The organism is Paenibacillus xylanexedens (genome assembly GCF_007680605.1).
Classification (GTDB): domain Bacteria; phylum Bacillota; class Bacilli; order Paenibacillales; family Paenibacillaceae; genus Paenibacillus; species Paenibacillus xylanexedens_B.
This window is the reverse complement of the sequence record NZ_VEIO01000008.1, coordinates 1-57,671: the sequence shown is the minus strand read 5'-3', so window position 1 is coordinate 57,671 and position 57,671 is coordinate 1. Positions and strand designations below refer to the sequence as shown.

Genomic DNA, 57,671 nt, shown 5'->3' with positions numbered 1-57,671 from the left:
CGAAGTTAATCCACATATGAAAGATACGGCTCCTTTTATCGGTGCTCCTGAAGTATGGGATCTTGGGTATAAAGGAAAAGGAGTAAAAGTTGGCGTTATTGATACCGGTATTGACTACAATCACCCGAATCTGCGCGACGCTTATAAAGGCGGATGGGATTTTGTAGATAACGATGATGATCCATATGAAGCGACCTATCAGGAATGGAAAGCATCAGGCCAGCCTGAGCTTAATGAAAGAGGAAGCTCTTATTATACTTCTCACGGTACACACGTTTCAGGTACGGTCGCTGCTCGTGAAGCGGGAGACTATGGGGTTGTTGGGATTGCTCCTGAAGCGGATATTTATGCTTACCGTGTTTTAGGTCCTTATGGCAGTGGACAGACGTCCTGGGTACTCGGCGGAATTGACCGCTCGGTAGCGGACGGAATGGATGTCATCAACCTGTCACTTGGTGCTGAAGGTAATGATCCGAGTTATGTCACTTCGGTTGCATTGAACAACGCGATGATGTCTGGCGTAACTGCGGTCGTATCCAGTGGTAACAGCGGCCCTAATCGTTATACCCTGGGTTCACCGGGCGCTTCGGCTATGGCAATTACAGTAGGTAACTCTACAGGCCCTAGTCAGGTCATTACGGCGAATACGCATTTCTGGATCGGTGAAGAAGGTGGGGAAACGGCACCTGAGCAACAGCCAGCTCCGGATAATGAGCAAACTCCAGAATTGGGGAATGCACCTGATACGCAGGAACCTGCCGTTACACCGGTAACCGCACCAGAAGGTGAAGCGGAAGCGACTACATCGGGAGACGAAGTGGGAGACGCTGCATCTGCACAGCCTGCATCTGCACAGCCTGAATCTGATCAAGCTGAGGCCCCAGCAACCAATGCTGGCAATGAAGCAGCGGACGAAACGACTGCTCCGGCAACAGAAGCCCCAGCGAATGAGCAATCACCTTTAGCTGTCACCGAATCTGTATATCGTCTGGATGTGATGGGATGGAGTCTTGCGGCTGATCCTGAAGCGGTTTTGACAGATCGGTATGATGTTCAATTTGCGGCTCTGGGTAAACCTGCTGATTTCGAAGGTAAAGATTTCACCGGCAAAGTGGCGTTGATTCAACGCGGGGAACTTGCTTTTGTTGAGAAAATCGCTAATGCCAAAGCGGCAGGATCCGTGGCCGTTATTGTGTATAACAATATTCCTGGCCCGATTGGCGTAAGTCTTGGTGACAACTTCGACCTGATTCCGACACTGAGCATGTCGAAGGAAGATGGTGAAGTCATTAAAGCTCAACTAGACGCGGGGCAACCTGTTGAAGTAAGCTTTAGTGATTTTGAGCGCAGTCAAACACCTGGGGATGAGATGAGTTCCTCCAGCTCCCGCGGGCCTGCAAAAGTAACGTTGGATATCAAACCGGATGTTGTTGCACCGGGATCCAATATTCTATCCACCATTCCTGCTTATGGTAAAGACGAGCCAGGAGCCGATTATGCCCAAGCGTACGATCGCAAAAGTGGAACAAGTATGGCTGCACCGCATGTAGCGGGTCTGGCTGCACTGTTGCTTGAAAAGCACCCGGACTGGACACCTTTTGATGTCAAAGTTGCTTTGATGAATAATGCCAAGATCATGGACACTGCTAAATATGACGTGTTTGATCAAGGTGCAGGCCGCATTCAGGCAGTGAAATCGATTGATCCGGCCGCTTTTGTCAAAGTCATGGATGTGACTCAGTATACCGAGAGTGGCTCGGTTGTCGAGAAGGAAAACATCACAGGAAGCATTAACTACGGTAACTTCTTAAGTACGGAAGAAAAAACAGTAACCAAAACGATCAAGGTTCAGGCCTTGAACGGAAACGGCGGCGACTACACGGTGAATGTGAATCCGACTCGTACCGTTCCTGGGGTAACTGTTGCCGTTGATAAGACTTCATTCACTTTGAATGGGGAAGAAGAACTCGCTGTAACGGTTACGGTTCCTCTTGGTGTCACCGCACTAACTGAGGCACAGGGCTACATTGAAATAACAAATGGAACCAACACGTTTACAGTACCGTATGTGGCTCACTTTAATGTGACTTCAAGCGGTGTGAAATATATTGAAACGGTAAAAGGAACAGCGAAGAATCCGTTCTATTATCCGTTGAAAGCAGACGGCACGCTGGATACGTTGAACGTTGCGATGGAATTCCATAATCCAATGACGTTTGCACTGATTGAAATCTATAACGGCCTTGACCCTGAGGGCGGTTATTATCAAGATGGATATATCGGCTCCATTTTTGGGAATTATTATAACTTTAATGCGAATACAAGATACACGCTGGCTTGGGATGGTCAGTATTCCGATTACAGTACGGAAGAAGTCGCTGAACTTGCAGATGGTTTGTATACGGTAGATATTACAACCATCGGTACGGATGGCAAAACCTATAAGGAAGATACGCCTCCATTTTTGGTTAAAAAGACAGCTCCAGCAGTAACTGCTCCGCAATCATTAGACTTCAAAGCGGAGGATGCTATTGCCATTAGCGGTACGGTGGATGACTTGTATTTCCGTGTTGCGCCTGCTCTGGCCAAAGGCTGGAGCATCCAGCTTGATCCGACGACAGCGCTGAAAGCATCCTATGTCGTGAAAAAGGAAGATGGCTCCACGTTAAAAGAAGACACGTTTAATGTTCAGGCGGATGGCAGCTTCCGATATGCGTTGGAGGGTGTTGAAGGCGGAACGTACACTGTAGAGACTACCGTAAAAGACGAGCAGGGTCTGGCAGGTACAGCTAGCACAGCCATTACGGTGGAATCCGCGGAGACTGAGCCTGAATCACCAGCTACCAAAGCACCTGGAACACCTACTTTGTCTCACAATAACGGCTTTGTGAACGGTCTGTTAGGTGGCGATTATACCGTGTCCATGAACATGTGGTGGGGTGAAAACGCGACGAGCTACAAGCTGTATGAGGATGGCGTATTGGTTGATTCGCAAAAATTGACCTATAACGCGCCTTGGGCACAGTTCGCTCAAACGAAAATTAAAGGCAAAAGCAATGGCACCTACACGTATGTCGCCGAGTTGGCCAATGATAAGGGGGTAACGCGCAGTCAGACGCTGACGGTGCGGGTAGCCGATGCATTGCCTGGCAAAGCGGTGCTCTCTCATGATAACTGGGATGTGGACGGGAACTACAAAGTGATGATGAACTTGTGGTGGGGAACAAACGCAACCGAGTATCGTCTCTATGAGAATGATGAGTTAATTGATACACAGTCACTCAAAGCGACAACACCACTGCCTCAATTTGCGATAACCGCAGTGAAAGGAAAAGCATCGGGTACGTATACGTATCGTGCTGAATTGGTTAACGCTGCCGGGGTGACAACCACCAATACCATTACGGTGAAGGTGAAGTAATGGCAGTAAGAGCATATTGTTTGGAAAAGTAAAGCCCTCGTCCGTCCCGGCATAGCCGGTGACCAAGACGACATCAAGATATGAGAAAAGGCCTCCACCTGTTAAGCGTACAGGAGGAGGCCTTTTTCTTGTATTTGCTTGCAGGGAAGGATAGATATCCGATCTCCTGGTGGACTTTTTTTATAAAACTAAGAAACGGTTCGGTCTTTGCTCGCCTGAAGGCCTGTCATAAGCAGTCCGATCGCAAGAAGAACCTGTACGAGCAGGGGGAGAGACCATCCACGGGTCCAGTCATGCATTAAACCAAACAGTAAAGGACCTCCCGCCGCAAGCATGTACCCAAAGGATTGAGCCATTCCCGAAAGACTTGCTGCCTCTCGCGCATGACGCGTGCGAAGGACGAAAAACATCGTGACCAGACCAAAGGAGGCCCCGGCACCAATCCCGGCTAGCGCAACCCCGATGGTGACGAGAACAGGAGCATCGCTGAATAGTAACGCATATCCGATGATGAGGCATAAACACGTTAAGGTGGTAAGAAGCCGTTGATCCCGTGTTTTTCCAGCCAGAATCGGCACGACAAAGGTAGCAGGTACACTAACCATTTGCATCAGAGACAACATCCAGCCAGCTGAGGCAGCGCTAAAACCTTGATCCGCAAGAATCTCGGGAAGCCAAGTTATCGTTGTATAGAAGATTAACGACTGAATGCCCATGAACAACGTCACGAACCAAGCAAGAGAAGAAGCTCGTAAACGTGTGGGTGCGTTCTCGCTCTGGGAAGTGATATAGAGCATCTGTTTGCGCCCTCTCCGTGCCTGCGGGAGCCATAGAAAGACAGCCAGTAGGGATAGAATGGCCCATACCCCTAATGAAGCCCGCCAACCAAGCGAGGAGGCTTCTGCCACGGGCACGCTAATACCCGAAGAGATGGAGGCGAACATATTCATCGAAACGGAATACAGCCCGGTGACAATGCCGACTCGTAACGGGAAATCACGTTTAATCAGACTGGGCAGGAGTACATTGCTAAGGGCGATACCGCATCCCAGAAGCGCTGTTCCTGCATAAAGAGCCAGAACGGAAGGGAGTAGTCGCAAGGTAACTCCGCTGGTAACAATAATGACAGCAAGCAGGAGGGCGGTCTCCAGCCCAAAACGTTTGGCAAGGCGCGGAGCAAAAGGGGAGACAGCTGCAAAAGCGATCAAAGGCAGTGACGTTAGCAATCCAGCCATCGTATGTCCGATACCGGTATCCGAACGAATTAAGTCCACGACGGGACCAGTGGCTGTAATGGGCGACCGCATCGTAGCGGCGATAACAATAATTCCAGTGAGTAACAGGCCGAATCTTTGAGATGTTTGTTCAGACTGTTGTTCCTTCCCGGAAGGGACGGAATGCTGTTGTTGTGTAGGTGAGGACATCATTAATCTCCTGTTTCTGAATATATATTTAAAGCAAGGTATTAAACCAAACAAAGTACAACTTCGCTTCTAAAGGAAGTTGATATGTATGGATTGGTACAATGTTCATTAAGCAAGCATAACATTGTGTGTCATATCGGGCAATGGAGAGTGAAACTTAACAAATGGTCGGTCTGCTCTTTCTGATAGTTTTACATTAATATTACTAGTTGAATTAAGTCATGTGGGAGATTTTAGTATTTTGTGAAGTGCTTAGCGCGGACTGTCCCCTAACATGACTAGAGTAAACTGTGATGGAGTTGGAGTGAAATCGTAAGGATTGAGCAAGAAAATGAGATATTACTAACGAAGGTGTCGAAAGATGGATAATGGGGAGTTGCTCAAATGTATCATGGGAAAATCGCAAATTGTCTCAATATAGATACTTAATTCTAACAATCACGAGAAACCTTATTTGAAGGAAAGAAAGCCTTCTTGAATTCTAACGATCCTCAGGAACGCTATTTCGTTAAATCCGCATGAAAAAGTACAAAAGAACTACAAAATCGAGAAAATAAGGTCTGTGGTGATCATTAGAATTTCAAAACGCTGAAAATGGGGGAAATAGCGCTTCTGATGATCGTTAGAATTTTTAGCACGATGGCGAGATGCCGATTTATTGTGAAATGGCTTATTAGCTTTCAGCAACGGTTTGCTTCCTGAAGTCAGAGCCGCGAAGTAAGAGTTGACGAAGTGAATACCTAAGCACACAAGGCAACGGAACCTAATGCTCCGACGAATCTTGGGGTTCTCATACCCCCGTACGCAAAAAAGCTTCCCGAAGGAAGCTATTTCTTTGACGTCCCAGGAGGGATACTCTCCTTCCAGTCGAGACTGCGAAGCGAATGCTATCGATGCGGATGCTTCGACGAACCTTCGGGGTTCTCATCCCCTGTACGCAAAAAAGCTTCCCGAAGGAAGCTATTTCTTTGACGTCCCAGGAGGGATTCGAACCCCCGACCGACGGCTTAGAAGGCCGTTGCTCTATCCTGCTGAGCTACTGAGACATGGAATTTTTCAAGCAAAAATGATTATATCATACGTGAAAAAATATATCAAATGTTTTATTTTAAGCTTGTTTTCATATATGATATTTGGCGGCCGCAACGTTTTTTTCTTTCTAATTAAGGTTATGTTAGAATATCAGAAGAACTCAGAAAATAGATCCATATTTCCTTGATATATATCTATTCACGGTCGATTTGGGCTGGAGATTCAGGAACAGAGGAGGTGCCCCCATCAAGGAATCCACAACCCCGGAAACCGAGCACAACAACAAAATTGTGTTGTTTCCAAAAACGTTGGACTATTACCAGATACAGTTGACGGTTATGCTTGAAAATGAACGTTACGGTGAAGCAATGGACTTGCTTCGCTTTTTGTTGCAATGCCAAGGACAGGAAGAACGTCACTATGACGAGTGGAGAGCGTTGCTGGAGTGGTTGCAGGCTGCTTTCCCACAATATGAAGAATCAGAAATGCAGACCATTCGAGAAGAAGAGGAAGAAGACATCAGCGAAGAAGAGATGGCAAGGCAACACGCCAGGTCGAAACTTGCTCAGGACGATGGTTACGCAGACAAGTTGCTCGGGACGGTTATGGAAGGCCCACTATCTGAACAGACGATGCTGGCTCTAGAACAACTGGCATTTTTGGACGTTCCGAAAGTGGATGAAGAATTGATCGGGTGGCTGCAAACGAAGGTGCTTCATCCTTTATTACAATTCAGAGTCATGCAAACCCTGCGTCGTCGAGGGGTGCAAGACATCATTCATTTCACTAGAGGTGACGAAGAAGTAGAGATTGATATCGCTAACGTTCCACTTAAACCGGAAGAATTTCCACTTCAGATTGTGCAGATTCTGGAACGGGTGGCAGACCAGACGGAGGTTCATGAACCTACGCTCTTTTATTTTGCCCAGGAACTGTGGATACAATATGTTATGGCGGTCTATGGAACACGGGATTACCAGTCCATGCTCGAGCAAAACGATGCTATGGCAGACATTTGGGCGGCTGCGCTACATATGACGGTTGCAGACAGTCTGGGAGGATCGCACGATGAAGAAAACACACGCTCGATGTACGCTGTGACAGGTGCAATGAGGTTTCGACTGGAGCAGGCGTATCGCTCTATGAAACAGTTTGTTTCCGCCGGTTTGGACGGTCATTAAGAGACGGAAACGTTTACCTTAAACCGTATCAAGGGATTCCCCTTGAAAAAGAATGTAAACTTGTTTATACTAAAATGGTTATTTTGTGCGTGATCGCCTACGTGAACATGTGAATTTTGGAGGGGAAAGTATACAATGAAAGCAACTTGGGAAAAGATAGAGAAGAACCTTGGGGTTCTTGAGGTTGAAGTCGGTGCAGAGCGCGTAACGGAAGCACTCGACAAAGCTTTTAATAAAGTAGTAAAACAAGCAAACGTACCTGGATTCCGTAAAGGTAAAGTGCCGCGTCCGATCTTCGAAGCTCGTTTCGGAGTGGAAAGCCTTTATCAAGAAGCAATCGACATTTTGCTTCCAGAAGCTTACACAGAAGCGATTGATCAAACGGATATCTTCCCGGTAGATCGTCCTGATGTGGACATCGAGCAATTCGGTAAAGGACAATCCTTCAAATTTAAAGCGAAAGTAACTGTGAAACCAGAAGTTACCCTGGGTGACTATAAAGGAATCGAAGTTGCTGTAGCTAAAGGTGAAGTAACGGATGCAGAAGTTGCAGAAGAGCTGGAGCGTTTGCAACAGCGTCATGCTGAACTTGTTGTAGTTGACGAAGGTGCTGCAGCGAACGGCGATGTTGCTGTAATTGACTTCGACGGTTCTGTTGATGGTGTACCTTTCGAAGGTGGACAAGCTGAGCGTTACTCCTTGGAACTGGGTTCCAACACATTTATTCCAGGATTTGAAGAGCAAGTAGTGGGTCTGTCCACTGGCGACTTCAAAGACGTAGAAGTGACTTTCCCAGAGAGCTACCATGCAACGGAGCTGGCTGGCAAACAAGCCGTATTCAAAGTGAAAGTCCATGAAATCAAACGCAAACAACTTCCAGAACTGGATGATGAGTTTGCTAAAGATGTTAGCGAATTTGATACTCTGGAAGAGTACAAAGCTGACCTCAAAACACAACTGGAATCCCGTAAAGCAGACGAATTCAAAGCTGCTCAGGAAAACGCAGTTGTAGAAAAAGTAGCTGAAAACGCTGAAGTGGACATCCCTGCTGCAATGGTTGACAGTGAAGTACAGAACATGATGCGCGATTTCGACAACCGTCTTCGTAGCCAAGGCATGAACCTTGAAATGTTCATGAGCTTCTCCGGTCAGACTCAAGCTGACTTGAGAGCACAAATGCAAGACGATGCTTCGAAACGTGTTCGCAACAACCTGGTGCTTGAAGCAGTAGGTAAAGCGGAAAACATCGAAGTTTCCGATGAAGAAGTGAACCAGGAACTCGAGAAAATGGCTGAATCTTACAAGCGTCCTGCTGAAGAGATCCGTGGCATCCTCGAAGGTAACGGTTCCCTGGAGAGTCTTCGTGATGAAGTTAAATTGCGCAAAACAATCGAAGTTCTCGTTGAGAACAGCAAAGTTGTTGAGCCGGTTGAAGCTCCAGCCGAAGAAGCTGCTGCAGAAGCTGACGAAAAATAAGACAAGCTGTGTGATTATGACAGCTATATAAACGATAAGGCACGTGAGTCATTGCGTGCCTTATTTTTAAATTGCGACATCCATTTTATAGAAAAATGAGTGTTGATATGGATTCTCATTCATTTTATTGCAAGGTGCCCATTTTCCGTTGATTTCAAACCTTTGTTCTTGGATGGAAATAAAAAAATACCAAGACGGCATAGGATCGATGTAATTTGCACATACATAGAAAACATGGTTAAATATGATCAGGCTACATCGTAAACATCCCTAAGATCACGTGTTTTCTGAAAAATGACATTGTCAAAGGAACATGTTAAAATGATTTTGGGTTTGCTTTACAGTCAGCCTATGTCTAATTACATGTAGAAAAGAGGTTGGTCTCATGAGTCTGGTGCCAATGGTTGTTGAACAAACCAATCGAGGCGAGCGTTCTTACGATATATATTCACGTTTGCTGAAGGATCGCATTATTTTTCTGACCAGTGCGATTGATGACGATGTAGCCAATCTTGTCATAGCTCAGCTTTTATTTTTGGCAGCCGACGATCCTGAGAAGGATATCAGCTTGTATATTAATTCACCTGGTGGTTCTGTTACGGCAGGGATGGGTATATACGATACGATGCAATTTATCAAGCCGGATGTATCGACCATTTGCGTAGGTATGGCAGCAAGCATGGGCTCTTTATTGCTGACCGCAGGCGCTCCGGGCAAAAGATATGCGCTTACGAACAGCGAAGTGATGATTCACCAGCCGCTTGGCGGCGTTCAAGGACAGGCTGCGGACATTAAAATTCACGCAGAATGGATCATTAAAACTCGTCAGAAACTGAATCAAATATATGTTGATCGTACAGGTCAGCCCCTTGATAAAATTGAGCGGGACACAGACCGTGACTTTTTCATGAGTGCGGAAGAAGCGAAAACGTACGGCATTATTGACCAGGTGCTCAGCAGACCGATCAATTCCTAAAGGGGTGGTTTCATGTTTAAATTTAACGATGAGAAAGGGCAACTGAAATGCTCTTTTTGCGGTAAATCTCAGGAGCAAGTTCGCAAGCTGGTCGCTGGACCAGGCGTATACATCTGTGATGAATGTATTGAACTTTGCACCGAAATTGTAGAGGAAGAACTCGGTCATGATGAAGAAGTAGACCTGAAAGATATTCCGAAACCAAAAGAAATCCGTGATATTCTTGATCAATATGTTATTGGTCAGGAACAAGCGAAAAAATCATTGTCTGTAGCTGTGTACAACCACTACAAACGGATCAATACACAAAGCAAGATTGAAGACGTAGAACTGTCGAAGAGTAACATTTTGCTGTTAGGACCTACGGGTTCCGGTAAAACGTTGCTTGCCCAAACGATGGCGAAGATTCTGAACGTTCCTTTTGCTATTGCGGATGCAACTTCATTGACAGAAGCGGGATACGTGGGTGAGGATGTCGAGAACATTCTGCTTAAGCTGATCCAAGCGGCTGACTATGATGTAGAAAAAGCAGAACGCGGCATTATCTATATTGATGAAATTGATAAAGTGGCACGTAAATCGGAGAACCCGTCCATTACTCGTGACGTATCCGGTGAAGGTGTTCAGCAAGCTTTGCTGAAAATTCTTGAAGGTACAGTTGCTTCAGTTCCGCCACAAGGTGGTCGCAAGCATCCACATCAAGAGTTCATTCAAATTGATACAACCAACATCTTGTTCATCTGTGGTGGTGCTTTTGATGGCCTGGAGCAAATGATCAAACGCCGGATCGGTAAAAAAGTCATTGGCTTTAACGCCGCTACGGAGCAAAAAGATCTGAAACCGGGTGAATACCTCGGTATGGTATTGCCAGAAGACTTGCTGAAATTCGGTTTGATTCCGGAATTCGTAGGCCGTCTGCCAGTCATCTCTACGTTGGAGCCACTGGATGAAGATACGTTGGTGCGGATTCTGTCCGAACCGAAAAATGCGCTGACGAAGCAGTACCAAAAACTGCTTGAGCTGGACAATGTCAATCTGGTGTTTGAACCGGGTGCATTGCTGGCTATTGCCAAAGAAGCAATCAAGCGTAACACAGGTGCGCGTGGCCTGCGTGCAATCATTGAAGGCATCATGCTGGAAATCATGTATGAAGTACCTTCACGTGAAGACGTGACCAGCTGTGTCATTACGGAAGAAGTTGTTGAGAAAAAAGTTGTGCCTGAACTTGGCCAATCAAAGGACGATAAGCAGGAAGAGAGTGCTTAATTGACATTCTTTCAGCTGAGCTTTGAAATATAGACTTGTCAGTTCTCCACTTGGGCAGAAGGCGTATATATGGTCTTTTGTCAGAGTGGAGCTTTGACGTTGTGGGGAGAGAAATCACTCATGTATTTAAGACAGGACACCCGTCCCGTAAAAGTAGGGAACTTGACCATTGGTGGTAGTAACGAAGTTATTATTCAAAGTATGTGTACGACCAAAACAGCAGACGTTGAAGCGACAGTTGCAGAGATTTTGCGATTGGAAGAAGCCGGATGCCAAGTGGTACGTGTAACGGTGAATAATGAGGAAGCTGCGGCAGCGATTAAGGAAATCAAGAAGCGGATTCACATCCCGCTCGTGGCTGACATCCATTTTAACTACAAGCTGGCTTTGCTGGCTATCGAGAATGGCATTGATAAAGTTCGGATCAATCCAGGCAATATCGGTAAACGTGCTAAAGTCGAAGAGGTTGTCAAAGCGTGCAAGGAAAAGGGGATTCCGATTCGAATCGGGGTAAACGCGGGTTCACTAGAGAATCATCTGCTTGAAAAGTATGGCTATCCTACTGCGGATGCCATGGTCGAAAGTGCGCTGTTTCACATTGGTATTTTGGAAGAGCTGGATTTCCACGATATCATCGTCTCACTCAAAGCGTCGGACGTACCGATGGCCATTGAAGCTTATACGAAGGCAGCTCAGATTATTCCTTATCCGTTACACCTCGGTATTACCGAGGCAGGAACTCTCTTCTCAGGCACGATCAAAAGTTCCGCGGGTATGGGCGCACTGCTCTCTATGGGGATTGGTTCAACGATGCGTATCTCGCTTAGTGCCGATCCGGTAGAAGAGATTAAAGTTGCGCGCGATCTGCTCAAAACCTTTGGACTCATCTCCAATGCGGCTACACTGATCTCTTGCCCAACTTGCGGGCGTCTGGATATTGATCTCTTCTCGATCGCCAACGAAGTGGAAGAGTATATCTCCAAGCTTAAGGTGCCGATTAAAGTATCTGTACTGGGTTGTGCCGTTAATGGTCCAGGCGAAGCCAAAGAAGCGGATATTGGCATTGCCGGTGCCCGTGGAGAAGGTCTTTTATTCCGTCATGGTAAAATGATCCGTAAAGTGCCGGAAGAGATCATGGTAGAGGAATTGAAAAAAGAAATCGACAAAATCGTTGAAGCGTATGAAGAAACAGGGGTTATCCCCGGGCGTTCGCACTAATTTTTTTTGTACAAGTGTACCCAAAAAGAAATGGTTCCTATCATCCAAGCGATAGTGATACGTTTAAATAGTTGAAATGTGAAAGCCTGCCATACGTGGCGGGCTTTTTGCATGCTCATGAACAAATTCTCAAGCACAAATTCGTCTTGTTCCGTTTACGTCTCGTCGAAAAGGCTATACTACCAAGTATTAGCATGATTACAGATGAGAAGAAGGACAGAACAGGAGGATGTTGAGATATGGGTGAGTTTGGCATGGTATTCATGTTGATACAGTTATTTTTTGGCGTGGTGATCGGGTTATACTTCTGGAACTTGCTTCGAGGCCAGAAAACGAACCGAACTGCGGTTGAGCGTGAATCACGGAAAGAGTTGGAGAAGCTGCGCAAGCTGCGTTCGATATCACTGACGAAGCCGCTGGCGGAGAAGACGCGTCCAGCGACCATTAACGATATTGTTGGGCAAAAAGACGGACTGCGCGCGCTGAAGGCTGCCTTATGTAGTGCCAATCCGCAACATGTGATCATATATGGCCCGCCGGGAGTAGGGAAAACGGCTGCCGCAAGGGTTGTGCTGGAAGAGGCGAAGAAAAACCCGACCTCTCCCTTCAAAGCCGATGCTAAATTTACGGAGCTGGATGCCACAACGGCTCGTTTTGATGAGCGAGGTATTGCGGATCCATTGATTGGTTCCGTTCATGATCCGATCTATCAGGGAGCGGGAGCTATGGGCGTGGCGGGTATCCCTCAACCGAAACCGGGGGCGGTGACCAAGGCGCATGGCGGTATGCTTTTTATCGATGAAATTGGAGAATTACATTCCATTCAGATGAATAAGCTGCTCAAAGTGCTGGAGGACCGCAAGGTCTTTTTGGAAAGTGCGTACTATAACTCGGAAGACACGCATACTCCTGCTTATATCCACGATATTTTCCAGAATGGGCTGCCTGCCGATTTTCGTCTGGTTGGAGCGACGACACGTTCCCCGCATGAGCTCCCTCCTGCCTTACGTTCACGGTGTATGGAGGTCTATTTCCGTCCATTGTTACCGGAGGAGATTGGAAAGATTGCGGAAGATGCGGTACAGAAAATCGGGTTCAGTCCATGCCCGGATGCCGTTGATGTGGTCAAGCGATATGCGACGAATGGGCGTGAAGCAGTCAATATCATTCAACTAGCCGCTGGACTTGCACTCACTGAAAAGCGTGAGACGCTTCAGGCTTCTGATGTCGAGTGGGTTGCCGGGAGCAGTCAGATCCAGCCAAGGCCGGATCGTAAGGTTCCTTCACAGCCGCAGGTCGGGTTTGTCAATGGGCTCGCTGTTTACGGACCGAATATGGGTACCATTTTGGAGATTGAGGTGTCAGCGGTTCCTGCACTGAAAGACCAGGGCCGCATCAACATCACAGGTGTCGTGGATGAGGAAGAGATTGGAGGCGGTTCCCGTACACTTCGGCGGAAAAGTATGGCTAAAGGTTCGGTTGAAAATGTGTTAACCGTCTTGAAAGCGATGGGCATCCGCACGAGTGATTATGATTTACATGTGAATTTTCCGGGAGGCACGCCGATTGATGGTCCATCGGCCGGAATTGCCATGGCTACAGCAATCGCTTCAGCCATTCAAGGACGCCCTGTAGACCACGAGATTGCCATGACGGGCGAGATTAGTATCCATGGCCGGGTTAAACCGATTGGCGGAGTGCTGGCGAAGGTGGAGGCGGCTTTCCAGGCTGGGGCGAAGACGGTCATTATACCGGCGGAGAATTGGCAGTCCATTTTTGATAATCTGGAGGGCTTGCGGGTGATCCCTGTAGATACGGTTCAGGATGTATTCCGTGAAGTCTTTGGCTCGGAACCGGGGGCGCAACAAGTGGAACAGCAAGTAGTTGCAGAAGAGACGGCGTTACCTAAACCGGAGATCTTTCCTCCGGCATCCGCCTCTTTTTTACGGGCAGAGTCTCCTCGTCCAGGGCGAGTTACAGATTCGGGAAGCTGCTAAGCGCTTCCCTTCATTGGTTTTTTATGTGAACATTTGATAGAATAATGAATGACTACAACCTGAGAGCCATTGGAGGTGCGAAAGCGATGGGACCGAGCAAAGCGAAAGGTCGTCGTTTTCCTTTACTGCCTTTAAGAGGACTTCTCGTCTACCCGAGTATGGTGCTGCATCTCGATGTGGGCCGGGAGAAATCGGTCAAGGCTTTAGAAAAAGCGATGGTAGAAGAACATTTGATTCTCCTATGTTCCCAAGCCGAGGTAAATATTGAGGAACCTACACGAGAGGATATTTTCCGCATTGGAACCGTAGCTAAGGTAAGACAGATGTTGAAGCTGCCCAACGGAACGATCCGGGTACTTGTGGAAGGCTTGGAACGGGCTGAAATTATTGAATATACGGACAACGAAGAATATTACGAGGTGCTGGCGCTAGAACTGCCTGAGGAAGAGAACGCTCATCCCGAGACAGATGCCCTTATGCGTACCGTTCTGAACCAGTTCGAGAATTATATCAATCTGTCCAAAAAAGTAACCCCCGAGACACTGGCTGCCGTGTCAGACATTGAAGAACCGGGGCGTCTTGCGGACGTTATTACAAGCCACTTGTCTTTGAAAATCAAAGACAAACAGGAAATTCTGGAGACCATCGACGTGCGGGAACGTCTGGAGAAACTGCTGGACATCCTGAATAATGAGCGTGAAGTGCTGGAGCTTGAACGCAAGATCAGCCAGCGGGTGAAGAAACAGATGGAGAAAACCCAGAAAGAGTACTATTTGCGTGAGCAGATGAAGGCGATTCAGAAGGAACTCGGTGAAAAAGAGGGCCGTGCGGGCGAAGTGGAGGAACTTCGTAATCAGATGGAAAGTCTGGGCCTGCCGGACAAGGTGAAAGAGAAGGTCGAGAAGGAAATTGATCGACTGGAGAAAATGCCTGCAAGTTCTGCCGAGGGTGGTGTCATCCGCAACTATGTGGATTGGCTACTTGCATTACCTTGGAGCCAGGTGACGGATGATGATCTGGATATCCAAAAGGCTGAAGATGTGTTAAACGCCGACCATTACGGTCTGGAGAAGCCCAAGGAACGTGTGTTGGAGTATCTGGCCGTGCAAAAACTTGTCAAAAAACTCAAAGGTCCGATTCTTTGCCTAGTTGGTCCCCCAGGGGTAGGTAAAACCTCTCTGGCCCGTTCGATCGCAAGATCACTCGGTCGGGAATTTGTGCGTATCTCTCTCGGCGGGGTACGCGATGAAGCAGAGATTCGTGGACACCGCCGTACCTACGTAGGTGCGATGCCCGGACGTATCATTCAGGGGATGAAAACAGCAGGATCGCTTAACCCTGTATTTTTGCTGGATGAGATCGACAAAATGGCTTCCGATTTCCGCGGAGATCCTTCGTCTGCATTGCTGGAGGTGTTAGATCCGGAGCAGAACAATACGTTTAGTGATCACTTTGTGGAGTTGCCTTTTGACTTATCTAACGTTATGTTCATAACTACTGCGAACACGGTGCACAACATTCCGCGTCCATTATTGGATCGTATGGAAATGCTGAATATTCCGGGTTACACCGAGCTGGAGAAGCTGCAAATATCCAAAAACTATTTGCTACCCAAACAGAAGAAGGATCACGGTCTCGAAGAAGACCAACTGGAAGTGCCAGAGGACAGCTTGCTAAAAGTGATTCGTGAGTATACGCGTGAATCAGGTGTAAGGAATTTGGAACAACAAATGGCATCACTTTGCCGGAAGGCGGCTAAAAATATCGTATCCGGTACAGAGGGCCAGATTGTCATCTCACCGGATGATGTTAAGGACTATCTCGGTCCGGGCAAATTCCGCTACGGCATGGCGGAGCTGGAAGATCAGATTGGTACGGTGACCGGGCTGGCATGGACTGAGGTAGGTGGAGACACGCTGGTGATCGAAGTAACGGTGGTGCCGGGAACAGGCAAGCTGACGCTTACGGGTAAGCTGGGAGACGTCATGAAAGAATCGGCTCAGGCAGCTTTCAGTTATACACGTTCGAAAGCAGCGCAGCTTGGCATTGCGTCTGATTTTCATGAGAAGAACGACATTCACATCCACGTCCCGGAAGGTGCCATTCCTAAAGACGGCCCATCAGCCGGTATTACGATGGCAACGGCCTTGATCTCAGCTCTAACGAATAAACATGTGTCGAAAGACATTGCTATGACAGGTGAAATTACATTACGCGGACGGGTGTTGCCGATTGGCGGCTTGAAAGAAAAGTCACTTGCAGCCCACCGTGCGGGTTACAAAAAAATATTGTTACCTAAGGATAACGAAAGAGATCTGCGCGACATTCCGGACAGCATCAAGGAAGATGTGGAATTTGTGCCCGTAGCCCATATGGATCAGGTATTGCAGCATGCTCTAGTGGAGCAGGCGGGCATACATCTGTAATCTGCACGTATCCGCAAAGATTAAATGGAGAGTAGACCGTTCGGCGGGGGCTTCGGCGTCCGCTGGAACGGTTTTTTTCGTGATAATCTGATGTTTTTCGGGTACAAAAGTTGTTTTTTTGGGTACAGGAGAGGTTTTTTTTGATATGATAGAAGGAATGATGGCATAATACGGGATGAAAATGTGGAAATGTTATGCTTGCAAGACAGGAGTTCAAGAGAGGAAAGATGCAATTTGAAAGTCAATCAATCTGAATTTATAATTAGTGCCGTTCGGCCTGAACAATATCCAGATGACGGCCTGCCGGAGATTGCCCTGGCGGGACGCTCCAATGTGGGCAAGTCATCACTGATCAACCGTTTGATCAATCGCAAAAATCTGGCGCGTACAAGTGCTACGCCGGGTAAAACCCAGCAACTGAACTATTATAAAATCAATCAGGATCTGTATTTCGTCGATTTTCCGGGTTACGGGTATGCCAAAGTATCCAAAGAGCAACGTTTTGCCTGGGGTAAAATGATGGAAAAGTACCTGCTACAACGGGATGAATTGAAGCTTGTCATGCAGATGGTGGACATGAGACATGAGCCATCCAAGGATGACAAAATGATGAATGAATGGTTGCGCCATCATGGTCTGCCATTGGTCGTTGTGGCTACGAAGATGGACAAGATTCCCAAGACACGCAGAGCCAAGCACATTAAAGTCATCAAGGAAGCACTGGGCCTTCGATCAGGCGACTTGTTTGTGCCTTTTTCATCCGAGGAAGGTCTGGGCAAGGAAGAACTGTGGGATATTATTACCCGCCACGCCCGCGTAGACAAATATGCACCAGTTGAAGAAGAGTCCGATCACGAGACTGAACAAACTGTTCAAACAGCTGGGGATGACAATTACTAACCTATAATATTTGAAAACTCATCATGTTTCCCGCACCTAGATAGTCATGGAATGATTCCATGACTATTTGTTATAAGCAGTCTTGAACAGGTTTGCAGAAATCCCCGTTTTCTCAAATATTCACTATTCGTTCCATATAACGAATAACGGTGTACATTGGTGAGACACTACAATATATCACCATGCATATGATAATCATCATGTTGATTTCATAAACATTTCATAAAAATGGGCGAGTGATGGACTTGATGTGTGATATAATTAACTATGTCAATCTGAACTGGATAGAGATATACAGTAAGCACTTTGATTGGAAATTTATTAGGCAGGTGAACTTGCAATGCACATCGTTGTTGTTGGTTTGAATTATCGCACGGCGCCTGTAGAGGTCAGAGAACGATTCACATTTGCAGAAAAGGACTTGTCTGAAGCGCTGCAGCAGCTCAAGCTGACCAAGAGTGTATTGGAAGGTGTAATCGTAGCCACTTGTAATCGTACGGAATTGTACGTTGTGGTCGACCGTCTTCACATGTGCGGTTATTTTATTCGAACATTCATGGAGCAATGGTTTAACGTTCCACGGGAAGAATTTACGCAACACTTATATATATACGAGGATGATCAAGCCATGCGCCATCTGTTCCGGGTCATTTGCGGACTGGATTCGATGGTCATCGGAGAGACTCAGATTCTCGGCCAAGTGAAACAGGCTTTTTTCAAAGCGCAGGAAGAGAAAGCAACCGGAACTTGGTTTAACCAATTGTTTAAACAGGCAGTCACCTTGGGCAAGCGGGCACATTCGGAGACTTCCATCGGGGAGAGTGCCGTTTCTGTCAGCTATGCTGCAGTTGAACTGGGCAAGCGGATTTTTGGTATGTTCACAGACAAGAAGGTGCTTATTTTGGGTGCCGGCAAAATGAGTGAACTTACCGTAAAACATCTGTATGCCAACGGTGCATCTGAAGTTATCGTAGCCAACCGGACTCTCGCCAGAGCGGAGGAGCTAGCCAGCAAATTCCGGGGGACGCCGTGTACGATGGAGCAGGCCATCACGAGACTGGGTGAAGTAGACATCGTCATCAGCTCTACAGGAGCAGAACGTTATATTCTCGATGCAGGTGTTGTCCGGGAGAGCATGAAGCGCCGGCAAGCACGTCCGCTGTTCCTGATTGATATTGCCGTACCACGTGATATTGATCCGGCAATTGGCGAAATCTCTAACGTATTCCTCTACGATATTGATGATCTGGAAGGCATTGTGGAGAGCAATCTGGAGATGCGTAAGGTGGAAGCTGCGAAGATTGAGAGAATGATTGAGCTCGAGATGGAGGATTATTACCAGTGGCTCAAAACGCTTGGCGTTCGCCCAGTTATTCGGGCGTTGCAGGAGAAGGGCGTATCTATTCATGAAGAAACGATGGATAGTTTGTTTAACAAGCTTCCAGAGCTGGATGAGCATCAGCGTAAAGTCATTCGTCGTTTGACCAAAAGCATTGTCAACCAAATGACAACCGATCCCATCAATCGGATCAAGGAAATGGCAGGTACGAAGCAAGGTGATGAAGCGCTGCGCATGTTTACGCAGATTTTCGCGCTGGAGGATGCAGTCGAAATGGCTGCAGAAAAAGTGAATCAGAGTGATGCAACAGCTCTGGGCAAACCAGCGATTCACCTGAACGAAAACCGGCAAGACCCCGTGCCGGCTTATGTCCCGGCAGGCGTATAAGGCAGGTGGGTAGCTTGACCCTTGCTGAACAAGTCTATGAAGCTTTAATTTATATGTATGCCCTGAGCCTACTGTTCTATTTCTCGGACTGCATTCGACGCAATGCGGGGGCGAAGCGGACAGGCACAGGGTTTCTTGTTGTTGTTTGGGGCCTGCAAGTGACCCATGTTATCATGCGTATGTGGGCTGAAGGTCACTTCCCGATCTATACTACATTTGATTTTTTGTTTATTTTTTCTTTCAGTATTGTGCTGATGTCATTGATTATGACACGGGTTCAACGCTCAGAGTTTGTTATCCTGCTACTCAACATCGTTGGATTCTCGGTAACGGTTCTGAACCGGTTGTGGTTTACTGCGGGCGAAATCTCGTTGCACAACTGGCAGACGGTTCACGGTTTGTTGATTATGCACATTACACTGGCTAATCTGGGCTTTGCGGCTTTAACGGTTGCTTCGGTGTTTGCGTTGTTGTACCTGTTCTTACATCATAAGTTGAAAAACAAAAAATGGAATGATACGGTACGGCGTTTACCCAGCCTGGAGGTCATTGGAAAATATATGGATGGTGCCACATTGATTGGCACTCCGCTTCTGGGAGTATCGGTTGTGCTGGCTGTATTGTCCATCGTCGCGGAACGACGGTGGCATCTGTTGCTCGATCTGAAGGTGATTGCAACGGGTCTCGCGATTGCCATCTATGTTGGTTATTTCGTAGTCAAGAGAAGAAAGCAATTTTCGATGATGATCATGTCCAGATGGACATTGATTGGATATGCGCTTGTCATCATGAGCTTTTTATCCAATGCGTATTCAGCGTTTCATCGCTGGACGGGAGAGTGAGGATATGGAACATTACACGCCGATTTATGTAAATACTTCAGACAAATCTGTTCTCGTGATCGGTGGAGGGCGTGTTGCTGAGCGTAAAGTAAGAGGATTGTTGCAGACTGAGGCCCGAATTACGGTCATCAGCCCTATGCTTACGCCAACTCTCGAACAATTGCATCAGGAATCCCGAATCGAGTGGATAGCCCGGTCCTACCGCAATGGAGATTTGCGGGGGGCCTTTCTCGTATATGCAGCAACGGACGATCCGCAAGTTAACCATGCCGTAGTTCAAGAAGCTGAAGGTGGGGCAATACTGGTGAACGATGCGATGTCTTCCGGTAATAGCAGTTTTATTACGCCGAGTGTGGTGAGGCGAGGTCGGTTAAGCATTGCCATCTCCACTGCCGGTGCAGGACCTGCGGCGGCGGCCGAGATTCGTGCTTTGCTTGAACAACAGTTTGGAGATGAATACGAGACGTATCTTGATTTTTTATATCAGATGAGAATGGAGATCAAATCTCGCGGATTGCCTCCAGCTGTAAGAAGTACGCTACTGCGCCGCCTAACGGAAATGGACATTTTGGATACGATCCGCACGGGTCAGTTTCAGTGGTGGAGCGAAGAAAAAATCGGGAACTGGATATCCCGTAATCAGGAGGAAATGTAGATATGCGTACAATTAAAGTGGGTAGCAGACAAAGTGCCTTGGCACTAACCCAGACCGGATATGTGATTCAGGATTTACGTGATATTTGTGAGCGGGAAGGTTTAGCTTTTGACTTTGAGGTACATAAGATCGTGACAAAGGGAGATCTCATTCTGGATGTAACGTTATCCAAAGTGGGTGGTAAAGGTTTGTTTGTTAAAGAGATTGAACAGGCGATGCTGGATCGCACCATCGATATGGCTGTTCACAGCATGAAGGACATGCCTTCCGAGCTTCCCGAAGGACTGGTGAACGGTGCAGTTCCCCGACGAGCAGATTCCCGGGATGCTCTAGTTTCACGCGGAGGGCTTACGCTCGATCAACTGCCAGAGGGTGCACGGGTTGGAACAAGCAGTCTGCGCAGATCCAGTCAGTTGAAGGCGTACCGACCTGATCTTCAGCTGGAATCGATTCGCGGCAATATCGACTCACGTTTGCGAAAGCTTGAAACCGAGGGACTGGACGCTATCATTTTGGCTGCAGCAGGTTTGTATCGAATGGGCTGGCAGGATCGGATTACGGAGTATCTGTCTGAGGAAGCCTGCCTTCCGGCTGTGGGCCAAGGAGCTCTAGGCATTGAGTGCCGTGAGAATGATGAAGAATTGTTACATCTGCTCACTCTCTATAACGATCCTGCAACCGCTGCGCCAGTCATGGCAGAGCGTCGGTTCCTGAGCGTGTTAAACGGTGGGTGTCAGGTACCGATTGGTGCACATGCGGTGTGGGTGCCGGAAGATGATTCCCTGAACCGTGAAAACAAGTTACAATTAACGGGAATGGTTGGGATGCCGGATGGCAGACTGATTTTGAAGGAAACATTGAGCGGTAAAGATCCGGTTCGCCTGGGAGAAGAAGTGGCTTGGAGATTAATTGATCGCGGGGCTGAACAGATACTGGCAGAAGTTAGGGGATGAAGGCATGGCGGGGAAAGTCTTTTTGGTAGGTGCGGGTCCTGGGGATGCAAGGCTGATTACGGTAAAAGGTTGGGAGAGCATAGGCAAAGCTGACGCCGTGGTTTATGATCGACTCGCGAGTCCACGATTGTTGAAACTGATGAAACCCGGTGCGGTTAAAATTTATGTGGGGAAACGACCGGATCGACATACGATGAAACAGGAAGAGATTAACCAGCTGCTCGTGGATCTGGCGCTTGAAGGCAAAGTGGTTGTACGTTTGAAAGGTGGAGATCCGACCATATTCGGACGGGTAGGGGAAGAAGCGGAGTTGTTGCATAAAAACGGCATTCCGTTTGAGATCGTACCTGGAGTAACCGCTGCAATCAGCGTGCCGGCTTACGCAGGTATTCCGGTGACACACAGGGATTATGCTTCCTCCATCTCGATCATTACCGGACATGAAAGCCCGGACAAGCTGGATCGCAGCATTCATTGGGATAAAGTCACAAACGCTACGGGCACACTGGTGTTTATGATGGGGGTTGCCAAGATTGGCTATATTAGCGAGCAGCTCATTCGTCATGGCCGTCCGGCCAGCACACCGGTGGCGCTTGTGCGTTGGGGAACGCGGGCAGAACAGGATACCATCACGGGGACGCTGGAAGATATCGAAGCCAAAGTCATTGCGGCGAATTTTCAGCCACCAGCTGTCATCGTCGTTGGCGATGTGGTCAACCAGCGGGAGCAATTGAAATGGGCAGAGGTGCTACCGCTGTTTGGCAAACGAATTCTGGTTACCCGTGCCCGCAGTCAGGCGAGCGAACTGGTGAATCGCATTGAAGAGCTCGGTGGTGAACCCTATGAGTTCCCGGTCATTGAGACGGTTATGCCATCCAGCGAATCTTCCAAACAGAGTGTCAAAGATGCACTGCATGCGTTAAATACGTTTGATTGGGTCTTTTTCACAAGTGTCAATGGCGTGGAGTTTTTCTTCCGTCATCTGGAAAACGAAGGCAAGGACATTCGTTCGCTTCATCAGGCAAGAATTGCAGCAGTAGGGCCATCTACGGCAGAAGCATTGCGCAAGCACGGTATTGCACCTGAAGTTGTCAAAGGGCCTTTTCAAGCGGAAGGCATGCTTGAAGCGTTTGAAAGCGAGTTGAAGGCAGGACAGAACGTGCTGATTCCACATGGGGATCTCGCACGGTCGTGGTTGCCGGAGCAATTGAGAGAACGAGGGCTGCACGTTACCGAGGCGATTATCTATGACACCATTCTTGCAGGCGAGGACGATGACGAATTACTCAAACTGCTTGAAGAGGGCGGAATTCATGCGGTGACCTTCACCAGCTCATCTACTGTGAAGAACTTCATGAAGATGCTGAAACGAATGGGTGTGGAAGATCCATTGCCGTTGCTTAAGGGAGTAGAGGTTGCGTGTATTGGTCCGGTTACTGCAGAGACTGCAGAGGCTGCCGGGCTGGAGGTCACTTTGATGGCGAAGGAAGCTACAATGACTAGCCTGATCGATGTTTTATGTGAGTGGAAACGTGCGGGCAGTGTCAGTGCTGTCAACAATTAAGATGGACTAGCTTCGGCTGAATATGTGAAGCGTGCTGAATTCGAGAAGAACCAGCGCGCTTCCCTTTTTACAATATGAAATTTTAGGAGGTATAGGGTAGATGGGTTTTCCAATCGTACGACATCGCCGTTTACGTCAATCGGCAGGCATTCGCAACATGGTGAGAGAAACACACTTGACTGTAGATGATTTTATTCAACCGATCTATGTCACATATGGTGAAAACGTAAAGTCCGAGATTAAATCAATGCCGGGTGTATTTCGCTTCTCGCTTGACCGTCTGCAGGAAGAAGTCAAAGAAATTGCAGAACTTGGCATTCCGGCTGTACTACTGTTCGGCATTCCGGAAACAAAAGACAGTGTGGGTTCATCCGGTTTTGCAGAGGATGGCATTGTGCAGGAAGCAACGAGATTGATCAAATCCTGGTATCCCGAATTGCTGGTGATTGCAGACACATGTCTATGTGAGTTCACCGATCACGGCCACTGCGGCATGGTTCATACTACGGAGATTGATGGTCATATCTGCGGCGATGTTCTGAATGACGAGTCCTTGGAGTTGCTGGTGAAAACGGCAGTATCGCAAGCCAAGGCAGGCGCAGATATTATCGCACCTTCGAATATGATGGATGGATTTGTACAGGCCATTCGTGCGGGTTTGGATGAGAACGGATTTAATCATATTCCGATTATGTCTTATTCCGTCAAATACGCTTCAGCATTCTATGGCCCATTCCGTGAGGCAGCAGATTCTACACCGCAATTCGGTGACCGGAAATCCTATCAGATGGACCCGGCAAACGCGCGGGAAGCGTTGCGCGAAGCGGAGACCGATGTGCTGGAGGGGGCGGACATGCTGATGGTCAAACCATCATTATCCTACCTCGATATTATGCGCACGATTAAGGATCAGTTTGATCTTCCGCTCGTAGCTTACAATGTAAGCGGAGAGTATGCAATGGTGAAGGCTGCCGCGATTCAAGGATGGATCGATGAGAAAAAGGTGGCTATGGAAATCTTACTCAGCATGAAACGGGCTGGCGCAGATATGATTATTACGTATTACGCCAAAGATGCATCCCGTTGGCTGGCTGAAAAGTAAATCAATGACTACCAACGACTATCAATGACTACCAACGAGTAACCATATATGTTCTTTAATCTATGCCAATAAAACCTATAGACCTTGCTTTTTTTAGAGAGTGGTGCGGCAGACTATATAAGTTGAACAGATCATTTACACTGAAACGGAGAGGACAGAAAAAAACTGTAAAAGCGGAGCTGAAAGCTTTCTGAAAGAAAGCTACTTCGGAAGCATTGGCTCAGTCTTTATCACCGGATTTTCCCCTTATGAAAAATAAAATCAAAAAATCTGGGGATAACAGCGATTGAATGGTTATTCTGTCATCGGAGTGTCTGTGTAAACATCTTTAGTTCAACTTATCTAGTCATTAATTGCATCAGTCTCTCTGCAAGCGAGGTCGTTACATTAAGGAGGATGTTCATGACTGCACAACAAGGCAATCGTCGCAATGATGAGCGCTCACGTAGCGCATTTGAGGAAGCCAAGCAGTACATACCTGGAGGGGTGAACAGTCCGGTCCGGGCGTTTAAATCCGTGGGACTCACTCCGATTTATGTCGAGCGCGGTGAGGGCTCCAAGATCTATGATATTGATGGAAATGTGTTTATCGACTATGTCGGTTCATGGGGACCGCTAATTATGGGACATGCTCATCCTGAAGTTGTGGAAGCACTCCAGAAGACAGCCCTTAAAGGCACAAGCTTTGGAGCACCGACCCTGCTTGAGACAGAGATGGCAAAACTGGTTTGCGAGCGTGTGCCTTCCATCGATATTGTACGCATGGTGAATTCCGGTACGGAAGCCACGATGAGTGCCATTCGATTGGCACGCGGGGTAACGGGACGTAGTAAAATTTTGAAATTTGAAGGTTCCTACCATGGTCATGCCGACAGTTTGCTGATCAAAGCTGGATCAGGGGTAGCCACACTGGGATTGCCGGACAGTCCCGGAGTGCCCGAGGGTGTGGCTTTGAATACAATCACGGTACCTTACAATGATTTACAGTCCGTGCGTCTTGCTTTTGAACGATTTGGAGAAGAAATTGCGGCTGTAATCGTAGAGCCGGTTGCTGGTAATATGGGTGTCGTACCTCCAGTTGCCGGTTTTCTGGAAGGATTGCGTAGTGTGACTACGGAGTATGGAAGCCTGCTAATCTTTGATGAGGTGATGACGGGTTTCCGTGTAGGACTTCACTGTGCACAAGGTCGATTTGGCGTTACACCGGATTTGACATGTCTGGGTAAAGTCATCGGCGGCGGTCTTCCTGTAGGAGCATATGGCGGTCGCCGGGATCTGATGGAACAGATTGCGCCGACAGGCCCAATCTATCAGGCTGGTACACTGAGTGGTAATCCGCTCGCAATGGCTGCAGGTTATACGACGCTGAAACTTTTGACACCGGAAGTTTATGATCGTCTGGAGATGCTGTCTGCACGTTTGCAGGCTGGATTCGAGAAAAATGCAGCAGAAGCAGGTGTGGCGGTAACGATCAACCGTGTCGGTTCAATGGTATGCCCATTCTTCAGTGCTGTACCGGTAACGAATTATGATATTGCCAAAGAAAGCAATCTGGATCAGTTCCGCCGTTATTTTGCAGCGATGATTGATCAAGGAGTTAGCGTGGCGCCTTCCCCGTATGAAGGAATGTTTGTGTCCGGTGTGCATACGGAGCAGGATATCGAGGATACCATTGAGGCCAACCGTAAGGCTTTGCAATCGCTATGAGTATAAAAAGCTGGAAACGTCGCGGTCAATGGCTTGAGCTGATGCCAGGCAAGGCGGTGACTGGAAAAGAGGACAGACAAGCTGCTGCTGAACAGTGGCTCCTGTCTGAACTCAAGTTCCCGGAGAAGCTGCTGCGTCAGCTCAAGGCAACCCAGGGAGTACAGCTAGCAGGGGACCGGCTTCGGCTGGCCCTTTTTGCTGTGCAACCGCTGGGAGTGGAGCCACGCTGGGCTGATCTGGATGTACTGTATGAGGATGATTTCTGTCTCGTCGTGCACAAACCGGCCGGGATGAAGCTTCATCCGGATGGAGGCCGTGAAGAACAGGTCATTACGCTGGACCATGCGGTAGCTTCGTATTATGAGATCAATGGAACCCAGACCAGTGTACGTCACGTTCATCGTCTGGATGAAGATACGACCGGACCTGTTTTATATGCCAAAAATGCTTTTGCGCTCGCCAAACTGGATGAAGCGATGCGTCTCAAAGCGATTGATCGTCAGTACGTTGCCATCACAGATGGCCAAGTCCCCAGTGATCTCAGCAAGATTGATGCACCCATTGGTAAGGACAGACATCACAAGCAACGCAGACGTGTCTCCGAAGGAGGTCAGGATGCGATTACTCATGTGGACATCGTGCATGTATGGGAGAGGGCTACACTCGTACGTCTGAAGCTGGAAACAGGGCGTACACATCAGATTCGCGTGCACCTCAGCTATGCCGGTCACCCTCTTGTCGGTGACAAACTGTACGGGGGGCGTTCGGACATCATTGGCAGGCAGGCATTGCATGGCGAGGTGCTGAGCTTTAATCATCCTTTAACGGGAGCCTTAATCGAAGTACAAGACCCGTGGCCAGCGGATTTTGAACAATTGGCAGCGAGGGAGAGTCATAGCGTAGAAGGACAGACCTGATTTACTGGGTCTGTTTTTTGTTTTCGGCTTCCTAAGGTGCTTAAAAAGTGTTGTGACTATATAAGATGCTATTTTTTACACTTTAACGGAGAGGACAGAAAAAACCTGGAAAAGCGAAGCGCTCGCCTTTATCGCCGGATTTTTCCCTTTGGAAAAGGGAATTCAAAAAATCTGGAGATAACAGCGATTGGAAGGTTCTTCTGTCATCGGAGTGGACTGTGTAAACTCTTAGTTCAACATATACAAAACGGGCTTTTTCAACAAAGGTGGCATGCCCACCCCGGTTCAGGCATATAGATGGGTAACGAAGGATTGGACCATGGATCAGTCCCATGAGAAGGATCATGGTGAACATATGCCGAAAGGAGGACGCCACCTTTGTTGAATCAACCAAATGGTTTACGGTTCGATATTTATGAGCGCGTTCATTTGTCTGAGGGAGTGCCTGCCATTGAGGAACTGGAGGAAATTGAACTCTATCCGCGTATTCAGGTGATTGGACAGGACGACCATGCCACCTTGAGGGGGCATCTGCTACTTACAGGAACGTACCGGGGGGAGAGAGAGGATTCGGAGGAGTTAAAGCATTTTATTCCAGTCGAAATTACCGTGCCATTGAACCGGGTTAGATCCATTGATGATATTTCAATCGAGATTGAAAATTTTGATGTAGATCTGTTGTCCAGCCGAAGTCTGAATATTACAGGTGTACTGTCCCTGCGAGGTATTGAAGGTTTCCCGGTCGATGAGCCACAAGTGTGGTCAGCAGATGAATTCACGGTTGTTCATTCTCCCGAGGCTCAGCCTGACAGCAGGGAGAACGAATTGAGTCAGACAGAGCAGTCCGAGCTGTCGGAACAAGCCGGGTTGCGTAACGAAGAGCAAGAGCTGGCGAATGCGGCTGAGCTTGTTGCATATGGTTCTCCGGAATCTGCTGATTTGTCTCCAAGAAGTGAACAGCAATCAGGGTACGAAGAATTATCACAAGCTTACTGGAACCAGGCATCCGCCGAGCCACTAACATCTGATGTCGCTTCAACGGATGAATCGGATGAAAGTAGGTTGCCTGATTCAGATGAGGGAATTGTACCATCACAGGCATCACATGAAATGCATGAAGTCCCTTCTCCAATCTCGTCATTCATGGCTGAAACGGCTGACAGATTAGCTTCTTATCCTGAAGCGGAGCCATTGCTTCCGATAGAGGATGAAGCCTCGGCATGGTCTGAACCTTCGGCAACGAGTGTATCCGAAAACTCTGGATCACGGAGTTCAGAATCTTCTGAGCAGGTGCGTTCTGAAGCAGCATGGAAACCTCTTGAAGAAACCACGCCCGAGGTATGGCACTTTGAAGAAGCGCGCTCAGGTGGTTCGCAAGAAGAGCAGTTCATTCCGAATGCTTCGGCACAGCCACAGACCGAGAACTGGCAAGATGTATTTGCTGGATCTGAAACGGCTCAGCCCGAAGAAGATCGGCCTTCACTGGATGCGGCAGAGGAGGTCACGCTGTTACAGAATGAGGAGTATCTCCCTGAAGCAATTGCTGAGGCGGAAGACAAGCCAGAGCTTAAGGTTGCTTTTGGTAGCAAGAAAGAATCGTCACGAAGAGAAGAAGAAGGCGTGGGCATTTCTTCGCTGTTATCATCCGGGCGGGCTGTCCGTGAAGTTGAGGGTGAACGTAGTGAGGAGATTTCAGATGGAGTCGTTCCGGAAGAGGATCGTCAGGCAGAAGACATGGAATGGAAAAATCTGTTCCTTGGTACAATAGTGGATCAGACGCCTTTCCGCAAAGTCAAACTATGCATCGTACAGCGCGAAGAAACACTCGATGCCATTGCAGATAGGTATCAGCTTAGCACCAGAGAGCTTCAGTTATATAATCGATTGACTGAACAGGTTGTTGAAGAAGGACAGATTCTATATATTCCTTAGTTACTGGAGATTCAGGATACCGTATCCTATAAAGCAACCCGTAATTCCTCATAGGAATTGCGGGTTGTACCTGTTTTTGAACATTTTGGTCGTCTAATAGCCTCGTTCCGCTGTTGCCAGGTTGACTATCACGCAAGAGCAAGGTATGATGTGTTTAGGATTTTTTGAACAATGACGTGGATCGGGAGTAGTAGACAGTATGACCTTTCAGAGAGTGGGATCGATGCGCTGTGAGATTCCGCAGGAACCAACTGATCGAAGTCGCCCGGGAGTTGCCTGTTTGAGTACTGGAGGTGGATGTAATACATTCGTTAACCTCGGAGGTAGGATAGGCCGGTCGCAGCCGTTATCTGCTTGAAGTGTCACGCCGTCCGATTGAGAGCATGCACATTGATCTCTGTTATCAGCGTGAAACAAAGGTGGTACCGCGAAAGCTAACCTTTCGTCCTTTGATGGATGAAAGGTTTTTTTGTTTTTTTAGCGATGAAGATGACGTAACGGAGGAATGAAACATGTCTGAACAAAAAAAAGCAGTAACTGAAATGCCGACGACTTACGATCCGAAGGCGGCAGAAGATAAATGGTACTCCACCTGGACGGAGCGCGGGTATTTCCAAGCGGGTAAACGCAAGGATGCCGAGCCATATACCATTGTAATTCCACCCCCGAACGTAACGGGGATGCTTCACATCGGTCATGCACTTGACTTTACCCTGCAGGATATCCTCATTCGTACAAAACGGATGCAGGGATATGACGCACTTTGGTTGCCAGGTTCTGACCATGCAGGGATTGCGACCCAGACGAAAGTGGAACAGAAGCTGCGTGAAGAGGGATTGACGCGTTATGATCTGGGACGTGAGAAGTTTCTGGAGAAAGTCTGGGATTGGAAGGACCAGTACGCTACAACGATTCGTCAGCAATGGGGCAAAATGGGTCTGTCTCTCGACTACTCCCGTGAACGTTTTACGCTGGATGAAGGTCTGTCCAAAGCCGTTCGTAAAGTATTTGTACAGTTGTATGAAAAAGGCCTCATTTACCGTGGTAAACGTATCATCAACTGGGATCCCGTGAACCGTACAGCGCTCTCAGACATCGAGGTTGAATATAAGGAAGTTCAGGGTCATCTCTATCACCTGCGTTACCCGCTAAAAGATGGAAGTGGTCACATAACCGTGGCAACAACGCGTCCGGAAACAATGCTGGGTGACACTGCGGTTGCCGTTCATCCTAAGGATGAGCGCTATGCAGACATGATCGGTAAAACACTCGTACTGCCAATTATCGGTCGCGAGATTCCGGTCATTGCGGATGATTACGTAGACAAAGAATTCGGTAGCGGTGCAGTAAAGATTACACCTGCGCATGATCCGAATGATTTCGAAGTAGGTTTACGTCATGACTTGCCTCAAATTACCGTTATGGATGAAAGTGGAACAATGAATGCTGAAGCTGGTAAATACCAGGGGCTGGATCGTAGCGACTGCCGCAAACAGATCGTGGCGGATTTGAAAGAGCAAGGTGTCCTGATTAATATTGAAGATCATATGCATCAGGTTGGACACAGTGAGCGCACCGGAGCAGTAGTGGAGCCTTACTTGTCCACACAATGGTTCGTAGAGATGAAACCACTCGCGGAGAGAGCGATCAAAAAGCAGCAAAGCGGCGAAGGGGTTAACTTTGTTCCGGATCGTTTTGAGAAAACGTATCTGAACTGGATTGAAAACGTTCGTGATTGGTGTATTTCCCGTCAACTGTGGTGGGGACATCGTATTCCTGCCTGGTACGACGAAGAAACCGGTGAAGTGATTGTATCCGCGGAAGATCCAACAACATTGCCTGAATATGCAGGGCGCAAGTTGAAACAGGATGAGGACGTTCTGGATACGTGGTTTAGCTCTGCACTATGGCCGTTCTCTACATTGGGCTGGCCTGAAAATACAGATGATCTGAAGCGTTATTATCCAACAGATGTCCTCGTTACCGGTTATGACATCATTTATTTCTGGGTGGCACGTATGATCTTCACTGCCCTGGAATTCACGGATGAAATTCCGTTCAAGGATGTACTGATGCATGGTCTTGTACGGGACGCTGATGGACGTAAGATGTCCAAGTCTCTTGGGAACGGTGTAGACCCGCTGGATGTTATCGAGAAGTACGGTGCAGATGCGATGCGTTACATGATCTCGACCAGCAGTACTCCGGGGCAGGATTTGCGTTTCCGCTGGGAGCGGGTGGAGCAGGCTCGTAACTTCGCCAACAAAATCTGGAATGCTTCCCGCTTCGCGTTGATGAATCTGGAAGGTTTCACTTATGAAGATCGTGACATCAGTGGCGAGCTCGGAACAGCGGATTATTGGATTTTGCACCGCCTCAACGAAACTTCCCGAGATATTACGCGTCTAATCGATGCGTATGAGTTTGGGGAAACAGGGCGTGTATTGTACAACTTTATCTGGGATGATCTGTGTGACTGGTACATCGAATTTGCCAAGCTTTCATTCTACGGAGAAGATCCGGTTGCGAAAAAGAAAACACAATCGGTGCTGGCTTACGTGCTGGATCACACTATGCGCCTGATTCATCCGTTCATGCCGTACATCTCTGAAGAGATCTGGCAACATCTGCCTCATGAGGGAGAGACGATTACACTTGCTTCCTGGCCAGTATACGACCCTGCGCTGGAGAATCCGGGAGCTGTTGCGGAGATGAACTTGCTGATGGATACTATTCGTGCTGTTCGAAACATCCGTGCCGAAGTGAATGTGCCGATGAGCAAAAAGATCGAATTAATGGTCAAAGCGAACAGTGATGAAACATCTAGTATCATCGAACGCAACAGTCATTACATCAAACGCTTCTGTAACACATCCGAATTCGAAAGTGGATTGGATCTAAGTTCACCTGACAAAGCCATGACAGCGATCATCACGGGAGCGGAATTGTACTTGCCGCTCGCAGGTCTGATTGATATTGAGCAGGAAGTAGCTCGTCTGGAGAAAGAACTTCAGAACCTTGAAGGTGAAGTGCTCCGCGTGGAGAAAAAACTGGCGAATGAAGGATTCGTAGCGAAGGCTCCGGCTAAAGTTATCGAGGAAGAACGCGCCAAACAAGCGGATTATTCCGATAAACGGGATAAAGTCATCGCACGAATCAAAGAGCTCAAAGGTTAATATTAAAAAGGGTCGGATGGAACGCTTTTGGCGCCATCCGGCTGCTTTTTTCAATCTTCAATCAAACAGGGAACTGAAGGTGAATCAGATGACGGAATTAAACGGGACAGATAAAGCTACTCCTTTACAAACGTATGACGAGGCCGTGGACTGGATCAATGGCCTTATTGCTTTTGGTATCAGGCCTGGGCTTGAACGTATCGAGAACCTGATGTCACAGCTTGGCAATCCGCACCAACGGCTCAAATTCATCCATGTCGCGGGAACGAACGGTAAAGGTTCGACTTGCGCTTTTTTGACGTCGGTACTGCTCCAAGCGGGATATGACGTTGGAACGTTTACATCACCTTATATCACCAAGTTTACAAACCGTTTTCAATATAACGGTGAAGACATCCCGGAAGAGACCTTAATAAAACTGTCGAATCGCTTGCGTCCTCTCGTGACAGAGATGGCCTCAACACCGCTCGGTTCACCGACGATGTTTGAAGTATCGACGGCCTTGGCACTACTGTACTATGCGGAAGAGTGTTATCCCGATATTGTAGTATGGGAGACTGGGCTTGGGGGAAGGATGGACGTAACGAATATTGTCACTCCCGTTGTGTCCGTCATCACCAATATCGGAATGGATCATACGGATGTCCTTGGAGATACTGTTGAGCAGATTGCATGGGAAAAGGCAGGCATTATCAAGCCGGGAGTACCCGTTGTGACCTGTGCCATACAACCTGAAGCCATTAAGGTTATTCAGGAGAGAGCGAAGCAACTGCGTTCCACAGTGTATTTGGCTGGAGATCAATTTTCCTACCGAAGACTGGAAAGTGATAAGGAGGGGCAAAGCCTTCAATTTACCGGCCCATTCCGAGATCTGCATATTCACATTCGTATGCAAGGTGTGTACCAATGTGACAATGCGGCGGTTGCATTAATGTCTCTCGAATTGCTGAGACAATATATGGCATTTATGCTGGATGAAGACGATATTAAACTTGGTTTTGAGAGAGCCTTCTGGGCGGGGAGATTTGAGAAAGTCAGCGACAATCCTCTGATTGTCCTTGATGGAGCTCATAATCCCGAAGGGGCAGAATCGCTTGCCAAGAGTATTATCGACGGTTATCCCCAAAAAAAGTTAATTTTGATGATGGGTATGCTAGCGAATAAGCATCACGAAGCGTATTTGCAGCATATACTGCCACTAGTGGATACGCTGATCCTGACCGAGCCAGATTTCCGCCGTAAAATGGCTGCAACCGAATTGTTGCAGATTGTCGAACGGGTACGTCCCGACATTGCGAAGCAGGAACTGGATATCATCGTCGAGCCGAATTGGGCAAAGGCACTTGATCTATTGAAGTCACGGACGGAAGCGGAGGATCTGGGGGTGGTTTCCGGCACGCTTTATCTGATTGCGGACGTGCGGGCGGCCCTTTTGCATCAAACCGATTCTGAAAAAGGTTGGTGAAAGTTTTGTTAAACACATCGGAACATGTTCATTTTATAGGGATTGGCGGTTATGGCATGAGTGCCATCGCCCGGGTTATGCTGGAGATGGGATATACCGTTACCGGATCGGATGTCGCTTCACAGGAGTTGACAGAGAAGCTGGCAGCCAAAGGGGCGAAAATATATATTGGACATACCGCGGAGCATGTGAACGGAGCGGATCTTGTCGTTTACTCTACAGCAGCTCCTGCGGATAATGTGGAACGTGTAGCTGCGGAGCAGCTAAACATACCTATCCTACATCGCGCTCAGATGCTGGCGCGTTTGTTAAACGAGCGCAAAGGCGTGGCCGTTGCAGGTGCGCATGGCAAAACGACAACTTCTTCCATGATCGCGCTGGTTATGGAGCAATGTGAAATAGATCCTACCTATATTATAGGTGGAGAGATCATGAATTTGGGAACCAATGCCAAAGCAGGTCAAGGCGAGTGGGTTGTCGCGGAAGCGGACGAGAGCGATGGCTCTTTTTTACAGTACCATCCTTGGCTGGGCATCGTAACGAACATTGAAGCTGACCATCTAGAGAATTATAACAGTGACTTCGAGGAACTAAAGAAAGCCTATGTACAGTTTCTCAGTCAGATTCGTCCAGAGGGCACAGCCATTGTATGCGCTGATGATGAAAATGTGCAGGCTATTTTGCCGCATCTCAAGTCTCGCATTACAACTTACGGTATCGAGCAGGCTGCTGATTACACAGCTACAGATATCGTTCTCGGGGACCGCCGTATCTCGTTCACCATGAATCATCGAGGTACAGCAATGGGAACAGTGGAGTTGTCAGTACCTGGTAAGCACAACGTCTACAATGCGATGGCTACGGTTATTACCTGTCTCGAAGCAGGCATTCCGTTTGAGAAGATTACTGCGGCTATCGTGCAATTCCATGGGGCGAAGCGAAGATTTCAGGTGTTAGGTGAGGCGCGTGATATGCTGATTATTGACGATTATGCTCACCACCCTACGGAAATTGAAGCTACAATCAGTGCGGCGAAAGCGACAGGTAAACGGATTATTGCTGTATTTCAGCCGCAACGTTATACGCGGACATTTTTCTTGTTGGATGCGTTCAGCCGGGCTTTTGCCGAGGCGGATGAGGTGTTGATTACCGATATCTATTCACCTGCCGGTGAAAAGCAGATTGAAGGTGTCCACTCCGCAAGACTCGTTGAACTGATCGTACAGAACAGCAATGCATCAGCAAGATACCTGCCGACCAAAGAGGAAGTTGTGGCTGATCTTGAGCCGCGGCTACAACCAGGAGATCTTGTACTTACGATGGGTGCGGGGGACATTTGGAAAGTAGGCGATATACTCGCCAAAGGTTTGAAATAATTTTTTGATTTCAAAACGATGCATGTTGAACTTAGGGATCAAAAAATTTGGGGACAATCGCTACGATTCTGGTGAGTGCTCATCGGAGTACATGTTCCATGGTCTTTTGGATCAACGGGTACCGTACTGAAAACGTCTGTCTTCTTCATGAAGCCAGGCGTTTTTGGCTTGGGTTTTATATGATTAGAGAGTCTGAAAATTTGTGCATTTGCGTTCCGTGGAATGTTCCCCCCAATTTCAACATATAGATGAAATAAATGGGACAAAGGAGAGGGTACGGGTGAGCAATGCCAGAATGACGTTTCGCTTCGGAGATCGGGAGTCGGACAAGCTGGGGGATCAGGAGATACCAGCATCTAGTACGCTGGTCACAATGAATGGGAACTTGTCTAATAAAGCACAGACACTGGCGAATCCTGAACCAGACAAAAACAACACGACAGTATCATCGTGGACAGCAGAGGACATGCCTGTGGATTGGGGAGGAACGATTCTGGCAGATGCTACCCGATCTGAATCGAATCGTTTGAAACATCCAGATTCACTAAATTACCAGAGTTCCGATTCAGATGTAGATTTTGATTCTCGCTCAGCCTATACAAATTACACTTCAGATCGGAATGCGCAGTATGATCCCTATGAATCTGAAAGGATAGATGATCTGGATCAGGGCCATAACTGGATGGCCGAATCAGAGAACTATTCGTATAAACGAAATCGACCTCCCAGGGGATGGAAGATGATCGGGTCTGTTTCAGGAGCATTGGTAACCGGAGCACTGTTCGGTATGGTTATTTTGTCCTTTTTTAACAAGGAGAGCGTGGTAAAACCGGATGAAATGTTACCTGTGAATCAGAGCGTTTCTACTGTGTCAGGTCAGGAGGGGGTTGCTGGAACTGCAGGGCAACTTGAAGTATCATCTGCAGGTGGTACATATTATGCCCTGCAATACGGGGTATTCAGTTCCCCGGAACGGGCGGAACAAGCGAAGCTTGAACTCACTCAAACGGGCTTGGCTGCGAGTTCGGACCCTGAAGATGGAAATCGTGTATATGCCGGTATCTCAGCGGATCGTGAGGAGGCCAAGCTCCTCAGTACCAGACTAAAGTCTCAGGGAGTCGAACTGTATGTCAAAGAGATCGTTAATCCTGCGGTGGATCCTGCGATTTTTGGTAATAAGCAGGAGGACGTTGCTCTTTTTTTCAAAAACAGCTCCGCGCTTGTCGATCAGTTATCAACACTCTCGATCCAACAATTGGGTCAGTCCGTACAAGCAGCCGTTTCACCAGAGATGATGGCAGCGCTACAGACGCAACATCAAACATGGTTGACTGGCATAAAGAGCCTTGCGCCTGGAATGGCGGTAGACGTTCAACCGGTTGTGGCCAGCATGGAGAAATCCATGAACAGTGCGATAACGGCCATTACCGAGTATAATAAAAATCCGGACGCTGTTCACATGTGGGCGGTACAGTCAGATTTGATGGAGTATGTGCTCCAACAAAAAAAGTGGCTTCAGTCCATAAAGCAATAAAGCTCCCTCTCCCATAACAACGACTCAAAACTCCTATCCGGCAAGGAACTGGAAATAGTTCCCCCTGCCGGATTTGTGTTTGTATTGACGTACAAAACCCCGTATAATAATGTGGGTGTCAAAAAATGGCGAGGGAAGATTAACCGATGAAAAAAAACTTCGGCGTGTTATTATTGTTTCTGCTGCTTGGCTGGATGGCCGGAGCGTGGATCGCCAAGGCACTGCAGCCTGTTAAAGCTGTAGCCTTTTTAACCAAGGTCACGACGATTCGCTGGTCGCCCCAGGCTGATCTCGATATTTTCAGTTATGACCTTTCATTTCAATTTCAAATGAGCCTCCTGAGTCTGGTTGGTATTATTGCGGCTGTGTGGCTGTATCGCAGACTGTAGGAGAATGACGAATGTTGACCAAAAAAATAAACTAGTGACATCTATTATTGTGATTCGGACAGGTGTTGCCGTAGTATAAGGAGCCGTTAATGTCGAATAACACAGAACAGCGCCCGATTATTCTGGCCTCCACATCGCCGCGGCGCAAGGAACTGATCGCGTCACTCCATTTAGCGTTTGAAGTTATACCAAGTTATGCCGATGAGGATACACCATCAGACTGGACCCCAGAGCAGACCGTGCAAGAACTGGCTCTTCGCAAGGCGCTTGCTGTGTATCGTGGACTGGAAGGTAGCAGTAAAGATGCCATTATCGTCGGCAGTGATACCGTTGTTGTGCTTGACAACGAGATTCTGGGCAAGCCTGTGGATGAGTCTGATGCTGAGCGGATGTTGTCACGTCTGCAAGGACGGGAACATCGTGTGTTTACAGGTGTCGCTTGTATTGATGCAGCTACCGGACATTCGGTGGTGCATTATCGTCAGACGAATGTAATGATGAAGGAACTGTCTGAAGCTACGATCCGTGCTTACGTGAAGACAGGAGAACCTTCAGACAAAGCAGGGTCATATGCTATTCAAGGCATTGGCGCTTCACTGATCGACCGCATTGAAGGATGTTACTTTAATGTGGTAGGCTTGCCACTATCCTTGCTCAGTGACATGCTGGAGGGATTTGGCGTGTACGTATTGCCAGAGAATTAATCAAAATGGATGCTGTGAAAAGAGGGAACGTATGGAGTCGCCTCAATACATGATGCGCGACATCCCCCAGGAAGATCGCCCGAGAGAACGCATGGTGGAGTATGGGGCGGGCGCCTTAAGTCATACCGAATTGCTTGCCATATTACTTCGAACAGGAACGAGACAGGAATCAGCGATGCATATGGCACAGCGGATACTGAATCAAGCAGGCGGAATCCGTTCGTTGATGGATCTGAGCCTTGAAGAGCTGACGGCGATGAAGGGTATTGGACAAGCCAAAGCGGTTCAGCTTAAAGCTGGAATTGAACTGGGCCATCGAATTGCCAAGAGTCGGCTTGCTTCTTCGACATCGATTCGTACACCGCGTGATGCTGCGGATATTCTAATGGAACAACTGCGTTACCTGCAGAAAGAACATTTTGTGTGTCTTTTTTTGAATAGCAAAAATCATATCATAGCTCAGGAAACACTCTCCATGGGTAGCCTTAATGCTTCAATTGTACATCCGCGTGAAGTATTTCGTGCCGCCATCAAATGTAGCAGTGCCTCAATTGTATGCGCACATAACCATCCCAGCGGTGATCCAACGCCCAGCCCGGAAGATATTCAGATAACCAAAAGACTGATTGAAGCCGGCGCAATCGTGGGCATTGACGTTCTGGACCACCTTGTTATCGGTGATGGAACATACGTAAGTTTGAAGGAGAAGGGCTTGGTATAATATAATGGTTGGCGTTGATGTTTTCCTATGAATGATAACGGACGTGTCCGTCAAAGATAGGTTCACTTTACTTTGCAGATTCAAAATACTACATGCGAATATTAGCTCCACGGTTTCGTGGAAATGAAAGTTATGCTCTTGCAATGATACAGGAGCAGCAATATGAGGCAGAAAAGGAGAATACGTCATGTTTGGTGGTTTTACGAAAGATTTGGGTATTGATTTGGGGACAGCGAATACGCTGGTTTATGTACGTGGAAAAGGAATTGTGGTGCGCGAGCCTTCGGTTGTTGCACTGCGTACGGATACAAAAAGCATCGAAGCTGTGGGTGAGTCCGCTAAAAAAATGATCGGACGTACACCTGGCAACATTCGCGCCATTCGTCCAATGAAAGACGGCGTAATTGCTGACTTTGATACTACTGCAACGATGATTAAATATTTTATTCGTCAGGCGCAGAAGCAGCGCTCTATGTTTCAGCGTCATCCTAACGTGATGGTATGTGTACCATCCGGAATTACGGCAGTAGAACAACGTGCGGTTGAAGATGCGACCAAACAGGCGGGAGCTCGTGAGGCTTACACGATCGAAGAACCATTTGCAGCCGCTATTGGTGCGGATCTGCCCGTATGGGAACCGACAGGCAGTATGGTCGTTGATATTGGCGGCGGTACAACTGAAGTGGCTGTCATTTCTCTAGGCGGTATCGTAACCAGCCGTTCGGTGCGCGTAGCAGGTGACGAGATGGATGAATCCGTGATTCAGTACATCAAACGCCAATACAATCTGATGATCGGTGAACGTACATCCGAACAGTTGAAGATGGATATCGGTTCAGCTATGCCGCTGGAGCAAGTGGAAACGATGGAAATCCGCGGACGTGATCTGGTAACAGGTCTGCCTAAGACGATAACCATTACTTCTGATGAGATCAGCGAAGCTCTGGCAGACACCGTGAATGCTATTGTTGAAGCGGTAAAAGTAACACTTGAGAAGTGCCCTCCTGAGCTTGCAGCAGACATTATGGATCGTGGAATTGTCCTGACAGGCGGCGGAGCTCTGCTTCGTAATCTGGATAAGTTGCTTGCTGGTGAGACAGGAATGCCTGTCATTGTTGCTGAGAACCCGCTGGATTGTGTAGCCATCGGAACCGGTAAAGCACTGGAGAATATTCATATGTTCAAAAGCAGAAGCAGTTCAGCAGTTCGTTCCAAGCGTTAATGAATTGCTTGCCGTCTGATTCCTGATTGGGCGGCAACACTTCAATGTAGAGTACCCGGATGTCCCGGGAGAGCTATAACCCGCTTAACAGGGGAGGATCGATTGATATTCTCGCAGGGACTTCAGGTCTGATGTCTCCCCACCGGGCTGGGCTCGGAAGAGAATAATGGATGTTAGAGGGTGTTGGAACTGTTTAAACTGCTTGGCAACAAAAGACTTTTTGTTTTGCTGGTGGGCCTTGTTACATTTATCGCGCTGATGGGCTTTACGCTTAGTCCGCGAGCCAATTTATCCTGGCCGGAGAAATTCCTGAAGGATTCAGTTGGATTTGTACAATACGTATTTTACAAGCCCGCTTCTTATGTAGCGGGCTTTTTCAAAGATGTGGCGAACATGCGTGCGGTGTACGAGGAAAATGAAGAGCTTCGTATCGCGATGGGACACTATACACGTGACCGATTGAAATACAATGATTTGGAACAGACAAATCAGCAGCTTCAGAAGGCACTTAATTTTACAAAAGAACAACAAAATCGATACAACTACGGTTCTCGAATTGCCCAAGTAATAAGTGCCAACTCCGATCCGAACAGTAGAACGATCAACATAGACATCGGGGAGAACGCCGGCATTAAACCGGGTATGGCCGTTACTTCACAGGAAGGGCTGGTTGGGGTCATCAGCCATGTCAGTTCGTATACATCAACAGTGAACTTGCTAACTTCGATGGATGCCAATGACCCGACATCGAATGCGATTGCAGCTACGGCTGTGGGTAAAGAGAAAGTATTTGGCATGATTGAGAGTTATGATCCGAAGAGCGGTATGCTGAAGATGACCAAGATCGCAGAGGATTCCAATATTGCAAAAGATGATGAAATCATCTCTTCCGGCATAATCAACAATTTTCCAAAGTATATGCGCATTGGTAAAGTGAAGAGTATCGAGAAAAGCGAGTATGGTTTAACGAAGACAGCCACGATCGAGCCATATGCGAATTTTCTGGACTGGAAAGAGCTGATTGTAATCATTCCGCCTGAGGTTAAAGAATAATGGTCACGCGCAAACAGGTTCTGTTTCTGCTACTGTTCGTTCTGTTTATTGCTGAAGATACGATTTTGCCGCAGATCATTCCTTCGGCTTGGCAAATGCGTATATCAGCCAACCTGGTTTATATCGTTATTTTATTTTTTGCTGTGTATCATCACAGGCATACAGCCCTTGTGCTCGGCATATTATTTGGACTCTTGCATGATGTCGTTTTCTACGGGGAGATGATTGGGCCTTACGGATTCTCCATGGGATTATCTGCTTATATGATGGGACTCATATTTCAAGCGCCTCGTGCACCGATGCCTATCATGGTTTCAGTTGTCCTGCTTGGAAGTTTGCTGAATGATACGATGTTATTTTTCTTATACAAGCTCTTCCAGCTTAATCATGTGACCTTTGACTGGGCACTGATTGAATACATGATTCCTAATCTGTTTGTTCACTTTGTGTTTACCCTGATCATTTATGTGCCTCTGCGCAAACAGCTGGAGAAGATCGGCACACCTAAAAGTAAAGCAGATGAAGCTTCCTGATGACATTTATGCAGCAAGAAGCAGGAACTTGGGAACCGGGGCACGAAATGTAATGAGATGGGAGGGACAGGCTTATGACGGTAAAATCGAATCACGTAACGATTAAAGGCATCCGAGACGGCTTGGTTTTCCTGTTGGACGATCAATGTGAATTCGAGGAATTGCTCTATGAGCTCCGCTATAAGCTGGAACACAGCCATCAAAACATTTTGACCGGACCGATTGTTCATGTGGATATCAAGCTGGGGACGCGAGAAGTTACGGAAGATCAAAAAGAAGAGATTCTGGATACATTGAAGCAAAAAGGGAATCTATTGATTCGATCCTTTGACTCGCCTGCACTTGTACAAGAGGTCAAAGGTCCCCCGCCGATTGTGACGATGTGCGGCATGGTGCGATCAGGTCAGGTGCTTCATCATGAGGGGAATCTCCTGTTTCTCGGAGATATCAATCCAGGGGGCACGGTGACGTGCACTGGGGATATATATGTTTTGGGTTCACTCAGAGGTATGGCTCATGCTGGCATCAGCGGGGACGAAGAGGCTATTATCGCAGCATCGGTTTTTGCACCAACACAGTTGCGGATTGCTGATGTGATTAGTCGTCCTCCGGATGAATGGGAGAGTCATGAAACCGGAATGGAATTTGCTTATTTGCAGGACAATCAGATGCAGATCGACAAGATGAGCAATATCGTTCGGTTGCGCCGAGATTTTAATGTGTTTAAAGGAGTGTAGCTCATGGGAGAGGCGATCGTGATCACTTCGGGTAAAGGCGGTGTGGGTAAGACGACCACCTCGGCAAACATCGGAACAGCCTTAGCGCTGCTTGGCAAAAAGGTTTGTCTGGTCGATACCGATATCGGCCTTCGTAATCTGGATGTTGTGATGGGACTCGAGAACCGCATTATTTACGATCTGTGCGATGTTGCGGACGGCCGTTGCCGTCTGAATCAGGCTTTGGTGAAAGACAAGCGCTTTGAAGAATTATACATGTTGCCTGCAGCGCAGACGAGAGACAAAAACTCTGTATCGCCAGAACAGGTGAAGGATATCATCCTGGAACTCAAAAAAGATTTTGAATACGTTATTATTGACTGCCCGGCAGGAATTGAGCAGGGATTCAAAAATGCGGTAGCAGGAGCAGATCAGGCCATCGTGGTCACTACACCGGAAAATGCAGCAGTGCGTGATGCGGATCGTGTCATCGGCTTGCTGGAGAGTTCACACATTCAGTCTCCTAAGCTGGTGGTGAACCGGATTCGCAACAATATGGTGAAGTCAGGTGACATGCTTGATATCGATGGTATTTTACAAGTACTTAACATCGACTTGATTGGCATCGTGCCGGATGATGAACTTGTCATCAAGGCTGCCAATTCTGGCGAACCTACAGTGATGAACCCGGATTCACTTGCAGCCATTGCTTATCGCAATATTGCAAGACGAATTTTGGGAGATACCGTGCCATTAATGCAGATGGAGCAAAAGAAGGGTGCATTTTCCCGTTTCAAGAAATTTTTTGGGATGGGTTAAAGGGTATGTGCAGCGTGAAATAAATTTCGTTAAATTGAACTTCAAGTAACAGCCGGGACAGCGTGTCCGGCTGTTTTTTTGTGTATACCTCGTTTACTCACAGCTCACAGGCATTGCTTTGGTTTAAACGTGCCTCAACTGTTTGGTAAACTGTCGTAGTGAACTCCCAGATGACAACATGGCTGCTATGAAGCTGGGGCTTTATTATTGGTCCAGGTTAGTATGGAGGCTTGTTCATATTCTTTGCTTTTGATTCATAGGATGTAGTAAACAAGCCTCAGTGGGAGGACATGGTATGAATACAAAACGGAGAATTAAACAGAGACGAGAAGAACGGATTCGGCGGCTTATGGATGGAGCAGTGCATGAAGTGTTACAGGAACAAAAGCCGGCTTTTCGATGGGATCGTGGAAGAGCAAAAGATCAGGGCAGTGAAAGAGAGAGAAATGCAGACATAAGTATAGATGGAAGTAAAGATCAGGGTAGAAATAGCGAGCATGATGAAACGAACCGGCAGAAGCCGTTTGTTTTTGTAGAGGAACCAGTGGAAAGAGACCCGGAATGGCTGTGGAAGAAGGAGAATGGACATTTCGGCCCTACAGGGCGTTCTCGTTTTAATTTGTTTCGATCGCTACTGCGGCGTACGGTAGTCAGTGCAGTACTATTTGCAGGCGTTTGGGGACTGTTTCAATTAAATGCATCATGGACAACAGCACCCAAAACCGTTATTGCTGATGTTCTTCATAACGATATGGATTTTGCTTCGGCTACGGCATGGTATGAACGGAATTTCGGTGGGACACCTTCTTTCCTGCCGGTACTTGGACATACCACCGATGTAGTAAACGGATCAGGAATCCGGCAACTTCTCGGTAAACCGATTTCAGGTACAGTCGTTCAGCCATTTGCTTTAAGTATGAAGGGAATTGAGATTGTTCCAGATGCCGCTAGTACAGGAGGGCTCGTGCAAGTCGTCAGCTCAGGCGCCGGGCGTGTGCTTGAGGTTCTGGGGGATGCAACCAGCGGGTATACCGTCGTTATCCAGCACGCTGGTAAAGTGACCGCCATATACGGACGGATGAACGAGAGTGACGTTCAGGTGAATGATTGGGTCGAAGCGGGGAATGCGGTGGGACGTTTAAAGGGTGGAAGCACGGATCGGCCTGCTACGCTTTATTTTGCGATAAAAGAAGGAGAAGAGTACGTAGACCCTGCGGAAGTCGTTGCCCTTGATTAGGGTGTGGGGGGTGCGAATCTCGCTTCACCCGTTTTTCGTCATCATCATGATGACCTCTCTGTTGACTGGACATTTTATTGAATTGATCACGCTGTTTGCCATCGTATTTATTCATGAATGCGGACATGCTGCCGCGGCGGCCCTCCTGGGCTGCCGTGTATTGTCTATACAGATGCTTCCCTTTGGGGGAGTGGCTGTGATTGAAGATGGAGGCAAACTGACAGCTTACCGCGAGATTGTGATAGCTTTGGCAGGACCGTTGCAGAACATCCTGATGGTTGGCGTAGTGCTACTTCTAAGCCGATTTCAGTTGGGGGACCCACTGTTTCTGGATTATATCATCCAAGCCAACCTGCTCATTGCTTTGTTTAATCTGCTACCTGTACTGCCTCTGGACGGGGGAAAGATCGTTCAGGCAATTGTCAGCCTGTGGGCTCCTTACTATACTACACTCATGTGGACTTATCGCATCAGTATCCTGTGTAGCGCAGGGGTTATTTTGGTTGCGATTAGCCGGTGGTTTTCCGGCGATTACGGGCTTCCGTTGAACCTTTTATTAATAGGCCTTTTTTTGTTTTACTCCAATCTTACCGATTATCGGAACGTGCCTTATCGTTTTATCCGTTTTCTGATGAACCGGGAAGCTGTTTTTGTCCGGTATGCAGCTACAGGTGGCTTGGCCCAACCGATAATCTCGTTTCCAGCGAAACCTTTGGACACTATTTTGCGTCTATTAAAAAGGGAACAGTACCATATGGTATACGTGATGAACAAGCAGGGACGTATCCTGGCAGTATTGCCTGAACAGCGTGTGATCGGTTCTTATTTTCAACAAAATTCCGATAAATTGTGAAGCCCGCTGATGAACCTGCTCTTGAATGGGGTAATACATTTGTAATAAGTATTGCCTAAAATATGAAATGGATGTGGATGAATTGAAGGGTCTTCTAGAGGTGAAGCCATGAAACAAATGATTATACATAATGAACATAACCTCATGCAAATGGCGCTTCTGGAAGAAGGCAAAGCTGTGGAATTCACGGCAGAGCGTACTCGTGCGCGCGGACTTCTGGGTTCCTTTTTTAAGGGACGGGTCGTGAATGTGTTGCCGGGCATGCAAGCTGCCTTTGTGGATATCGGTCAGAAAAAGAATGCGTTTCTGTATGTGGATGATGTGCTTCATCCCCATCTGGAGAAACAGCCTAAAGTAAAACCTTCCATCTCGGAGCTTCTGCGTCCGGGTCAGGAAATAATTGTACAGGTTCTGAAGGAGCCGGTAGGAAGCAAAGGAGCCCGGGTGACGACGCATTATTCACTTCCGGGCCGCTGGCTTGTCTACATGCCTGTAGCGGGTTATGTGGCTGTTTCCAAAAAGATAGTCCGGGAGGGAGATCGTTCCCGCCTCAAAGCGATGGGAGAGCGGTTGCTTCGGGACGAAGAAGGGTTGATTATTCGTACCGTATCTGCGGAAGAAGCGCATGAGGCGATTCAGACTGATTTGGAGGCATTGCGCGCTCAGTGGCTTCTGATTCGGGAAAAAGCAGACAGTTTGCCTTCTCCAAGCTTGTTGCACCAGGACCAAAGCATGATTCAGCGAGTGATTAGAGATGTGTATACTCCTGGTAGTGACGAAGTGATCACAGATAGTGAAGGACAGGCTCGCGTAATACGGACGTTGCTTGAAGAGATCTGTCCAGGGCATGAGCCTCGAGTTCAAGTGTATTCCGGAACGGAATCTATTTTTGATGCTTACGGTGTACAGGAACAGCTGAACAAAGATTTTGCCCGCAAAGTTTGGCTACCCGGAGGGGGCTATATCGTTATTGATCATACAGAAGCGCTGACCGTGATTGATGTGAATACAGGCAAGTATACCGGAGCAGGTGGAGATAGCCTGGAAGAGACGGTAACCGAAACCAACATGCAGGCTGCGGTTGAGATTGCTCGGTTAATGCGACTGCGGGATATTGGCGGCATGATTATCGTTGACTTCATCGATATGGAAGAGGCATCGAATCGGCATGATGTAGCGTCTGTGCTGGAGCAGGAGCTGCGTAAGGATCGAACCAAAGCGTTTGTGATGGGATGGACGAAACTCGGGTTGCTCGAACTGACTCGCAAAAAAGTAAGAGAAGAGAGCACCTTGCCCTACGTGGAAGCTTGTTCTTCCTGTCATGGCACGGGGAAAAGATATATTTCACCTTTGCATTGATTTTTAATGTGCCGCGTGATATAATCATCAAGTATGTGTTTAGCCAATTGGTCTTGCACATGCTGTAACCGCACTGACCAGGTTTAAGAACGGTTCCGCAAGGTACTGTCACCTGAGAACGGGCGAGTCTGAGACATGAGGAGGTGCAAGGCAAATGTACGCAATTATTGAAACAGGCGGCAAACAGTACAAAGTCCAAGAGGGCGATGTTCTGTTCATCGAGAAATTGAATGCGAACGACGGCGAAAGCGTAACGTTCGACCGTGTCCTGGCTGTATCTAACGATCAAGGTTTGACAGCAGGTACACCATTGGTTTCCGGAGCTACTGTAACGGCTAAAGTGGAGAAACATGGCAAAGGTCAAAAGGTTGTTGTATACAAATACAAACCGAAAAAGAACTACCATGTGAAGCAAGGTCACCGTCAACCGTACACTAAAGTAACTATCGAAAAAATCAAAGCGTAAGAAGGTGCGATAAGTGATTATCGTTCAAATCTTTCGTGATGAGGACGGGAACATCGAACGCTTTTCTATTGAGGGGCATGCTAATTTTGCCAAGCGTGGAGAAGATATCGTATGTGCCGGGGTATCTGCTGTTACAGTAGGTACAGTGAACTCGATTGAGGCATTAACTGGTGTCGAGATGGATGCCAAGATGAAGAATGGCTTTTTAAGCGGTTCTTTACCGATGCTGGCAAAAGGGGAAACATTTTCTCAGGTACAGTTGTTGCTCGAATCCATGGTAGTTATGCTCTCTAATATTGCAGAGTCATACGGGAAGTATATTCAAATACAGCAACATAAATAAGCAAAGAAGGAGGAAAACCAATCATGTTGAAATTAAATCTTCAGTTGTTCGCATCGAAAAAAGGTGTAGGTTCCACGAAGAACGGACGTGACAGTAATGCACAACGTCTGGGTGTTAAACGTGCAGATGGCCAAACTGTAACTGGTGGTAGCATTCTCGTTCGCCAACGCGGAACGAAAATTCACCCAGGAACAAACGTAGGTATCGGTAAAGATGACACTTTGTTCGCGAAAATCGACGGCGTTGTTAAATTCGAACGTTGGGGTCGCGATCGCAAAAAAGTAAGCATCTACCCTGTAGACGTTGCTCCAGTAGCAGCTGCAGTAGAAGCTTAATATCGGCATTCCGCCTAAGGAGCCTTCGGCATTTTTGCCGGAGGTTTTTTGCATTCTGCGACTATTCGATAATGAACTGGCAGAAAAGACATGTTATACTTGGTTACGGTGGGTTGAAACCAACCGAGTTTGGTAGAACGGGGAGAAGCCATGAAATCCTGGAAAAGAGTGCCGTGGATTGCGGCATGTTCACTTGTGATTCCTTTGGTTTTCGTTATGTTGTATCCGGCGTCTTTTGCGAGCGCTGTGTGCGCATTTTGGTCCGTCGCAGTGATGTTAGTATCGGGATATGCGATGAAAAAGCAGGCGGAGGCGGAACGCAGAATCATCATTCAATCCATGGAAAAAACAGCAATAGCTTCATTAAATCATCATCGGCATGACTGGATGAACGATCTCCAAGTGTTATATGGATATCTTAGGCTGGGCAAACTTGATAAATCCCTGCAATGTGTGGAAAGAATAAAAGAGCGGGTAACGGAAGAAAGCCGGATATCTAAACTAGGTATTCCTTCTCTCGTCTTTTATTTGCAATCTTTTCGGGCCAGTGGAGCTGCACTGGAATTGCATGTGGAAGTAGAAGAAGAGCTGCAGCTCAGTGCTCTGGTCTCTCCCGAGGATGGCGAGTCGCTTACGGGGGCGATTGCGGATGCAATTCGGGCCTATCAATATGGCGGTGGCCGGTCTTCTTGGGGAGAGGTGCGCAAACTGACCTTGAACTTCGGACAGGATCATGGAGATGTCGTCGTCCGGTTGGACGGAGATCAGACCCCAGATCCAGAAACGCTGCGGCAATTAACAGCTGTACTCAAAGGTAAAAAAGTCAGAACGGAGCAGCTTCCGTCTGGGGATACGTTTGTACAATTCAGAATGCCTTGTGGAATATAGGAAGAAGGGGTAAACAATGTTTGTTGATAAAGCGAAGATTTATGTAAAAGCAGGAGACGGAGGAGACGGTATCGTCTCTTTCCGTCGTGAGAAATATGTACCCGAGGGTGGCCCTGCCGGCGGTGATGGCGGCCGGGGAGCCGATATTATTTTCAGAGTAGATGAAGGTCTGCGGACATTGCTGGACCTCCGTTATCGACGTATCTTTAAAGCCCCACGTGGAGAGAAGGGGAGAAATAAGAGCCAGCACGGCGCTAACGCGGAAAATATGATTGTGAGCATCCCGCCAGGAACCGTTATTGTCGATGATGATACTGGAGAGGTATTAGCTGATCTAACGCGTCATGGTCAGCAGGTGGTTGTCGCGAAAGGTGGCCGCGGGGGACGTGGTAACATTCGCTTTGCAACGCCAAGAAACCCGGCACCTGAATTAGCCGAGAACGGCGAGGAAGGCGAAGAACGTTATATCGTACTTGAGCTTAAGGTTATGGCAGATGTCGGTCTGGTTGGTTTCCCGAGTGTGGGTAAATCTACCTTGTTGTCTGTTGTATCTGCTGCCAAGCCGAAGATTGGGGCATACCACTTTACAACCATTACACCTAACTTGGGTGTCGTTGGTGTTGGTGAAGGTCGTAGCTTTGTGATGGCTGATTTACCGGGTCTGATCGAAGGCGCACATGAGGGTGTTGGACTTGGACATGAATTCCTGCGACACGTTGAACGGACACGCGTTATCATTCATGTTGTGGATATGTCTGGTTCGGAAGGACGTGATCCTTTCGAAGACTGGCAGAAAATTAATGATGAACTGAGACTGTACAATCCGGTGCTTGCCGAGAGACCGCAGGTCGTAGCTGCCAACAAAATGGATATGCCAGAATCCGAGGCCAACCTGGAGCAATTTTTGAAACAAGTTCGTGAAGTGAAGCCGGATATCGAAGTGATGCCTATTTCGTCGCTGACTCGTCAAGGTATTCAGGAACTGTTGTACCGAGCGGCTGATCTGCTGGATCAGATTCCGGATGAGCCTGAGGTAGAAGAAGTTGCCGATCTCTCCGAGCGTAAAGTATACAGTTTGGAGAAAAAAGAGGACGAAGGTTTCCGTATTGTGCGTGAGAACGATACATTCATTGTGGAAAGCGCCAAGATTGATCGCATGATGAAACGGATGCAGTTGAACTCACACGAGGCTATTCTGAAGCTGGCACGTACACTTCGTTACATGGGTGTGGATGATGAGCTTCGGAAACGAGGTGCCGTGGAAGGTACAATTGTGCGTATTGGAGATTTTGAGTTTGAATTTGTGGAAAGCAGTAGTTACTACTAAGCCGTTAGGCCAAAAAAATTGTAAACATCATCGGCTGATGATTGCTGAATAAAAATGAGAAACGCAGTGAAGCGGGAAGTTACCGTGAGGCTGCGTTTTTTTTTGTTTGTTTTCTGACATGAGAGAGAGAAGTCTGTATAATGTGAGAAACAGTTTTTGAAAAATAGACATGTCACGTATTGCCCTTTTGTGATTCATCCTATATAATGTCCACTATATGAATACATGAGTCTTTGAGGAGAGGACGTTCTGTGAATGAACGCTATTACTTAGTACGGGAAGATATTTTGCCTGAAGCCGTGGTAAAAACGATGCAGGTGAAAGAGCTGCTTGCTTCCGGTGATGTTAAAACAGTGCATGAGGCTGTCGAACAGGTTGGATTAAGCCGAAGTGCCTTTTACAAGTACAAAGATGGAATCCATCTGATCAATCAGCTGGAGCGTGAACGAATCGTAACGATCTCGATTGACCTAGAGCATCAGTCTGGTATTCTTTCTCGTGTGCTTGGACATTTTGCAGGTTATGGAGCCAACGTACTTACGATTAATCAGAGTATTCCACTTCAGGGCAGAGCCAATGTTGTCATTTCCGTGGAAACGACGCATCTGCATGGAGAGATTGGAGAAATGCTGGATCGAATGCAAGATATGCCTGGGGTGAAGCGTACACGGATCGTAGGCCAAGGTTAATCGGGCTTAGAGAATATAGGATTAGACAATAGGGGGTAGGTCGTTAGTGAAACCGGTAAAAGTCGGATTGTTGGGCCTGGGCACGGTTGGAACGGGCGTTGTCCGAATCGTGGAAGGGAATCAGGAGGATCTGAGCAGCCAGGTAGGGTCGCCGATTATCATTGAGAAGATTGCGGTGAAGAACACGGAGAAGGATCGTGTTATTCCCATTGACCGGGCGAAGCTGACAGAGAACCCTTGGGATGTCATTCGTCACCCGGATATTGATGTCATCGTTGAAGTGATGGGCGGCATCGATCAGACGAAAGAATACATTCTTGAAGCGCTGGAACGTGGAAAACATATCGTAACAGCGAACAAGGATCTTATGGCATTGCATGGTTCAGAGATTCTGGCTAAAGCGCAGGAAAAGCAATGTGATGTGTTTTATGAGGCAAGTGTGGCTGGGGGCATCCCGATCATCCGCACGCTGATTGAAGGTTTCTCTTCGGATCGGATCACTCGAATTATGGGGATTGTGAACGGCACAACGAACTATATTTTGACGAAAATGAGTCAGGAAGGTGCATCCTATGAAGAAGTGCTAGCGGAAGCACAAGCTCTAGGGTACGCGGAAACAGATCCGACTTCGGATGTGGAAGGACTCGATGCTGCCCGTAAAATGGCAATCCTGGGTACCCTCGGTTTCCGTACGAATGTGGAATTGAAGGATGTTACCGTTAAGGGGATCTCCGCTGTTACGCGTGAGGATATAACGTATGCCAAAAGATTAGGGTATGAGTTGAAGCTGCTTGGCATCGCAGATCGCATCGATGATGAGATTACGATTAGTGTGCAACCAACAATGGTGAGAAAGAACCATCCGATTGCATCAGTAAACGGTGTGTTCAACGCAGTGTATGTGCACGGTGAGGCAGTAGGCGAGACGATGTTTTACGGAGCAGGGGCGGGTGAATTGCCAACAGCTACTTCCGTAGTTGCCGACATTGTTGCCGTAACGAAAAACCTCAAGCTAGGTGTAAACGGAGTAAAAGCGATCGTGCCGTATAAACAGAAGAGACTGCAGAGTGATGAGCAGATTTTTTCGAAAAATTTTATATTGCTGCACGTGGACGACAAAGCAGGGGTGCTGGCGCAGATTACGCAGATTTTTGCCGAATATGAAGTCAGTCTCGCTTCGGTTGTGCAACAGCCGAATGAGCACAATCCAGACGCTGAGATCATTATCGTTACGCATAATGCAAGTAAGGCAAGCATGGACAAAGTGCTCAAACATTTTGAATCACTTAACGTCATTCGCCGGATTAAGAGTGTTTACCGCGTAGAAGGTTAGTTGTTACATTATTTTTCAAATACGATTCATTATAACTTCATGTTTTTCAAATAAACCATCATTTTTTAATCATTTTAGATTAATTAAACCTAAAGGAGTTTACCTACAATGAGATACCAAGGATTATTGCAAACGTACAAAGAACACCTTCCTGTCAATGAGAATACGCCACAGCTTACACTTCAAGAAGGAAATACGCCACTGATTCATGCAGAGAATCTGTCGAAGGAACTCGGGTTGAATCTATATTTCAAATATGAAGGCTTGAATCCGACAGGTTCTTTCAAGGACCGCGGGATGGTTATGGCTGTTGCCAAAGCAATGGAGGAAGGTAGCCGTACAATTATGTGTGCATCTACTGGTAATACATCCGCGGCTGCTGCAGCCTATGCCGCACGTGGCGGGTTGAATTGTATCGTATTGATTCCAAATAACAATATTGCACTGGGTAAACTCGCTCAAGCGATGATCTATGGTGCCAAAGTCATCGCGATCAATGGTAACTTTGACCGTGCCCTTGAGATTGTACGTGAAATTACGGCTAAACACCCGATTACACTTGTAAATTCTGTGAATCCATACCGGATTGAAGGACAGAAGACCGCTGCTTTTGAATTGGTTGAACAATTGGGAGATGCACCAGACGTTCTGGCTATTCCGGTTGGTAATGCGGGTAACATTTCGGCATACTGGAAAGGCTTTAAAGAGTATAAAGAGGCAGGGAAATCGAACACGTTGCCGCGTATGGTCGGGTTTGAGGCAGAAGGTGCTATGGCTATTGTAAAAGGGGAGCCTATTCTTGAGCCGGAAACTGTAGCGACAGCGATTCGAATCGGTAACCCTGCCAGCTGGAAAACAGCAGTGGCTGCGGCCGAAGAGTCCGGTGGTCAGATTAACTATGTTACGGATGACGAAATTTTGGCCGCATACCGCACCATTGCGGCACGTGAAGGCGTGTTTGCTGAACCGGCTTCTGCTGCATCTGTGGCTGGTGTGTACAAATTGCATCGTGAAGGCTACTTCAAAGGCGGAGAAACGGTTGTATGCGTGTTAACAGGTAACGGCCTGAAAGATCCGAATGTAGCGATTAAGACGGCTGCTGTGGAGCCGCTGGTCGTTGAAGATACAGAAGAGGCAGTTATGGCAGCTATTGCCCAACTGGAACAACAGTCTGTATGAGCTTGCGTGAAAAAGTAACCGTAAAAATTCCGGCAAGCACAGCCAATCTGGGTCCAGGGTTTGATACCCTGGGCATGGCCTTGTCTTTGTATGCTTGGCTTGAGATTAAACCAGCATCTCAGACGACATTTCATCTGTATGGGAACCATCTAACGGGCTTGCCTTCCGATAAATCAAATCTGATTTATGAAGTGGCGCAAATGGTATTTGACGAGGCTGGGGTTTCTGTACCTGAGCTTGAAATTTCGATGTATTCAGATATCCCCCTCACTCGGGGACTTGGAAGCAGTGCTTCGGCAATTGTTGGCGCGCTTGTCGGTGCGAATGCATTAATCGGCAGTCCATTATCTAATGATAAATTACTGGATATGGCAACAGCCCTGGAGAAACATCCGGACAATGTTGGTGCATCATTATATGGCGGAATCATTACAGCGGCTTGGGATGGCCAACGCGTCGACTACCTTCGTATCGAGCCTCACCAGGATTTGCAGGCTTTGGTTATCGTACCAGACTTCCAGTTATCTACGTCCAAAGCACGAAATGTTATTCCACAGCAATTCGGTATGCCTGATGTTGTTCACAACGTGAGCCGTTCTTCATTGCTTGTTGCCGCATTAGCCAGTGGCAGGCTGGATATGATTCAAAAGGCAATGTCCGATCGAATTCACCAGCCGTATCGCGCCTCGTTGGTACCCGGCATGACAGAGATTCTGGAACATGCTACTGAACATGGTGCACTGGGTGCTGCGCTAAGCGGAGCCGGGCCAACTGTGCTTACACTGGTGGAACGACATGATAGCCGCAAAGATGAGCTGGAGCAATATTTAATGGATATCATGAAGCATGAGGGTATCGCGGCCACTGCCTTGTGGCTGGACCCGGATATGGACGGGGCCCTCATATTGCCGGATCAAGATGAACGTCCTTTTTTGGACAGGATCAAAGGGGAAGTTAACGCATGAAACGAATTGCAGTTTTACCAGAAGGCTCAGTCTCACACGAAGCAATTGATTTTCTTTTCGACGGCGAAGTACTCGATTTGAAGCATTCCAAACTTATTTCGGACATTTTTCGTGCAGTGGATAACGGGAGTGTACAGTATAGTGTCATTCCAGTGGAAAATACAATTGAAGGTTCGGTTAGCCTGCATATGGACTGGCTTGTAAATGAGGTCGATATTCCGATGCAAGCGGAATGGGTGTACCCATCCATTCAGAATGTGATCGGACATGGGAATGAATTTGTCACAGGCGATGGCACATATGATTTTGGCAAAATCACCAAGATTCTATCCCATCCGGTGGCCATCCCGCAGTGCCAGAATTTTATCCGTCAGCATTCGCCTGATGCAGACCTAGAAGGCGTAAACAGCACGGCTGAAGGGGTAGAAATTGTAAAAAGAAATCCGGGAAAAGGCTGGGTGGCAATCGGTACGAAGCTTGCGGCTCAAAAGCATGGCCTCGATATCATGGCTGAACGTGTGACGGATCATGACAATAACTACACCCGTTTTGTACTAATTGGCCATGAACCCGTCAGCATTCCGCGTGAGCCGGATCATGTGAAGACAAGTTTGATTGTAACACTACCAGAGGATGCACCGGGTGCACTCCATCAGGTGTTGTCGGCTTTTGCCTGGAGAAAGCTGAACTTGACTCGTCTTGAATCTCGCCCAACGAAGAAACGTTTAGGCAGTTACTACTTTTACATTGATGTCATTGAATCGGCTGATTCCGTATTGCTTACGGCGGCTATGGCCGAAATCGAGGCTTTGAATTGTCAGGTTCGCGTTCTTGGTAGTTATCCATGTTATACATACCCTTCACGGAAATAACCGGTAGTGGTTGGATAATGAATGCAAAGAATCCATTCGGCGTCTATGTGAAATAAGAGAGTTTTCCCGTTATACTTGTTGTAAAATGGACAGGTTCATTATGTTCCGGAATATAGGAAATGCATATTTAATGGAGGTGCAGTTAGTCATGGCAGAACAATGGATCTATTTGGATGGTCAGTATGTAACCAAGGAAAATGCAAAAGTTTCGGTGTATGACCATGGATTCTTGTACGGAGATGGTATCTTCGAAGGGATTCGGATTTATAACGGAAATATTTTCAGATGTAAGGCTCACTTGGATCGCTTGTATGATTCGGCAAAATCCATCAGTTTGAACATTCCGCTGTCTTACGATGAGATGCTTGAAGTGATGGCTGAAACGGTGCGCCGCAACGATATGCGTAACGGTTATATCCGTCTAATCGTTTCACGTGGACCAGGGAACCTGGGTCTTGACCCGACGCGTTGCCCTAAAGCTTCCGTGATCATTATTGTAGAACAGCTAGCGATCTATCCGGAAGAAGCGTATCTTACTGGATTGAAGGCCGTTTCCGTATCCCAGCGTCGTAACATCCCGGATGCGTTGAATCCGAAGATTAAATCACTCAACTATCTGAACAACATCCTTGTCAAACTGCAATCGAACTTTTCGGGTGCAGGTGAGGCTATTATGCTAAACTCGCAAGGCTACGTAACCGAGGGTTCAAGTGATAACATTTTCATTATCAAAAATGGCGTGGTGTATACTCCTCCTTGTTACCTTGGAGCACTCGAAGGCATCACCCGTCAAGCGATTATCGATCTGTGCGGGGAGCTTAGTATTGAGTTAAAAGAAGTACCTTTCACGCTTCATGATGTGTACATTGCAGACGAAGTATTCTTCACAGGCACGGCTGCTGAAGTTATTGCGGCTTGTGAAGTGGATGGCAGAACAATTGGTTCGGGTGTAGCGGGGCCGGTTACATTGCAATTACTTGAAGCTTTCCGCCAGATTGTTGACAAAGACGGCTACAAGGTGTGGGAATAATCAATACGTCGAATTGAATAAATAACAGGAATTCTCCTTGTCCGATAAAATGTAGCATGCCTCGTGTATGTGGGATTTTAGAAGGCGGGAGGATTTTTTTTGTTCAAATGATGTCAATAGCCCGGTTGTTGCATAGGATGTAGTAACGGTATGGGCGAATGTACTGCCCAAGTATGACGTCTAGGAGGTTAGTTCCCTGTGAAAATACACATGGTGAAAAAAGGCGACACCTTATATCTGCTATCCCAAAAATACAATGTTGCACTGGACAAATTGATTGCAGCCAACCCGCAGATCGCAGATCCCGACAAGTTGGATATTGGTATGAAGGTCAAAATTCCTGCACAGCCGGTAACACCAAAGCCAGAGGGCGTACTGCACAGTCACAAGGTAGTTCAAGGAGATTCGTTATGGAAGTTGTCACAAGCTTGGGGAGTTCCGTTGAAAGACATGATCAATGCGAATCCGCAATTGAAGAATCCAAATGCTCTTCTGGTTGGAGAGACCGTCTATATTCCTTCCATGCATACACAAGGTAATCAGGCTGCGAATACCCAAATGGGAAATATGGGCACGCAAGAAAAATTATCACCTGAAGGTAAAGAGTATACGGGGGTAAAAGAAGAAACGGCACCTGTTGTACCAGCTCCTCCACCGCAGGCAGTTGAAACACCAGTCCCTGTTCCAGCCCCAGCGCCTGTTCCCCCGGCTAAGCCTAATGTTATGCCTGAATTGGAGGCTTTACCGCAATTACCAGTCATGCCTGAAATGAAGCCTGAGAAAAAACCAGACAAGAAAGAGGAGATGAAAGCGGAGGTTCAAGTCCAACCTGTAACCGAAGCGAAAAAACCTCAAATGCCTAATCTTTCACCAGAAGTGATGCCTTTGCCTGTAATGCCTAACATCGAACCGGCTGTGAATGTTGCGCCTACCGTTAAGGCACCGTGTGGTTGTGGCCAAAAAATGCTCCATGCTCCAATGGAACATCCTTATATGCAGGTGCCTGTACCTGCACAAGAGGTATACTCTGTTCAGCAAAACAACATGTATACGGCAGGTATGGCTAATAACTCTCCATTTCCCGGTGTACAGGATGTTGGTACTTATAGTATGGGGAATGTGCCGAATAGCCCATGGACGGGAGCGGAACAGACTTTTAATCATAATAACGTAATGCCAAATATATCTCCTGAGATGACGAATAATGTATTTCCAATTTCGCCAGCAGCCCAAATAAACAGTCCTTTCCCGAGTATTGCGACTGCAACGAACCAGATGAACAATCAACCGCCATTTATTTCTCCGTACTCTATGCTTCCGTACCCTCCATGCGGATGTGGATCGCATACACATGCTCCTCAATATACTTATCCTGCGTATGGTTATCAGGAGCCAGCTTGGGGAATGTATGGTCACCCGAATGGTATGCCACCTGAAATGTCCACATCTGTTATGCCAAATCATCCGATGGAGTATGCTTATCAAAATCCGTATCCTGCTCAAAATATGGTCCCGCCATCTCCGCTCGGTGCTTTTGGAGAGATGTATCCGTCCGAAGTCCAGGGCTCCAATAGCGGGAAAAAGGGAGGGCGTGACAATGCGAACTTAAGTCAGGCCGCTTTTGAAGAGGTTGATTCGGAAACTGAGGCGAGACCAAAATCAACGCCGTCTAAAAATGGCGCGGCAAAACGAAGAACAAGTAAGACACCTGCGAAAGGTAAATCAAAGGTATCTGTATCCGGAAAATCTACAAGAGAAAACACGACGTCAACAAATCCACAAAAACCAGCCAGGAAACGTCGTAATCCCTGGATTCAACATTAAGAGGGATCAGAGCAGAACATGATATAGAGTGATGGTTATTGTGAAAAGGTCAGTTCAATAAATTAGAACTGACCTCTTCGCTTGAGCAGTTACAACGAGAAAAAGACGATGTGTTTGAAATGATGGAGATGTCGAATAAACAAAATATTGCGATAACGTTTGAAAGCATATTCGAAAATATGTTACAATATGTATACGCTTTAATTTTAGTTTGGAATTAGCTTTGAATTGAAGTGTACATGCAAAGCCTTGTAAAATAAAAACTATAATCAAAAAACTCTTGCATTAATTTTGGGCATGTGTTACATTATTTAAGTCGCCGCTGAAACACGAGTTGGCTGACATAAACAAGTTTGATCTTTGAAAACTGAACAACGAGTGAGTAAACATTCTGCTTGCAGAATGACGTGAAGGTTTTGGTACATGCCATCTGGCTGTATGAAAACTGGAACACAAATGAGATTTTTAATCTCGTCAGATTCAAAATGAGCTTATCGCTCTTTTCAATACCCCGATGAGTTTCACAGCGTCTAACGTCGCTGACGAAA

Annotated in this window: 46 protein-coding genes, 1 tRNA gene and 2 other annotated features (1 of these 49 running past the window's edge); of the genes, 45 read left to right on the top strand and 2 right to left on the bottom strand. The window is 47.4% G+C overall.

The features are described from left to right. Positions 1–3,421: the 3' portion of a S8 family serine peptidase gene (locus FS818_RS23815; RefSeq protein ID WP_145335333.1), read on the top strand. 530 nt of this gene lie to the left of the window's left edge; only the last 3,421 of its 3,951 coding nucleotides appear in the window; its start codon lies beyond the left edge, outside the window; its stop codon occupies positions 3,419–3,421. Between the two features lie 188 nt (positions 3,422–3,609). Here FS818_RS23815 and FS818_RS23810 read toward each other — a convergent pair whose 3' ends face one another. Together FS818_RS23810 and FS818_RS23805 are read right to left on the bottom strand one after the other, a co-directional pair. After that, positions 3,610–4,845, bottom strand: a complete 1,236-nt coding sequence (locus tag FS818_RS23810; RefSeq protein WP_145335331.1) for a CynX/NimT family MFS transporter — start codon at positions 4,843–4,845, stop codon at positions 3,610–3,612. A gap of 972 nt (positions 4,846–5,817) precedes the next feature. After that, positions 5,818–5,891, bottom strand: a tRNA-Arg gene (locus tag FS818_RS23805). 294 nt (positions 5,892–6,185) lie between these two features. On the opposite strand from FS818_RS23805, the gene FS818_RS23800 reads away from it, so the two are divergent. From FS818_RS23800 to FS818_RS23585, 44 genes are all read left to right on the top strand, one after another. Then, positions 6,186–7,058, top strand: coding sequence for a hypothetical protein (locus FS818_RS23800; RefSeq protein WP_397351810.1), 873 nt, complete (start codon positions 6,186–6,188; stop codon positions 7,056–7,058). A gap of 135 nt (positions 7,059–7,193) precedes the next feature. Next, positions 7,194–8,534 carry a trigger factor gene (gene tig, locus FS818_RS23795; RefSeq protein ID WP_145335329.1) on the top strand — a complete coding sequence of 447 codons (1,341 nt, stop codon included), beginning with the start codon at positions 7,194–7,196 and terminating at the stop codon, positions 8,532–8,534. A 385-nt stretch (positions 8,535–8,919) separates the two neighbouring features. Continuing rightward, on the top strand, positions 8,920–9,510 hold the full coding sequence (clpP, locus tag FS818_RS23790; RefSeq protein ID WP_090919143.1) for an ATP-dependent Clp endopeptidase proteolytic subunit ClpP: 591 nt from the start codon (positions 8,920–8,922) through the stop codon (positions 9,508–9,510). A gap of 12 nt (positions 9,511–9,522) precedes the next feature. Then, complete coding sequence (gene clpX / locus FS818_RS23785) at positions 9,523–10,776, top strand: ATP-dependent protease ATP-binding subunit ClpX (RefSeq protein ID WP_090919142.1); 1,254 nt, start codon at positions 9,523–9,525, stop codon at positions 10,774–10,776. A 120-nt stretch (positions 10,777–10,896) separates the two neighbouring features. Beyond that, positions 10,897–11,994, top strand: coding sequence for a flavodoxin-dependent (E)-4-hydroxy-3-methylbut-2-enyl-diphosphate synthase (ispG, locus tag FS818_RS23780; RefSeq protein WP_123064570.1), 1,098 nt, complete (start codon positions 10,897–10,899; stop codon positions 11,992–11,994). 239 nt (positions 11,995–12,233) lie between these two features. Beyond that, entirely contained in the window at positions 12,234–13,991 is a 1,758-nt protein-coding gene (gene lonB / locus FS818_RS23775) for an ATP-dependent protease LonB (protein WP_145335327.1), read from the top strand. Positions 13,992–14,077: 86 nt separating this feature from the next. Next, positions 14,078–16,417 carry an endopeptidase La gene (gene lon, locus FS818_RS23770; RefSeq protein ID WP_145335560.1) on the top strand — a complete coding sequence of 780 codons (2,340 nt, stop codon included), beginning with the start codon at positions 14,078–14,080 and terminating at the stop codon, positions 16,415–16,417. Between the two features lie 234 nt (positions 16,418–16,651). Beyond that, entirely contained in the window at positions 16,652–17,317 is a 666-nt protein-coding gene (gene yihA, locus FS818_RS23765; RefSeq protein WP_222128682.1) for a ribosome biogenesis GTP-binding protein YihA/YsxC, read from the top strand. A 340-nt stretch (positions 17,318–17,657) separates the two neighbouring features. Further along, on the top strand, positions 17,658–19,043 hold the full coding sequence (gene hemA, locus FS818_RS23760) for a glutamyl-tRNA reductase (protein ID WP_145335325.1): 1,386 nt from the start codon (positions 17,658–17,660) through the stop codon (positions 19,041–19,043). Between the two features lie 14 nt (positions 19,044–19,057). Next, on the top strand, positions 19,058–19,885 hold the full coding sequence (ccsA, locus tag FS818_RS23755; protein ID WP_373323281.1) for a cytochrome c biogenesis protein CcsA: 828 nt from the start codon (positions 19,058–19,060) through the stop codon (positions 19,883–19,885). A gap of 4 nt (positions 19,886–19,889) precedes the next feature. Further along, on the top strand, positions 19,890–20,540 hold the full coding sequence (locus FS818_RS23750) for a precorrin-2 dehydrogenase/sirohydrochlorin ferrochelatase family protein (protein WP_145335556.1): 651 nt from the start codon (positions 19,890–19,892) through the stop codon (positions 20,538–20,540). A gap of 2 nt (positions 20,541–20,542) precedes the next feature. Further along, positions 20,543–21,493, top strand: a complete 951-nt coding sequence (hemC, locus tag FS818_RS23745) for a hydroxymethylbilane synthase (RefSeq protein WP_145335323.1) — start codon at positions 20,543–20,545, stop codon at positions 21,491–21,493. 4 nt (positions 21,494–21,497) lie between these two features. After that, positions 21,498–23,057 (top strand): uroporphyrinogen-III C-methyltransferase, encoded by a 1,560-nt coding sequence (gene cobA / locus FS818_RS23740; protein ID WP_145335321.1) that lies wholly within the window; start codon positions 21,498–21,500, stop codon positions 23,055–23,057. A 100-nt stretch (positions 23,058–23,157) separates the two neighbouring features. Continuing rightward, positions 23,158–24,159 carry a porphobilinogen synthase gene (gene hemB / locus FS818_RS23735; RefSeq protein ID WP_145335319.1) on the top strand — a complete coding sequence of 334 codons (1,002 nt, stop codon included), beginning with the start codon at positions 23,158–23,160 and terminating at the stop codon, positions 24,157–24,159. Positions 24,160–24,561: 402 nt separating this feature from the next. Then, positions 24,562–25,866 (top strand): glutamate-1-semialdehyde 2,1-aminomutase, encoded by a 1,305-nt coding sequence (hemL, locus tag FS818_RS23730; protein WP_145335318.1) that lies wholly within the window; start codon positions 24,562–24,564, stop codon positions 25,864–25,866. After that, positions 25,863–26,783 carry an RluA family pseudouridine synthase gene (locus FS818_RS23725; protein WP_145335316.1) on the top strand — a complete coding sequence of 307 codons (921 nt, stop codon included), beginning with the start codon at positions 25,863–25,865 and terminating at the stop codon, positions 26,781–26,783. Before hemL ends, FS818_RS23725 begins: the two co-directional genes overlap by 4 nt. 378 nt (positions 26,784–27,161) lie before the next feature. Then, entirely contained in the window at positions 27,162–28,715 is a 1,554-nt protein-coding gene (locus FS818_RS23720) for a LysM peptidoglycan-binding domain-containing protein (protein WP_145335314.1), read from the top strand. A gap of 168 nt (positions 28,716–28,883) precedes the next feature. Then, positions 28,884–29,168 (top strand) — a binding site (T-box leader). 59 nt (positions 29,169–29,227) lie between these two features. Next, complete coding sequence (locus FS818_RS23715; RefSeq protein ID WP_145335312.1) at positions 29,228–31,891, top strand: valine--tRNA ligase; 2,664 nt, start codon at positions 29,228–29,230, stop codon at positions 31,889–31,891. A gap of 88 nt (positions 31,892–31,979) precedes the next feature. Beyond that, positions 31,980–33,356 carry a bifunctional folylpolyglutamate synthase/dihydrofolate synthase gene (locus FS818_RS23710; protein WP_145335554.1) on the top strand — a complete coding sequence of 459 codons (1,377 nt, stop codon included), beginning with the start codon at positions 31,980–31,982 and terminating at the stop codon, positions 33,354–33,356. Positions 33,357–33,412: 56 nt separating this feature from the next. Then, positions 33,413–34,732, top strand: a complete 1,320-nt coding sequence (murC, locus tag FS818_RS23705) for a UDP-N-acetylmuramate--L-alanine ligase (RefSeq protein ID WP_253499916.1) — start codon at positions 33,413–33,415, stop codon at positions 34,730–34,732. 280 nt (positions 34,733–35,012) lie between these two features. Continuing rightward, complete coding sequence (locus FS818_RS23700; RefSeq protein ID WP_145335308.1) at positions 35,013–36,266, top strand: SPOR domain-containing protein; 1,254 nt, start codon at positions 35,013–35,015, stop codon at positions 36,264–36,266. Between the two features lie 146 nt (positions 36,267–36,412). Further along, the gene (locus FS818_RS23695; protein ID WP_145335306.1) at positions 36,413–36,655 is read left to right on the top strand and encodes a DUF4321 domain-containing protein; all 243 of its coding nucleotides are present in this window, start codon (positions 36,413–36,415) and stop codon (positions 36,653–36,655) included. 89 nt (positions 36,656–36,744) lie between these two features. Continuing rightward, a complete protein-coding gene (locus FS818_RS23690) occupies positions 36,745–37,359 on the top strand; it encodes a Maf family protein (protein WP_145335304.1) in 615 nt (204 codons plus the stop codon). Positions 37,360–37,390: 31 nt separating this feature from the next. Then, positions 37,391–38,080, top strand: a complete 690-nt coding sequence (radC, locus tag FS818_RS23685; protein WP_145335302.1) for a RadC family protein — start codon at positions 37,391–37,393, stop codon at positions 38,078–38,080. 187 nt (positions 38,081–38,267) lie between these two features. Then, positions 38,268–39,302, top strand: a complete 1,035-nt coding sequence (locus tag FS818_RS23680; protein ID WP_090919103.1) for a rod shape-determining protein — start codon at positions 38,268–38,270, stop codon at positions 39,300–39,302. Positions 39,303–39,482: 180 nt separating this feature from the next. Then, positions 39,483–40,355: a rod shape-determining protein MreC gene (gene mreC / locus FS818_RS23675; RefSeq protein WP_145335300.1), complete on the top strand. Its 873-nt coding sequence runs from the start codon at positions 39,483–39,485 to the stop codon at positions 40,353–40,355. Beyond that, a complete protein-coding gene (locus FS818_RS23670; protein WP_145335298.1) occupies positions 40,355–40,888 on the top strand; it encodes a rod shape-determining protein MreD in 534 nt (177 codons plus the stop codon). Before mreC ends, FS818_RS23670 begins: the two co-directional genes overlap by 1 nt. 74 nt (positions 40,889–40,962) lie before the next feature. After that, entirely contained in the window at positions 40,963–41,625 is a 663-nt protein-coding gene (minC, locus tag FS818_RS23665; RefSeq protein WP_145335296.1) for a septum site-determining protein MinC, read from the top strand. Between the two features lie 3 nt (positions 41,626–41,628). Then, on the top strand, positions 41,629–42,423 hold the full coding sequence (minD, locus tag FS818_RS23660) for a septum site-determining protein MinD (RefSeq protein ID WP_090919093.1): 795 nt from the start codon (positions 41,629–41,631) through the stop codon (positions 42,421–42,423). A gap of 295 nt (positions 42,424–42,718) precedes the next feature. Next, entirely contained in the window at positions 42,719–43,660 is a 942-nt protein-coding gene (locus FS818_RS23655; protein WP_145335294.1) for a M23 family metallopeptidase, read from the top strand. Then, positions 43,653–44,513, top strand: a complete 861-nt coding sequence (locus FS818_RS23650; RefSeq protein WP_145335292.1) for a M50 family metallopeptidase — start codon at positions 43,653–43,655, stop codon at positions 44,511–44,513. Before FS818_RS23655 ends, FS818_RS23650 begins: the two co-directional genes overlap by 8 nt. A gap of 108 nt (positions 44,514–44,621) precedes the next feature. Then, positions 44,622–45,872 carry an Rne/Rng family ribonuclease gene (locus FS818_RS23645; protein WP_145335290.1) on the top strand — a complete coding sequence of 417 codons (1,251 nt, stop codon included), beginning with the start codon at positions 44,622–44,624 and terminating at the stop codon, positions 45,870–45,872. Between the two features lie 56 nt (positions 45,873–45,928). Then, positions 45,929–46,012 (top strand) — a sequence feature (ribosomal protein L21 leader region). A 14-nt stretch (positions 46,013–46,026) separates the two neighbouring features. After that, the gene (gene rplU, locus FS818_RS23640; protein WP_090919085.1) at positions 46,027–46,338 is read left to right on the top strand and encodes a 50S ribosomal protein L21; all 312 of its coding nucleotides are present in this window, start codon (positions 46,027–46,029) and stop codon (positions 46,336–46,338) included. A gap of 13 nt (positions 46,339–46,351) precedes the next feature. Then, entirely contained in the window at positions 46,352–46,681 is a 330-nt protein-coding gene (locus tag FS818_RS23635; RefSeq protein WP_145335288.1) for a ribosomal-processing cysteine protease Prp, read from the top strand. A 23-nt stretch (positions 46,682–46,704) separates the two neighbouring features. Next, a complete protein-coding gene (gene rpmA, locus FS818_RS23630; protein WP_110898889.1) occupies positions 46,705–47,016 on the top strand; it encodes a 50S ribosomal protein L27 in 312 nt (103 codons plus the stop codon). Between the two features lie 150 nt (positions 47,017–47,166). After that, a complete protein-coding gene (locus tag FS818_RS23625) occupies positions 47,167–47,904 on the top strand; it encodes a Spo0B domain-containing protein (RefSeq protein ID WP_145335286.1) in 738 nt (245 codons plus the stop codon). Positions 47,905–47,920: 16 nt separating this feature from the next. Then, positions 47,921–49,231 (top strand): GTPase ObgE, encoded by a 1,311-nt coding sequence (gene obgE, locus FS818_RS23620; protein ID WP_145335284.1) that lies wholly within the window; start codon positions 47,921–47,923, stop codon positions 49,229–49,231. A gap of 251 nt (positions 49,232–49,482) precedes the next feature. Beyond that, positions 49,483–49,920 (top strand): ACT domain-containing protein, encoded by a 438-nt coding sequence (locus FS818_RS23615; RefSeq protein WP_110898886.1) that lies wholly within the window; start codon positions 49,483–49,485, stop codon positions 49,918–49,920. A gap of 46 nt (positions 49,921–49,966) precedes the next feature. Next, positions 49,967–51,253 (top strand): homoserine dehydrogenase, encoded by a 1,287-nt coding sequence (locus tag FS818_RS23610; RefSeq protein WP_145335282.1) that lies wholly within the window; start codon positions 49,967–49,969, stop codon positions 51,251–51,253. A 108-nt stretch (positions 51,254–51,361) separates the two neighbouring features. Further along, positions 51,362–52,432: a threonine synthase gene (gene thrC, locus FS818_RS23605; protein ID WP_145335280.1), complete on the top strand. Its 1,071-nt coding sequence runs from the start codon at positions 51,362–51,364 to the stop codon at positions 52,430–52,432. Then, complete coding sequence (thrB, locus tag FS818_RS23600; protein WP_145335278.1) at positions 52,429–53,397, top strand: homoserine kinase; 969 nt, start codon at positions 52,429–52,431, stop codon at positions 53,395–53,397. Before thrC ends, thrB begins: the two co-directional genes overlap by 4 nt. After that, positions 53,394–54,269, top strand: a complete 876-nt coding sequence (pheA, locus tag FS818_RS23595; protein ID WP_145335276.1) for a prephenate dehydratase — start codon at positions 53,394–53,396, stop codon at positions 54,267–54,269. The genes thrB and pheA overlap by 4 nt, the downstream gene beginning before the upstream one ends. A gap of 148 nt (positions 54,270–54,417) precedes the next feature. Beyond that, positions 54,418–55,299, top strand: coding sequence for a branched-chain-amino-acid transaminase (gene ilvE / locus FS818_RS23590; RefSeq protein ID WP_145335274.1), 882 nt, complete (start codon positions 54,418–54,420; stop codon positions 55,297–55,299). Between the two features lie 198 nt (positions 55,300–55,497). Then, the gene (locus FS818_RS23585; protein ID WP_145335272.1) at positions 55,498–57,123 is read left to right on the top strand and encodes a LysM peptidoglycan-binding domain-containing protein; all 1,626 of its coding nucleotides are present in this window, start codon (positions 55,498–55,500) and stop codon (positions 57,121–57,123) included. Positions 57,124–57,671: the final 548 nt, after the last annotated feature.

Coding starts and splice junctions, on each gene's coding strand:
- FS818_RS23695 (WP_145335306.1), top strand. CDS start 36,413: ATGAAAAAAAACTTCGGCGTGTTATTATTGTTTCTGCTGCTTGGCTGG.
- pheA (WP_145335276.1), top strand. CDS start 53,394: ATGAAACGAATTGCAGTTTTACCAGAAGGCTCAGTCTCACACGAAGCA.
- hemB (WP_145335319.1), top strand. CDS start 23,158: ATGGGTTTTCCAATCGTACGACATCGCCGTTTACGTCAATCGGCAGGC.
- FS818_RS23750 (WP_145335556.1), top strand. CDS start 19,890: ATGGAACATTACACGCCGATTTATGTAAATACTTCAGACAAATCTGTT.
- FS818_RS23645 (WP_145335290.1), top strand. CDS start 44,622: ATGAAACAAATGATTATACATAATGAACATAACCTCATGCAAATGGCG.
- radC (WP_145335302.1), top strand. CDS start 37,391: ATGGAGTCGCCTCAATACATGATGCGCGACATCCCCCAGGAAGATCGC.
- FS818_RS23690 (WP_145335304.1), top strand. CDS start 36,745: ATGTCGAATAACACAGAACAGCGCCCGATTATTCTGGCCTCCACATCG.
- rplU (WP_090919085.1), top strand. CDS start 46,027: ATGTACGCAATTATTGAAACAGGCGGCAAACAGTACAAAGTCCAAGAG.
- cobA (WP_145335321.1), top strand. CDS start 21,498: ATGGCGGGGAAAGTCTTTTTGGTAGGTGCGGGTCCTGGGGATGCAAGG.
- clpP (WP_090919143.1), top strand. CDS start 8,920: ATGAGTCTGGTGCCAATGGTTGTTGAACAAACCAATCGAGGCGAGCGT.
- hemA (WP_145335325.1), top strand. CDS start 17,658: ATGCACATCGTTGTTGTTGGTTTGAATTATCGCACGGCGCCTGTAGAG.
- FS818_RS23655 (WP_145335294.1), top strand. CDS start 42,719: ATGAATACAAAACGGAGAATTAAACAGAGACGAGAAGAACGGATTCGG.
- tig (WP_145335329.1), top strand. CDS start 7,194: ATGAAAGCAACTTGGGAAAAGATAGAGAAGAACCTTGGGGTTCTTGAG.
- obgE (WP_145335284.1), top strand. CDS start 47,921: ATGTTTGTTGATAAAGCGAAGATTTATGTAAAAGCAGGAGACGGAGGA.
- thrB (WP_145335278.1), top strand. CDS start 52,429: ATGAGCTTGCGTGAAAAAGTAACCGTAAAAATTCCGGCAAGCACAGCC.
- FS818_RS23725 (WP_145335316.1), top strand. CDS start 25,863: ATGAGTATAAAAAGCTGGAAACGTCGCGGTCAATGGCTTGAGCTGATG.
- ispG (WP_123064570.1), top strand. CDS start 10,897: ATGTATTTAAGACAGGACACCCGTCCCGTAAAAGTAGGGAACTTGACC.
- FS818_RS23810 (WP_145335331.1), bottom strand. CDS start 4,845: ATGTCCTCACCTACACAACAACAGCATTCCGTCCCTTCCGGGAAGGAA.
- clpX (WP_090919142.1), top strand. CDS start 9,523: ATGTTTAAATTTAACGATGAGAAAGGGCAACTGAAATGCTCTTTTTGC.
- lon (WP_145335560.1), top strand. CDS start 14,078: ATGGGACCGAGCAAAGCGAAAGGTCGTCGTTTTCCTTTACTGCCTTTA.
- rpmA (WP_110898889.1), top strand. CDS start 46,705: ATGTTGAAATTAAATCTTCAGTTGTTCGCATCGAAAAAAGGTGTAGGT.
- lonB (WP_145335327.1), top strand. CDS start 12,234: ATGGGTGAGTTTGGCATGGTATTCATGTTGATACAGTTATTTTTTGGC.
- FS818_RS23715 (WP_145335312.1), top strand. CDS start 29,228: ATGTCTGAACAAAAAAAAGCAGTAACTGAAATGCCGACGACTTACGAT.
- minC (WP_145335296.1), top strand. CDS start 40,963: ATGACGGTAAAATCGAATCACGTAACGATTAAAGGCATCCGAGACGGC.
- murC (WP_253499916.1), top strand. CDS start 33,413: ATGAGTGCCATCGCCCGGGTTATGCTGGAGATGGGATATACCGTTACC.
- FS818_RS23680 (WP_090919103.1), top strand. CDS start 38,268: ATGTTTGGTGGTTTTACGAAAGATTTGGGTATTGATTTGGGGACAGCG.
- FS818_RS23625 (WP_145335286.1), top strand. CDS start 47,167: ATGAAATCCTGGAAAAGAGTGCCGTGGATTGCGGCATGTTCACTTGTG.
- thrC (WP_145335280.1), top strand. CDS start 51,362: ATGAGATACCAAGGATTATTGCAAACGTACAAAGAACACCTTCCTGTC.
- hemL (WP_145335318.1), top strand. CDS start 24,562: ATGACTGCACAACAAGGCAATCGTCGCAATGATGAGCGCTCACGTAGC.
- minD (WP_090919093.1), top strand. CDS start 41,629: ATGGGAGAGGCGATCGTGATCACTTCGGGTAAAGGCGGTGTGGGTAAG.
- FS818_RS23670 (WP_145335298.1), top strand. CDS start 40,355: ATGGTCACGCGCAAACAGGTTCTGTTTCTGCTACTGTTCGTTCTGTTT.
- ilvE (WP_145335274.1), top strand. CDS start 54,418: ATGGCAGAACAATGGATCTATTTGGATGGTCAGTATGTAACCAAGGAA.
- FS818_RS23710 (WP_145335554.1), top strand. CDS start 31,980: ATGACGGAATTAAACGGGACAGATAAAGCTACTCCTTTACAAACGTAT.
- hemC (WP_145335323.1), top strand. CDS start 20,543: ATGCGTACAATTAAAGTGGGTAGCAGACAAAGTGCCTTGGCACTAACC.